Origin of the sequence: Nocardia exalbida NBRC 100660, assembly GCF_000308575.1 — a bacterium.
Taxonomy (GTDB): Bacteria; Actinomycetota; Actinomycetes; order Mycobacteriales; family Mycobacteriaceae; genus Nocardia; species Nocardia exalbida.
In genome coordinates this window covers 1-56,885 of sequence record NZ_BAFZ01000076.1, presented here as the reverse complement: position 1 = coordinate 56,885, position 56,885 = coordinate 1, and the positions used below count along the sequence as shown (strand labels likewise).

At 69.3% G+C, this 56,885-nt stretch carries 53 protein-coding genes and 4 tRNA genes (1 of these 57 running past the window's edge); 38 read left to right on the top strand and 19 right to left on the bottom strand.

Annotated elements, in window-relative coordinates; all coding sequences use genetic code 11:
* A protein-coding gene (locus ON29_RS18205; protein ID WP_083863719.1) for a DUF3000 domain-containing protein crosses the window boundary here: on the bottom strand, positions 1–486 show its 5' portion. It extends 153 nt beyond the left edge of the window; 486 of the gene's 639 nt are visible here — the first part of the coding sequence; it begins with the start codon at positions 484–486; its stop codon lies off the left edge, out of view.
* Between the two features lie 132 nt (positions 487–618).
* On the opposite strand from ON29_RS18205, the gene hemE reads away from it, so the two are divergent.
* The 3 genes from hemE to hemQ all read left to right on the top strand — a co-directional run bounded on the left by hemE (position 619) and on the right by hemQ (position 4,261).
* Positions 619–1,674 (top strand): uroporphyrinogen decarboxylase, encoded by a 1,056-nt coding sequence (hemE, locus tag ON29_RS18200; protein WP_040867762.1) that lies wholly within the window; start codon positions 619–621, stop codon positions 1,672–1,674.
* Positions 1,675–1,860: 186 nt separating this feature from the next.
* Positions 1,861–3,222, top strand: a complete 1,362-nt coding sequence (locus tag ON29_RS18195; RefSeq protein ID WP_040867760.1) for a protoporphyrinogen oxidase — start codon at positions 1,861–1,863, stop codon at positions 3,220–3,222.
* Positions 3,223–3,565: 343 nt separating this feature from the next.
* Positions 3,566–4,261 carry a hydrogen peroxide-dependent heme synthase gene (hemQ, locus tag ON29_RS18190; protein WP_040867758.1) on the top strand — a complete coding sequence of 232 codons (696 nt, stop codon included), beginning with the start codon at positions 3,566–3,568 and terminating at the stop codon, positions 4,259–4,261.
* A gap of 85 nt (positions 4,262–4,346) precedes the next feature.
* Here the strand turns inward: hemQ and msrB are convergent, their stop codons facing one another.
* From msrB to ON29_RS18170, 4 genes are all read right to left on the bottom strand, one after another.
* Positions 4,347–4,790, bottom strand: a complete 444-nt coding sequence (msrB, locus tag ON29_RS18185; protein ID WP_051175343.1) for a peptide-methionine (R)-S-oxide reductase MsrB — start codon at positions 4,788–4,790, stop codon at positions 4,347–4,349.
* Positions 4,787–6,130 (bottom strand): glycosyltransferase family 87 protein, encoded by a 1,344-nt coding sequence (locus tag ON29_RS18180; protein WP_245549003.1) that lies wholly within the window; start codon positions 6,128–6,130, stop codon positions 4,787–4,789. Before ON29_RS18180 ends, msrB begins: the two co-directional genes overlap by 4 nt.
* An 81-nt stretch (positions 6,131–6,211) precedes the next feature.
* Positions 6,212–7,759: an alpha/beta hydrolase gene (locus ON29_RS18175; RefSeq protein WP_040867757.1), complete on the bottom strand. Its 1,548-nt coding sequence runs from the start codon at positions 7,757–7,759 to the stop codon at positions 6,212–6,214.
* Between the two features lie 31 nt (positions 7,760–7,790).
* Entirely contained in the window at positions 7,791–8,552 is a 762-nt protein-coding gene (locus ON29_RS18170; RefSeq protein WP_040867756.1) for a pyrimidine reductase family protein, read from the bottom strand.
* A 35-nt stretch (positions 8,553–8,587) separates the two neighbouring features.
* Between ON29_RS18170 and zapE the strand changes: the two genes are divergently transcribed.
* From zapE to ON29_RS18155, 3 genes are all read left to right on the top strand, one after another.
* Positions 8,588–9,604, top strand: coding sequence for a cell division protein ZapE (gene zapE / locus ON29_RS18165; protein ID WP_040867754.1), 1,017 nt, complete (start codon positions 8,588–8,590; stop codon positions 9,602–9,604).
* A gap of 67 nt (positions 9,605–9,671) precedes the next feature.
* Positions 9,672–10,454: a tyrosine-protein phosphatase gene (locus ON29_RS18160; protein ID WP_040867752.1), complete on the top strand. Its 783-nt coding sequence runs from the start codon at positions 9,672–9,674 to the stop codon at positions 10,452–10,454.
* Between the two features lie 64 nt (positions 10,455–10,518).
* Complete coding sequence (locus ON29_RS18155) at positions 10,519–11,271, top strand: alpha/beta fold hydrolase (RefSeq protein ID WP_040867791.1); 753 nt, start codon at positions 10,519–10,521, stop codon at positions 11,269–11,271.
* Between the two features lie 7 nt (positions 11,272–11,278).
* Here ON29_RS18155 and ON29_RS18150 read toward each other — a convergent pair whose 3' ends face one another.
* Complete coding sequence (locus tag ON29_RS18150; protein ID WP_040867750.1) at positions 11,279–11,818, bottom strand: GNAT family N-acetyltransferase; 540 nt, start codon at positions 11,816–11,818, stop codon at positions 11,279–11,281.
* Between the two features lie 438 nt (positions 11,819–12,256).
* Positions 12,257–13,483, bottom strand: coding sequence for an MFS transporter (locus ON29_RS18145; protein ID WP_040867748.1), 1,227 nt, complete (start codon positions 13,481–13,483; stop codon positions 12,257–12,259).
* 168 nt (positions 13,484–13,651) lie between these two features.
* Here ON29_RS18145 and ON29_RS18140 point away from each other — a divergent pair, with 168 nt between their 5' ends.
* The 3 genes from ON29_RS18140 to ON29_RS18130 all read left to right on the top strand — a co-directional run bounded on the left by ON29_RS18140 (position 13,652) and on the right by ON29_RS18130 (position 17,945).
* Positions 13,652–14,884 carry a cytochrome P450 family protein gene (locus ON29_RS18140; RefSeq protein ID WP_040867746.1) on the top strand — a complete coding sequence of 411 codons (1,233 nt, stop codon included), beginning with the start codon at positions 13,652–13,654 and terminating at the stop codon, positions 14,882–14,884.
* 58 nt (positions 14,885–14,942) lie between these two features.
* Positions 14,943–16,502 (top strand): flavin-containing monooxygenase, encoded by a 1,560-nt coding sequence (locus ON29_RS18135; protein ID WP_083863717.1) that lies wholly within the window; start codon positions 14,943–14,945, stop codon positions 16,500–16,502.
* A 480-nt stretch (positions 16,503–16,982) separates the two neighbouring features.
* Positions 16,983–17,945 (top strand): LysR family transcriptional regulator, encoded by a 963-nt coding sequence (locus ON29_RS18130; protein WP_083863723.1) that lies wholly within the window; start codon positions 16,983–16,985, stop codon positions 17,943–17,945.
* On the opposite strand, the gene ON29_RS18125 is transcribed toward ON29_RS18130, so the two are convergent.
* Entirely contained in the window at positions 17,912–18,940 is a 1,029-nt protein-coding gene (locus ON29_RS18125) for a hypothetical protein (RefSeq protein WP_040867743.1), read from the bottom strand. The genes ON29_RS18130 and ON29_RS18125 overlap by 34 nt on opposite strands.
* Positions 18,941–19,488: 548 nt before the next feature.
* On the opposite strand from ON29_RS18125, the gene ON29_RS18120 reads away from it, so the two are divergent.
* Positions 19,489–20,433 carry a hypothetical protein gene (locus tag ON29_RS18120; protein ID WP_245549002.1) on the top strand — a complete coding sequence of 315 codons (945 nt, stop codon included), beginning with the start codon at positions 19,489–19,491 and terminating at the stop codon, positions 20,431–20,433.
* Here the strand turns inward: ON29_RS18120 and ON29_RS18115 are convergent.
* From ON29_RS18115 to ON29_RS18095, 5 genes are all read right to left on the bottom strand, one after another.
* The gene (locus tag ON29_RS18115) at positions 20,399–21,628 is read right to left on the bottom strand and encodes a sigma factor-like helix-turn-helix DNA-binding protein (protein ID WP_040867739.1); all 1,230 of its coding nucleotides are present in this window, start codon (positions 21,626–21,628) and stop codon (positions 20,399–20,401) included. The two genes, ON29_RS18120 and ON29_RS18115, sit on opposite strands and share 35 nt — an antisense overlap.
* Positions 21,629–21,840: 212 nt before the next feature.
* Entirely contained in the window at positions 21,841–22,782 is a 942-nt protein-coding gene (locus tag ON29_RS18110; RefSeq protein WP_157172823.1) for a hypothetical protein, read from the bottom strand.
* 846 nt (positions 22,783–23,628) lie between these two features.
* Positions 23,629–23,703 (bottom strand) — tRNA-Val (locus tag ON29_RS18105).
* Position 23,704: 1 nt separating this feature from the next.
* Positions 23,705–23,775: transfer RNA gene (locus ON29_RS18100), tRNA-Cys, on the bottom strand.
* A 43-nt stretch (positions 23,776–23,818) separates the two neighbouring features.
* Positions 23,819–23,891 (bottom strand) — tRNA-Gly (locus ON29_RS18095).
* A gap of 374 nt (positions 23,892–24,265) precedes the next feature.
* On the opposite strand from ON29_RS18095, the gene ON29_RS18090 reads away from it, so the two are divergent.
* The 15 genes from ON29_RS18090 to ON29_RS18020 all read left to right on the top strand — a co-directional run bounded on the left by ON29_RS18090 (position 24,266) and on the right by ON29_RS18020 (position 41,102).
* Positions 24,266–24,337, top strand: a tRNA-Val gene (locus ON29_RS18090).
* A 343-nt stretch (positions 24,338–24,680) separates the two neighbouring features.
* Entirely contained in the window at positions 24,681–26,909 is a 2,229-nt protein-coding gene (locus tag ON29_RS18085) for a SulP family inorganic anion transporter (protein ID WP_040867736.1), read from the top strand.
* A gap of 243 nt (positions 26,910–27,152) precedes the next feature.
* Positions 27,153–29,402: a SulP family inorganic anion transporter gene (locus tag ON29_RS18080; protein ID WP_040867734.1), complete on the top strand. Its 2,250-nt coding sequence runs from the start codon at positions 27,153–27,155 to the stop codon at positions 29,400–29,402.
* Between the two features lie 108 nt (positions 29,403–29,510).
* Entirely contained in the window at positions 29,511–29,939 is a 429-nt protein-coding gene (locus ON29_RS18075; protein WP_051175341.1) for a TIGR02611 family protein, read from the top strand.
* Entirely contained in the window at positions 29,936–30,550 is a 615-nt protein-coding gene (locus ON29_RS18070; RefSeq protein WP_245549001.1) for a (2Fe-2S)-binding protein, read from the top strand. The genes ON29_RS18075 and ON29_RS18070 overlap by 4 nt, the downstream gene beginning before the upstream one ends.
* A gap of 177 nt (positions 30,551–30,727) precedes the next feature.
* Entirely contained in the window at positions 30,728–32,779 is a 2,052-nt protein-coding gene (gene thrS, locus ON29_RS18065; RefSeq protein WP_040867730.1) for a threonine--tRNA ligase, read from the top strand.
* Complete coding sequence (locus ON29_RS18060) at positions 32,776–33,375, top strand: ATP adenylyltransferase (RefSeq protein ID WP_051175340.1); 600 nt, start codon at positions 32,776–32,778, stop codon at positions 33,373–33,375. Before thrS ends, ON29_RS18060 begins: the two co-directional genes overlap by 4 nt.
* A 25-nt stretch (positions 33,376–33,400) precedes the next feature.
* Positions 33,401–34,096, top strand: coding sequence for a phosphatidylinositol phosphate synthase (pgsA, locus tag ON29_RS18055; protein WP_040867728.1), 696 nt, complete (start codon positions 33,401–33,403; stop codon positions 34,094–34,096).
* 88 nt (positions 34,097–34,184) lie between these two features.
* Entirely contained in the window at positions 34,185–35,153 is a 969-nt protein-coding gene (locus tag ON29_RS18050; protein WP_040867726.1) for a phosphatidylinositol mannoside acyltransferase, read from the top strand.
* Positions 35,150–36,274, top strand: coding sequence for a glycosyltransferase family 4 protein (locus ON29_RS18045; protein ID WP_040867724.1), 1,125 nt, complete (start codon positions 35,150–35,152; stop codon positions 36,272–36,274). Before ON29_RS18050 ends, ON29_RS18045 begins: the two co-directional genes overlap by 4 nt.
* Entirely contained in the window at positions 36,274–37,317 is a 1,044-nt protein-coding gene (locus tag ON29_RS18040) for an NUDIX hydrolase (RefSeq protein ID WP_040867783.1), read from the top strand. The genes ON29_RS18045 and ON29_RS18040 overlap by 1 nt, the downstream gene beginning before the upstream one ends.
* A gap of 422 nt (positions 37,318–37,739) precedes the next feature.
* On the top strand, positions 37,740–38,660 hold the full coding sequence (pdxS, locus tag ON29_RS18035; RefSeq protein ID WP_040867723.1) for a pyridoxal 5'-phosphate synthase lyase subunit PdxS: 921 nt from the start codon (positions 37,740–37,742) through the stop codon (positions 38,658–38,660).
* A 24-nt stretch (positions 38,661–38,684) separates the two neighbouring features.
* Positions 38,685–39,569, top strand: coding sequence for a LysR family transcriptional regulator (locus tag ON29_RS18030; protein ID WP_040867781.1), 885 nt, complete (start codon positions 38,685–38,687; stop codon positions 39,567–39,569).
* A 160-nt stretch (positions 39,570–39,729) separates the two neighbouring features.
* Entirely contained in the window at positions 39,730–40,224 is a 495-nt protein-coding gene (locus tag ON29_RS18025; RefSeq protein WP_040867721.1) for a WKL family lipoprotein, read from the top strand.
* A 143-nt stretch (positions 40,225–40,367) separates the two neighbouring features.
* Positions 40,368–41,102 carry an SDR family oxidoreductase gene (locus tag ON29_RS18020; RefSeq protein ID WP_040867719.1) on the top strand — a complete coding sequence of 245 codons (735 nt, stop codon included), beginning with the start codon at positions 40,368–40,370 and terminating at the stop codon, positions 41,100–41,102.
* Between the two features lie 173 nt (positions 41,103–41,275).
* Here ON29_RS18020 and ON29_RS18015 read toward each other — a convergent pair whose 3' ends face one another.
* Entirely contained in the window at positions 41,276–41,902 is a 627-nt protein-coding gene (locus ON29_RS18015) for a nucleoside/nucleotide kinase family protein (RefSeq protein ID WP_040867717.1), read from the bottom strand.
* 106 nt (positions 41,903–42,008) lie between these two features.
* Between ON29_RS18015 and ON29_RS18010 the strand changes: the two genes are divergently transcribed.
* The 3 genes from ON29_RS18010 to ON29_RS18000 all read left to right on the top strand — a co-directional run bounded on the left by ON29_RS18010 (position 42,009) and on the right by ON29_RS18000 (position 44,476).
* Entirely contained in the window at positions 42,009–42,830 is an 822-nt protein-coding gene (locus ON29_RS18010; RefSeq protein ID WP_040867716.1) for an acyl-CoA thioesterase, read from the top strand.
* 79 nt (positions 42,831–42,909) lie between these two features.
* Positions 42,910–43,560, top strand: a complete 651-nt coding sequence (gene pdxT, locus ON29_RS18005; protein ID WP_051175339.1) for a pyridoxal 5'-phosphate synthase glutaminase subunit PdxT — start codon at positions 42,910–42,912, stop codon at positions 43,558–43,560.
* 163 nt (positions 43,561–43,723) lie between these two features.
* On the top strand, positions 43,724–44,476 hold the full coding sequence (locus ON29_RS18000) for a YebC/PmpR family DNA-binding transcriptional regulator (RefSeq protein ID WP_040867714.1): 753 nt from the start codon (positions 43,724–43,726) through the stop codon (positions 44,474–44,476).
* 350 nt (positions 44,477–44,826) lie between these two features.
* On the opposite strand, the gene ON29_RS17995 is transcribed toward ON29_RS18000, so the two are convergent.
* From ON29_RS17995 to ON29_RS35945, 3 genes are read right to left on the bottom strand one after another with little or no spacing between them, the layout of a single operon-like run.
* Entirely contained in the window at positions 44,827–45,033 is a 207-nt protein-coding gene (locus ON29_RS17995; RefSeq protein ID WP_040867713.1) for a DUF5988 family protein, read from the bottom strand.
* Between the two features lie 41 nt (positions 45,034–45,074).
* On the bottom strand, positions 45,075–45,296 hold the full coding sequence (locus tag ON29_RS37510) for a zinc-binding dehydrogenase (protein ID WP_083863721.1): 222 nt from the start codon (positions 45,294–45,296) through the stop codon (positions 45,075–45,077).
* Positions 45,223–45,396: a hypothetical protein gene (locus ON29_RS35945; protein ID WP_157172822.1), complete on the bottom strand. Its 174-nt coding sequence runs from the start codon at positions 45,394–45,396 to the stop codon at positions 45,223–45,225. Before ON29_RS35945 ends, ON29_RS37510 begins: the two co-directional genes overlap by 74 nt.
* Positions 45,397–45,698: 302 nt before the next feature.
* Between ON29_RS35945 and ON29_RS17990 the strand changes: the two genes are divergently transcribed.
* The 5 genes from ON29_RS17990 (at position 45,699) to ruvB (ending at position 49,093) form a co-directional block, all read left to right on the top strand.
* Positions 45,699–46,214: an O-acetyl-ADP-ribose deacetylase gene (locus ON29_RS17990; RefSeq protein WP_040867711.1), complete on the top strand. Its 516-nt coding sequence runs from the start codon at positions 45,699–45,701 to the stop codon at positions 46,212–46,214.
* An 84-nt stretch (positions 46,215–46,298) separates the two neighbouring features.
* Positions 46,299–46,751: an acyl-CoA thioesterase gene (locus ON29_RS17985; RefSeq protein ID WP_040867710.1), complete on the top strand. Its 453-nt coding sequence runs from the start codon at positions 46,299–46,301 to the stop codon at positions 46,749–46,751.
* A gap of 82 nt (positions 46,752–46,833) precedes the next feature.
* Positions 46,834–47,403, top strand: a complete 570-nt coding sequence (ruvC, locus tag ON29_RS17980) for a crossover junction endodeoxyribonuclease RuvC (RefSeq protein WP_040867709.1) — start codon at positions 46,834–46,836, stop codon at positions 47,401–47,403.
* Entirely contained in the window at positions 47,400–48,002 is a 603-nt protein-coding gene (ruvA, locus tag ON29_RS17975; RefSeq protein ID WP_040867708.1) for a Holliday junction branch migration protein RuvA, read from the top strand. Before ruvC ends, ruvA begins: the two co-directional genes overlap by 4 nt.
* Before the next feature lie 8 nt (positions 48,003–48,010).
* Entirely contained in the window at positions 48,011–49,093 is a 1,083-nt protein-coding gene (gene ruvB / locus ON29_RS17970; RefSeq protein WP_040867707.1) for a Holliday junction branch migration DNA helicase RuvB, read from the top strand.
* Between the two features lie 27 nt (positions 49,094–49,120).
* On the opposite strand, the gene ON29_RS37505 is transcribed toward ruvB, so the two are convergent.
* Entirely contained in the window at positions 49,121–49,684 is a 564-nt protein-coding gene (locus ON29_RS37505) for a DivIVA domain-containing protein (RefSeq protein ID WP_040867704.1), read from the bottom strand.
* Between the two features lie 151 nt (positions 49,685–49,835).
* Positions 49,836–50,501, bottom strand: coding sequence for a TetR/AcrR family transcriptional regulator (locus ON29_RS17960; RefSeq protein WP_051175337.1), 666 nt, complete (start codon positions 50,499–50,501; stop codon positions 49,836–49,838).
* A 36-nt stretch (positions 50,502–50,537) separates the two neighbouring features.
* Here ON29_RS17960 and ON29_RS17955 point away from each other — a divergent pair, with 36 nt between their 5' ends.
* From ON29_RS17955 to ON29_RS17935, 5 genes are all read left to right on the top strand, one after another.
* The gene (locus ON29_RS17955) at positions 50,538–52,028 is read left to right on the top strand and encodes a flavin-containing monooxygenase (RefSeq protein WP_040867703.1); all 1,491 of its coding nucleotides are present in this window, start codon (positions 50,538–50,540) and stop codon (positions 52,026–52,028) included.
* Positions 52,029–52,198: 170 nt separating this feature from the next.
* Positions 52,199–52,555 (top strand): preprotein translocase subunit YajC, encoded by a 357-nt coding sequence (gene yajC / locus ON29_RS17950; RefSeq protein ID WP_040867700.1) that lies wholly within the window; start codon positions 52,199–52,201, stop codon positions 52,553–52,555.
* Between the two features lie 119 nt (positions 52,556–52,674).
* Complete coding sequence (gene secD, locus ON29_RS17945; RefSeq protein ID WP_040867698.1) at positions 52,675–54,345, top strand: protein translocase subunit SecD; 1,671 nt, start codon at positions 52,675–52,677, stop codon at positions 54,343–54,345.
* 7 nt (positions 54,346–54,352) lie between these two features.
* Positions 54,353–55,588: a protein translocase subunit SecF gene (secF, locus tag ON29_RS17940; protein ID WP_040867696.1), complete on the top strand. Its 1,236-nt coding sequence runs from the start codon at positions 54,353–54,355 to the stop codon at positions 55,586–55,588.
* A gap of 17 nt (positions 55,589–55,605) precedes the next feature.
* A partial coding sequence (locus tag ON29_RS17935) for an ABC transporter substrate-binding protein (protein WP_040867774.1) occupies positions 55,606–56,885 on the top strand: 1,280 nt, incomplete at its 3' end.

Genomic DNA, 56,885 nt, shown 5'->3' with positions numbered 1-56,885 from the left:
TTGATGGGCGCGCGGCGGCCCGGCGATGTCTCCATAGCGCACCGAGCTGGTCGAGGTCACCGTGCCGCCCAGCGCGGTGAACGGCTCGGTCCGTGACTCCAGCGCGTCCACCAGCCAGCTCCACGCCACCTCTGGCAGCAGGGGGTCGGTGGCGAGCGCGGCGTCGATGTCGGCCTGGATGTAGGCGACCAGACGGAGGGTGCCGTGCCAGGTGTCGTCGCCGTCCGGATCGTGCAGCAGGATCAGTCTGCCGAACGCGTCGCCTTCGGAATCGATCGGCACGACAGGGGTTTCCGGATGGGAGACCTCGGCGCCGATGGCGTAGGAGTACGGTGCGAGCCGTTGCGGCGGCCGGATGGGCGCGAGCTCGATCCGAGGGTGCACGGTTGCGGTGCCCATCGCCTCGACCGCGGCGCGAAATTGAGCTGGCTCGCCATGAGGTCCCTCGGTCGGTGCGGCGCCGTCGCGGAAGTCGAGCGGTGTCACGACTGCTGACGGTAGACCTTGTGCCCCCCGCGCAGTCGGAGGCGCGCCGCTACGGGCCGGGCGGCGTCTGCGCTGTCATCGCTGCCGCCTCCGCGTCCGCCCCTTCTTCCGGGCCCGCATACGATAGCCGTGATGAGCACTCATACCCGCCGCCGGTTGACCGATGCCCCGTTCCTGGCCGCCGCTACCGGCGCGACGCCGAGCAGGCGTCCGGTGTGGTTCATGCGCCAAGCCGGACGCTCGCTGCCCGAGTACCGCGAGGTGCGCGCGGGCGTCGGGATGCTCGAGTCCTGCTTCGACCCGGAGCTGGTGTGCGAGATCACCCTCCAGCCGATCCGCAGGCACCGGGTCGACGCGGCGATCTTGTTCTCGGACATCGTCGTTCCGCTCAAAGCGGCGGGGATCGATCTGGACATCGTGCCCGGCGTCGGCCCGGTGGTCGCCGCGCCCGTGCGGACGGTCGATGACGTGCGCGCACTGCCCCGGTTGCGCCCCGAGGAGGTCGGGGCGGTCACCGACGGCGTGCGACTGCTGGTCGACGCGCTGGGGGAGACGCCGCTGATCGGGTTCGCGGGCGCGCCGTTCACCCTGGCCTCCTACCTGGTCGAGGGCGGTCCGAGCAAGAACCACGAGCGCACCAAGGCGATGATGTACGCCGACCCGCAGACCTGGCACGCGCTGCTCGGCGCGCTCACCGACATCACCATCGCGTTCCTACAGGCCCAGTTGGCGGCCGGCGTGGACGCGGTGCAGTTGTTCGACTCCTGGGCGGGCGCTCTCTCACTGGCCGACTACCGCGATTTCGTGCTCCCACATTCGGAGCGGGTGTTCGCCGAGATCGCCGAGGCGGGGGTGCCGCGCATCCACTTCGGGGTAGGAACCGGCGAGCTGCTCGGCGCCATGGGCGAGGCGGGCGCCGACGTGGTCGGTGTCGATTGGCGGGTGCCGCTGACCGAGGCCGTCCGCCGCGTCGGGCCCGGAAAGGCGTTGCAGGGCAACCTCGATCCCGCCGTGCTGTTCGCGGGCCCCGCCGCCGTCGAGGCGCATGCCCGGCGGATCGCGCGCGAAGCGGACGAGGCGATCACGCTCGGTGCTACCGGGCACATCTTCAACCTGGGCCACGGGGTGCTTCCGGAGACCGATCCGGGCGTGCTGACGGCCTTGGTGGAACTCGTGCACGAGCTGTAGGGGAAGGCGCAGCGGGGGAGGCGCGTCCGATCGAGCAGGGTTCCGGTTCGCAGTGGCCGGTTCCGTCCGGCCCAGGTGGTAGCCGTGTGCGGCGCGGCTGCTGTCGCCATGGACGCGATGTGTTCCGGGTCATCGGGCGGCCGACCGTCGGACGGTCGCCGTGGCGGGACACGATACGGTCGAGGTATGCGTATCGCGGTGGTCGGCGGTGGGATCAGCGGACTGGTGGCCGCGTATCGATTGCGGACGTTGCTCGGGCCGGATGCCGACGTGGTCGTGCTCGATCGCGCCGAACGGGTCGGTGGCATCCTCTACACCGGTGAATTGGCCGGAGAGCCATTGGATCTCGGCGCGGAAGCGTTCGTCGGCCGACGGCCGGAGGTACCCGCGGTGCTGCGGGAACTCGGGCTCGAGTCGCAGTTGGTGACGCCTGCCGGTCTGCGGCCGCTGGTGTGGTCCTCCGGAGCCGCCCATCCGCTTCCGGAGGGCACGTTGATGGGTGTTCCGTCGAACGCCGAGTCGATGCGCGATCTGGTCGACGCCGAGACGCTGCGGCGGATCGCCGCCGAACCCGACCGGCCGCTGACCTGGGAGCCGGGTTCCGATATCGACGTCTACCAGCTGGTCGCAGACCGCTTCGGCACGCAAGTCGCCGAGCGCAGCGTGGACCCCCTGCTCGGTGGCGTGTACGCGGGAAGCTCCCGATCCATCGGTGTCCGTGCCGCGCTGCCCACCCTCGCCGCCGCGCTGGACAACGGCGCGCGCAGCCTCACCGCCGCCGTCGGCGCCGCGCTGCCCCCGCCTTCGAGCGCACCGGTCTTCGGTGCCCTCCGCGACGGGTACCGGGTGCTGCTCGAGGCACTCGCCGAACGCTCCGCGGCGAGGTTTGTCACCGCGACCCCGGGGACGCGTCTGGCCAGGGGGCTGCGCGGTTGGGTGGTCGACCCGATCGGCGCCGTCGACGCGGTGGTGCTCGCCACCCCGGCGCCGGTGACCGCGCGACTGCTGAAGACCGTCGCCCCCGCCGCCGCGGCGGAACTGGCGGGCGTCGAACTCTCCTCGTCGGCGGTGGTCGGGCTGGCGCTGCCCCGCGAGACCGCGCTGCCGCAGAACTCCGGCATCCTGGTGGCCACCGGAGAGCCGCTGCGCGCGAAGGCGTTCACGCTGTCCAGCCGCAAATGGACGCATCTCGCGCGACGCGAAACGGCCTTCGTCCGCGTCTCGTTCGGCAAGTTCGGGGACGACTCCCCGCTGTCGTGGCCCGATCCGGAACTCGTCGCGGCCGCCACCGAGGACCTGGCTACCGTCACCGGGGCAGTCATCGAGCCGATCGAGGCTGTCGTGCGGCGCTGGCCGGGCGGCCTCGCCCAGTACGCGCCCGGCCATCCGGCCCGCATCGCGGCCGTCGAAGCCGAGGTCGCGGCGCTAGACGGGCTGGCGGTCGCGGGCGCGTACCTGCACGGCGTCGGGGTGCCCGCGTGCGTCGCCACCGGCGCGGCCGCCGCGCAGCGGATCGCGGCGACGGTCGGTGCGGGCAGCGCACGCTGAGCGGACCCGGGGTGGCGCCCGCTCGTGCACGCCGGGGCAATGCGATACCGCCGGTGTGATTCTCCGTTTTTCCGCTGCGCCATCGGCTCGGGCAACTCGCTACTCGGCCCGACCAGGCCGACGTCGAAATCTGGTACGAGCAACCGGCGCGCGGCACGGCAGGGTCGGTCTCTCGGCACCGAGCCTGCCCGGCGACGCCGACGTCTATGTCTGCGGTCCGCCCAGGTTACTGCGCGATATCCAGCGTCAGCTGCGCGCCGTCGGGATCCCGGACGCCGGGCGCACATCGAGCAGTTCACGCCCGGCGACGCGGGCGCTCCGGAGCGAGTGGCACGATAGTGCTATGGCGCGACTCGACTATCAAGCTCTCAACTCCACCATCCGCTACCTGATGTTCTCGGTCTTCCAGGTGCAGCCGGGAGTGCTGGGCGAGGACCGGGACGCCGCGACCAAGGAGGCCAAGGCGTTCTTCGACGGTCTCGCCGACCGCGATGTGGTGGTCCGCGGCATCTACGACGTGGCAGGGATGCGCGCCGACGCCGATTTCATGATCTGGACGCACGCCGAGCGGATCGAGGACCTGCAAGCCGTTTACGCCGACTTCCGCCGCACCACCGAGCTGGGCCGGGCCAGCGCGCCGGTCTGGAGCAACGCGGCGCTGCACCGGCCCGCCGAGTTCAACAAGAGCCACATCCCGGCGTTCCTGGCCGGCGAGGAGCCGGGCGCCTACATCTGCGTGTACCCGTTCGTCCGGTCCTACGAGTGGTATCTGCTGCCCGACGAGGAACGCCGCCGGATGCTGGCCGAGCACGGCAAGGCCGCTCGTGACTACCCGGACGTGCGGGCCAACACCGTCAGCTCGTTCGCGCTCGGCGACTACGAGTGGATCCTGGCGTTCGAGGCGCCCGAACTGCACCGCATCGTCGATTTGATGCGCGATCTGCGGGCCACCGACGCCCGGCGGCACGTGCGCGAAGAGATCCCGTTCTTCACCGGGCCCCGCGTCGATGTCGAGGAACTGATCGCCGCTCTGCCCTGAGCCGCACCGGACCGCTTTGCCCAGAGTTTTCGGGGCATGCGCCGAGCGGCTGGAACTCCGTACGCTGCCGGTGAGCGTCGGGCTGTTACTCCGCTGCGCTGCCCGAGGGGTGCAGTCGCAGGGCGATGGAGTTGATGCAGTAGCGCTTGTCGGTGGGCGTGTTGTACCCCTCGCCCTCGAACACGTGGCCGAGGTGGCTGTGGCAGTTCGCGCACAGCACTTCGACCCGGTGCATGCCGAGCGAGTCGTCCGACCGGAGAATCACCGCGTCGGACGCCGCCGGATCGAAGAAGGACGGCCAGCCGCAGTGCGAGTCGAACTTCTCGGTGCTGCGGAACAACTCGGCGCCGCAGGCCCGGCAGGCATAGACGCCCTCGGTCTCGGTGTCGGTGTACTCGCCGACGAACGGCCGCTCGGTGGCGGCCTCGCGTAGCACCGCGTACTCCTCGGGGTCCAGCTTCACTCGCCATTCCTGCGGCGTGAGCCGAATGCGGGGCGCGGGCAGGGAAGTCTCGGCTTCGGAACTCATGGTTCCACGCTAATACGATTCTGCTCCACCGGCGCCGAGCCGTTGTGTGGCCTGGGGGTTTCCGCGGCCGGGGCCGAGTCGGCCGCCGGGACGGGACGCTGCGGCGCCTCGCCGCGCGGGTCCGGCGCGGACCTCATCCACGCGGGATCGATGCCGAACGGCAGCCTGCCTTCCCGCCGCGCGGCCAGATAGCGGTCGCCGAGCACACAGAACACCACGATGAGCAGCAGGCCCCAGCCGAAGGTGATGCGCAGGTACTCCAGGTTGCGGCCGATGTGCTGCCAGCGGTCCGACAGCCACTTGTCGTAGCTCATGAACCCGAAGATCGCCAGCCAGGCCGGCCAGTTGCGCAGCACCGAGTTGCGCAGCACCACCGTCATCAGGAACGGGAACAGCATCATCGAGTAGTACATCTGCCCCAGCGAGCTGAGCAGGAACGAGGCGGTCAGCAGCACGCCGGAGGCGGTGCAGACGAAGAACAGCTCGTCCTCGCGGTAGTAGCGGTACAGCAGCCACAGCGAGATCAGCACGAGCACACCGAGCACCACGCGCATACCCCAGGTCAGCCACGGCGGCAGCCCGTAGTACTCGCCGTTGCCGACGATCGCGCTGTTGAAGTAGTCGCGCGATTCGAAGATGTAGGGCGCGGTGCGGGTGAGGAACTTCTCAGGATCCTTCGACAGCGGCCAGGCGATCGCGGTCAACCCCAGCGGCACGCCGAGCGCGGTGACGAACACCTTCCACTGCCCGCGCACGAGCGCGATCAAAAGCAACGGAGCGAGTGTCGGTTTGACCGCGATACTCAATCCGAGCGCGGCGCCCGCCCAGAGGTCTCGCCGTTTCAGCAGCAGGTGGATGAAGATCAGCTCCGCCAGCAGCACGCAGCCGTTGACGTTGGTGAACACGAGTGTGTTGATCACGGTTTCGGACGTGAACATCGCCAGCAGCAGCGCGGGCGCGGCGACCGAGTTCAGCGTGTAGCGGAACAGCCGCAGCAGCAGGTACCAGGCGAGGAGAATCGCGATCGCGTTCAGGGCGATGAACAGCCAGCGCGACTTCTCGTAGTCGATGGCCGCGATCGGCGCGATCAGCAGGGTGCCGCTGGGCGGGTACAGATAATGCGGGTCCACCGAGTCGAAGTTCGCGGTGTACACCGGACGCCCGTTCAAGAAGTCGAGCGATGCCTGGTAGACCGGCCGGTAGTCGTCGGTGATGAAGCCGTTGACAGCCTTGATGAAAACCCGGTTCAGCACGGTCATGACCGCCAGGGGCCAGAGTGCGAACTTGATCACCTCGGCGGTGGTGCGAGCGGTCCGGGGCTCGAGCGGTCGAAGGAACACTGGGGCACGGTACACCGGATCGGTTACCGGCGGTTGGCCGGACCTGCCCGACCCGCCGCTCGATCGGCCGCTCGAGCGGCGCTAGGCCGGGCAGGCGGTACCGTCTGCGGGGAGTTTGCCGTCCTTCAGATAGTCGATGACCGCCCGCTGCGCGCAGCCCGAGTGCGTGGCCACCGGATGGCCGAAGCCCTGCCAGGACAGCGCCGCGTGACGGGCGCCTGCGGAACCGAGCGCGCCGGTCACCGACGACTGACCACCGTTGCCGACCACCGGGTCGGCGACCCCGCCGAGCACGAGCACCGGGATACCCAGCTTCTCCGGCATCGGTGGTGCGGTCGACACCGGCCAGGCGGCGCACTCCATCAGTCCGATGGCCGCCGCTTTGCCGAAGACGGGATACTTGCCCGCCCAGGTGCCTGCGAGCTCGGTGGCCTTGTCCGGCGTCGGTGGCAGCTGCGTGTCGGTGCACCGGTTGACGAACTGGCCGTCGCTCGCGATAGCCGCGCTTTCCCGGGTGATCAGAGCGTCCAGCGGGCCCCGGTCGCCGCGTCCGGCCGCGGCGAGCGCGTCGGACAGCTCGGCGACCCGAGTGGCCTGGTCGGCACGCGGGCTGCCGAGGAAGCCCGACACCGCGGTGAGCAGGGCGTTCGCCGAGATGTCGCCGAGGCCACCGCTCGCGGCCCGGTTCACCAGATCGATGACCGCGGCGCGCGGGTCGGCGCCGAGCGAGCAGCCGACGCCGACGCAGCGCTGCGCGAACGCCGTCAGCGCCGCTTCGGCGCCCTGCACGGCTTGTTCGGCACGGGTCACGGAGTCGGTCCCGACCGGCTCGGGGGAGTCGAGCGTCAGCCGGGCGAGATGGTCACCGTATTTGCGGGCGTAGCTGAGCGCGACCTTCGCGCCGTTGCCCGTGCCCAGCAGCGCGATGTGCTCCACCTGCCACTGCCTGCGCAATTGTTCGATGTCGTCGGCGGCGTGCGGCGCGTCGAAGGCGCCCTCGTAGGGCTGCAGGAAGTCGCGGCAGGCGATGGTGCCGTCCTGGCTCAGCTTCGTCATCCGCGCCACCGGGTCGCCCGCGGACTGGGCGTTCTCGGCCAGGCCGCGGCGGATGTCCGCGGGCAGGCAGTCGATCGGCTGTGAGGTGCCGATGCCGCGCCGGTCCACCGCGACGATCGGGCGGGCGGCCAGCAGTGCGGAGGCCGGGCCCGCGGCCAATCCGGCCAGAGTGGCGGAGGACGAGCGATCCGAACCGGAGGTGAGCACCAGCGGCGGCGCGTCGGCGGGGGTCTGCGCCAGCCTGGCCCGCAACGCGCCGGCGCGGAAGCTGCCCAGCACCGCGCCGGTCGAGTCGATCGGGGTGGAGTACTCGGCGCAGTCGAGCACCAGCCCCGCGGGCGCGGGACCCAGCCCGAGCTGATCCAAGGTCGGCTGGGTGCATTCACGCCAGCTGAGGTCGGTCTTGGGTAGCTCGGCGCTCGGCGGCGGCGCGGGTGCGGCGGAGGTCGTCGCGGTGCCCGCGACGGGCGGGCGCTGCACCGCGACACCGGGACGATCCGACGGTCCCGCGCCGCAACCGGCGGTCACGATCGAGAGGGTGGCGGCAAGCACGGCGGCCCGAGTCCAGCGCATTGCTACAGCCTGCCAGGTTCGGGTGGTTGTTTCATCGACGGGCCCACCGGGTGAGCATCGTGCCGTCGTCGTCCAGCAGCACGTGCGCGCGCGTCATGCGGAGGCGGAACTCGTGGGCGGACAGCGAGATTCGCCGCGCCGCGCCGCCGACCAGCAGCGGTGCGGTGGTCAGGCAGAGTTCGTCGACCACGTCGGCCTCCAGCAGCTCGCCGAACAGGTGCGGCCCGCCCTCGGTGAGCACACGCAGCAGGCCGCGCTCGGTGAGTACCCGCAGCAGGCCGCCCGGCGTCACCGCGATGTCACCCGCTTCGATCACCTCGGCGCCCGCGTCCGCCAAGCGCTGTTTACGGTCGGCGGGCGCGGTGACGGTCGTGATGATCAGCGGCGGCACCTGGGTATCGGTGAACAGGCGCGCGCCCGGGTCGAGCGCAGCGCTCGCCGTGACCACCGCGATCGGCGGCGGGGCGCCGTCGGGATGGCCCCCGATGCCGCGCTCGTGGAACGCGCGCCTGCGCGCCGGGTCGGTACGCGCCCCGCCGTAGTTCTCCGCGCGCGCCGTGCCCGCGCCGACCACGATCACCTCGGCCAGTTCCCGCAGCAACATGAACACCGTCCGGTCGGCCGGCGTGCCCAGTCCTTCGGTGAGGTTACCGCTGGTCGCTGCGCCGTCGATGCTGGAGACGAAATTGGCCCTGACCAACGGCGCGTCGAGCGCGGTGGGGAAGGCGTACAACTGCGCGAGGTCGTCGGGGCCGAGTCCTGTGAGCTGGATCGCATTCTGGCTACGCTGCATGAGACCAGATCACACCACGTCTCTAGGCTTCGTTCATGCAAGAACGCCTCGTCGATCGGCACCCGGAGGTCCCGGCCGATCAGCTCGTCGCCCAGATGGTGCCTCCGCCCATGTTCGACGAGGTGAGTTTCGCCTCCTACATTCCCGACCCGAAGGAACCGAGCCAGGCGGCCGCGGTCGGCAAGGCCGAGGAGTTCGCCGGGCAGGTCGCCAAGATCAGCAAGGCCGCCGGCAAGAAGAGCTTCTTCGGTAAGAAGAAGCAGGTGAGCGGCGCGGGCCTGTATCTGGACGGTGGGTTCGGTGTCGGCAAGACACACCTGCTGGCCTCGATCTTCCACAGCTCGCCCGCACCCAAGTCGTTCGGCACGTTCGGTGAGCTGACCAATCTGGTCGGCGCGCTCGGTTTCGCCAACGCTCTCGAGCGCCTGTCGGGCAACAGCGTGCTGTGCATCGACGAATTCGAACTCGACGATCCCGGCGACACCATGCTGGTATCCCGGTTGCTCACCGAACTGTCCGCCGCAGGCGTCTCGATCGCGGCCACGTCGAACACCTTGCCGGGTCAGCTCGGCGAAGGACGTTTCGCCGCACAGGATTTCCTGCGCGAGATCAAGAAGCTGGGCGCCATCTTCGAGGCGGTGCGCGTCGACGGGCCGGACTACCGCCACCGCGACCTTCCGCCCGCCCCGGCGCCCACCGCGCCGGAGGTGCTCGCCGAGCGGGCCGCGAGCACACCGGGCGCCACCCTCGACGAGTTCGACGCGCTGCTGAAGCACCTCAGCACGCTGCATCCGTCGAAGTACGGCGCGCTGATCTCCGGAGTGTCGTCGGTGTTCGTCTCCAACGTGCATCCGGTCACCGATCAGGCCGTGGCGCTGCGCATCGTGGTGCTGGCCGACCGGCTCTACGACGCGAGCATCCCGGTGACGGTGTCGGGTGCGAAACTCGACGAGATCTTCTCCGCCGAGATGCTCGAGGGCGGTTACCGCAAGAAGTACCTGCGCGCCATCTCGCGCCTTCTCGCGCTGTCGCGGTTCGAAGTCGCGGCCTGAGGCCGACCTCGACCCTGCGGCGAGAATGACGGGCGCGAGCCCGAAAACCGATGATTGGAGCAGCCGAATGGCCCGTGGTTTCCGTGCCCCGGTCGCGATGGCAGCCGGTCTGGCGGTCGCGTTCGGACCGGTAGCAGGCATCGCGCAGGCCGACCCGCCCGCGGCCGTCGTAGCCGATCCCGCCCTGCACCTGCAGGGCGTGCAGAACGCCCGCGACATCGGCGGGTACCGCACGGCCGACGGCCGGATCGTGCGCACCGGTCGGGTGTTTCGCACCGGGCAGCTGAACAACGCGACGCCGGAGGACCTGGCCGCGCTGAGCGATCGCCGTGTGCGCTCCGTCCACGACCTGCGCACCGTCTACGAGCGGGCGCTCGGCCCCGACCGGCTGCCCGCCGGCGCGACGGCGCACTGGGCCGACGTGATCGGCCAGGCTCCACCTGAGGTCATCGCCACCACGCTCACCGGAGGCGATGGGCTGTATCGCGCGTTCATCACCGCTCCGGGCGCGAACGAGGCGTTCGCCTCGGTGCTGCGCGACATCACCGGCGCCGACGGGGCGGTGCTGTTCCACTGCACCGCGGGCAAGGATCGCACCGGCTGGACGGCGGCGGTGCTGCTCACCCTGCTCGGGGTGGATCGGGCCACCGTCACCGAGGACTACCTCCTGTCCAACCGGTTCCGCAACGCGAGCCAGGACGATCCGCTCAACGGTGTCCAGGCCTCCTGGCTCGACGCCGCCTTCGACCAGGCCGCCCAGACCTATGGCAGTTTCGACGCCTACGTCCGGGACGGACTGAGGCTCACCGACGGCGATATCGCCGCCCTGCGGGCCCGATTGCTGGGCTGAGCGGCGTCTCGGCCGAACGTCCACTTCGGCGGTCCCTGGCCGCGGCGTGCACTACGATCCCGGCATGGCGAAGTTTGAGACATGGGACGGCCTGGAACTCAATTACCGGGTCTGGGAGGGCGAGGGCGTCCCGGTCGTCCTGCAGCACGGGGTGGTCGCGGACACCAACGCGAACTGGATGAGCACCGGCGTGGTCGGAGCCCTGCAAGCCGCCGGGCACACCGTGGTCTCCCTGGACGCGCGGGGCCACGGTCGTTCCGGCAAGCCGCACGAGGCGGCGCGGTACTCGTGGCAGGCCATGGCGCGGGACGTGCGCGCGCTCTACGACGAGCTGGGCTTCGACGAAGTCGCGCAGGTCGGATACTCGATGGGCGGAGTGATCTCGCTGATGGTGGCCGCGAGCGACCATCGAGTGCGGCGGCTGGCCGTCGGCGGCATCGGTTCGGGTGTGCTGGACTGCGGCGGCGTCGACCGCCGCGTGATCGACCTGCCCGACCTGCAGGCCGCGATGACCGGCGACGGCGCGGGCGCGTCACCGACCGCGAGGATGTTCCGGGTGCTGGCCGACGCGGTGGGGGCCGACGTGGACGCCATCCACGCGGTGGCGACGGGTCTCGACGACCGTCCCATCGAGACTCTGGCCGACATCACCGTGCCCGCACTGGTGCTGGCGGGCGCCGACGACCCGTTCGCCGCCGAACCCGAGCGCCTCGCCGCGGCGCTGCCGAACGGCGCGCTCGCCGTGGTGCCCGGCGATCACCTGATGGCGGTGGTGAACCCCGCGTTCCACACCGCTCTCGTGGATTTCCTGCGCTGAGCCGGAACTAGAAGACCAGCCGCAGCACGTAGTCGCTGTGCACCTGGTTGCCGACGGTGAATGTCCTGGTGCCCACCTCGGCGAAGCCGTGCTTCGCGTAGAAGCGCCGGGCGCGCGCGTTCTCCTGGTTGACGCCGAGCCAGACGCCGGGATGACCCTCGGCGCGCGCCAAGTCCAGCGCGGCCGTCATCAGCGCGGTGGAGACCCCCGTGCCGTGGTGGCCGGGTAGCACGTACATCTTGCTGATCTCCACCATCGGGTGCGGCCCGGCCGATTCCGCCACCGCCGGGTCGGCCGGGCCGCCCGTGACCAGCATCGCGTACCCGACGATCTCGTCGTCCGCGACGGCTTTGAGCACGATCCTGGCCGGGTCGCTGAGGTATTCGCCGAAGCGTTCGCCCGACAGCGCTTCGCCGACGAAGACATCGATGTCCTCGGGCGTCGCCTCGGGCGGGCACGCGAGCGGAAAGGCCGCCGCCGCGACGTCGCTGAGCGCTTCGGCATCCCACAGCCCGGCCCGGTCGACGATGACTGGGAGGTTGCTCATACTTCCATCAGAGCACATGACCAGATGAGAATGTCATTTCTTAAAATGTGGTCTATATTCTCGTTCGAATCCCGGCACCCTGGTGCTCTCCAGCGGCTCCTCGTCCACGGAAGCCGAAGCGCGCGGGGTCAATCCACACATCAAACTGGTGGATATGGGCGACGCCGCGGTGCGCATCGAAACGGGCTGGTGCGTCCGCGCCATCGCCGACTACGAAATCCGATTCGAGGACCAGCCGTCCCAGGCGGCCGCGGCGGTCGAGGCGATTCCTGCCGTGGCGGTCGGCGTGACCGTGCGGCCGGGAGCTCGACCAAGCCGACCCGGCTGCCGTCGGTGCAGCGTGCCCAGCCGTGGAGTCGGCCGGGCAACCCGTCCGTGGTGTCGCCCGTGCCGCTGGTCGGCGCCACCGCTTCGATCAGCGCCGACGACGGCCCCGGCCTATCCCGCGGACTCGGTGGGCTGGTCCAGCGTCTCCGGGCGGGGAGCGGTAGGCGCGCTCGCGACGCGCTGGGAGTGGAAGACGCGGGACAGGGCGATCAAAGCTACGGCGAACAGCAGCGGGATCACGAAGCCCGCGCGGTGCCCGGCACTCGCCGCGACCGCACCGACGACGCCGCCGCCCAGCAGGGTTCCCGCATAGTTGAACAGGTTGAGACGCGCGATCAGTGCGTCGAGTTCCCGCCCCGTCGCCAGTTGCCCGGCCGCGCTGAAGCACAACGGTGCGATTACGGGCAGCCCGGCGCCCGCCACGAGGAAGCCCGCGATCGCGACGGCCGGACTCGGCGCGGCCACCACGAGCGCCAGGCCGAAAGCCCCCGTGCCCGCCGCGGTCCGCACCACCTTGCGCGGGCCGAAACGGCGCACCAGCGCATCGCCCGCGACCCTGGCGACCAGCGACGTCCCCTGATACGCGGCGAAGGCGAGTGCCGCGGTCGCCGAACCGGCGAGCAGGTCATCGGTGAGGTACAGGGCCGACCAGTTGCCCACCGCCAGGTCGACGGCGAAGACGAACGCCGCCGCGATCCCGAGTGCGAGATACGCGCGCAGCGCGACGGCCGGCCCGGGTGCGGCGGTCTCGATGGGACTGCTCTCCGCGTCCCGCGCGCCGAGCAACCCCGGCCCGAGCGCCCAGCCGAGCAGCAGCACGATCGCCGCGGCCACCAGCAGCGATTCCCGCAGCGTCACCTCCAGCGCCTCGCACCCCGAGACGAACAGCGCCCCGGCGATGGTTCCGGCGCTCCACGCGGCGTAGAACGACGACAGGATGAACGTGCCGTACCCGTGCTGGATGAACACCGCCTGCATGTTGGTGCCCGCGTCGACGATCCCCACCGCGGTCCCGTAGCAGCCGAGCGCTGCCACCAGCAGGGCCGTGTTCGGGGCGAACGCCGCCGCCGAGCCGGTGACGGCCACGAGCAGCAGCCCGATCCGCATCGCCGCGCGGCTGGACCAGCGCAGCGCCAGCCGCTCCGCCAGCACACTGCCGCCGCCCGCCAGCAACGAGATCAGCACCACCGAAACGGCGATCACCCCGTCCGAAAGGCCGAAATGCTCCTTCTGCTGCGGCAATTCGGTCAGCACGACGGCGAGGAAGAAGCCCTGCGAACCGAACGCGAACGAGTTCGCGATCCGGGCGCGCCGCAGGACGGGCGCGATCGAACTCATGGGCGCAGGGTAGCCGGGCAGTGGCGACGGCGCGCGGCGGCCCCGGCCGGGGCGATCGGCCACGGTGATCGGACGGCACGTCCGGGCGCACGGCCTGGCCGCCGCCGGTGATCGGTGTCACTATCGAAGGGCCGCAACAACACTCGCGAACCGAGGGGAACCGACCGGATGAGAGAGCTGCCCGCGGACTTCTTTCACACCCCGCATGCCTTCTATCAGCAGTTGCGCGCCGAGGGACCGGTGCACCGGATCCGCTTGCGTACCGGCGTTCGTGCCTGGCTGGTGGTCGACTACGACACCGCCAAGCAGGTGCTGCGCCATCCCGACGTCCGCAAGGATCCGCGCACTCCGGTGGGCGCCCACGCACGGCGATCAGCCTCGGGCGACAGCGGCGTCACCGCGGTCAACCAGCGCCTGAGCCACCATCTGCTCAACGCCGACCCGCCGCGGCACTCGCGGCTGCGCAAACTCGTCACCCCGGCCTTCGCACCCGCGCGAACCGAGGCACTCGCGGCACGGATCGTGGCGATCGCGGAGGATTTGCTCGACGCGATGGATCGCACCGCGGGGGCGGGGCCCGTCGACCTGCTCGCGGAGTACGCCTTCCCGCTGCCCATCACCGTGATCTGCGAACTGCTCGGCGTGCCGGTCGAGGACCGCGCGCGGTTCCGGGAGTGGTCGGCGGCCGTGGTGGACAGTCCCATGTCCACCCCGGAGAGTATGCGCACCGCGACCGACGCCATCGTCGACTACTTCGATGGGCTGATCGCCCGACGGCGCGCGGAGGGTCTGGGCGAGGATCTGATCTCGCAACTGCTGATGGTCACCGAGGAGGGGGACCGGCTCAGCCACGACGAGCTGATCTCCATGGCCTTCCTGATCCTGGTGGCCGGTCACGAGACCACGGTGAATCTGATCGGCAACAGCGTGCTGGAACTTCTGGCCGATCCGTCCCGCTATCAGGCCCTGCGCGAGGACCCCGCGGGCGTCGCACCGCTGGTGGAGGAGATGCTGCGCTACAACGGACCGGTCAATGTGGCCACCCTGCGGTACACCACCGCGCCGGTGCGGCTGGGTGACAGCGTCATCCCGGCTGGGGAGCTGGTGCTGGTCTCGGTGGCCTCGGCCAATCACGACGAGCAGCACTTCACCGCGCCCGGGGCATTCGACCCGGATCGCGGCGCGAACGGTCACCTGGCCTTCGGCCACGGCATCCACTACTGCCTCGGGGCAGGTCTGGCCCGGCTCGAGGCCCGCGTCGCGCTGACCAGTCTGGTGCGGCGCTATCCGCTGCTGCGGCCCGCCTTCGATGACGCGGACCTGCGGTGGCGGGAGAGCATCCTGATCCGCGGGCTGCTCGAGCTTCCCGTCGTTGCGGCGAATGCGCCCGCAGGACGCTGAAGAGCGGATTCGGTCGACCGACTTTGCTGCGCGCCGCAGGCGACGTAGTCTCCTGCGCATGACAAGCGGAAGCCGCATCGGGATCGTCGGTGCGGGTATCGCAGGTCTCGCCTGCGCGAAAGTGCTGAAACAGGAGGGTTTTCCGGTCGAGATTTTCGACCGCGCACCCGATATCGGTGGCGTGTGGAGCGCGACCCGGCGATACCCGGGACTGCAAACGCAGAACTCCAAGGACACGTATCACTTCTCCGACTTCCCCATGCCCGCCGATTACCCGCGGGTCCTCGACGGACCGCAGATGCAGGCCTACCTGGCCGCCTACGCCGAGCACTTCGGGCTGACCGAGCACCTGCGGTTGCGCACCGAGGTGGTGGCCGCCGATCCGGTGGACAGCGGCTGGTTGCTGGAAATTCGCGACGAGAGCGGAATTCATCGGGCCTCATGTGACCACCTGGTGATCGCCAACGGCATCTTCAGCGACCCGGCGATGCCGGAGTATCGCGGCGCGGACTGGTTCCGCGCGGCGGGCGGGCGCCTGTGCCACTCCTCGGAGTTCACCGACCTGGAGTCGGTGCGCGGCAAGTCGGTCGTCGTGGTGGGTTACGGCAAGTCCGCCTGCGACATCGCCACCGCGGTCAGCGAGGTCGCGGCCTCCACCTCGGTGGTGGCCCGGCGACTGCTGTGGAAGATGCCGCGCAGGCTGGCCCGGGTGATCGACTACGAACGGCTGATGCTGACTCGCTTCGGTGAGGCGCACTTCCATTACCTGCGGCCGCGCTGGATGGACCGGTTCCTGGACGGACCGGGGGAATCGGTGCGAATCAGCAACTTCGACCTGATCCAGGAGTTGGTCACCAAGCACTCCCACCTGCGCGAACTCGGTCTGGTGCCCGGCGGGCGGTTCGAGGAGATCGCCGACAGCACCGTCGGCCTGGTGAGCGAGGGCTTCTACGAGCAGGTGGCCAACGGACGCATCACGGTGCACCGGGACACGACGATCACCGAGATGGGCGGCGGTCCGAAGGCGGCGCCCGGGATCCGGCTGTCCACCGGGCAGGTGCTCCAGGCCGACGTCGTGATCTGCGCGACCGGATTCCAGCAGCGCGTGCCCTTCCTCACGCCGTATATCCAGCGCAGGCTCACCGACGAGCACGGCAACTTCCGCCTGCACCGCCAGATCCTGCCGCTCGAGGTCCCGAACCTGACCTTCGCCGGCTACAACTCCTCGGTCATCAGCACGCTGAACGCCGAGGTCGCCGCGCACTGGACCGCCGCGCTGCTCACCGGCAGGCTCGATCTGCCGCCCGCCGAGAAACTCGACGAGCAGATCGACGCCCGCCTGCGCTGGATGGAGGAACGCACGCCCGGCCACCACGCACACGGCACGGCGGTCGTCCCGTTCTCCATCCAGAACATCGACGAGATGCTCGGCGACCTGAAGTTCCGTCTGCCCCTGCACACGCGTCTGGCGCAGGTGTTCCGCCGGATCAAGCCGGAGTCCTACCGGGGACTGGCCACCCGCCGCAAGCCGGGGCGGGGACCGGTGGCACCGCCGACCACCCCGATCGAGGCGGAACTGCTTCCCTACGAGGGCGGCGGCGGCCGGGTCAGCCACTAGGCCTTCGTTGCCGCCCCGGCCAGGCGGCGATCCGCCCTGGGGTGGGGTATGCGGCGCGCGGAGTGATCCGGCGCGCCGGTTCCGGTTCTATCGTGCGACGCGGTAGGCGGCGGGCAGGTCGGCAGCGACTCCTTGCCGGTCGCCGGTCAGCGGAGGGGTGTGTGTGCACAATTGCATCGACTGCCGAACTCGGGGTCGCCCGGCGAAATCGTGCCGGGGCGTCCGCCAAGCCGCGGGGCTCGGTGCGAACAGCCGTTTCCGACGTCGTCGCCCGAGCGGCCCATAGCCGACGTGCGTAGGGCATATCCGGAGGTCATCGGGCACATGAACACGAGGGACGGCGTGATGGCGTGCTCGATCGTGGACGATTTGGCCGACGACTGTCCGTATTTACCGCCGGGGTGCGACTCGCCCCCGCTTGTCGCCCGCGCAATACCGGGGCCCGCTGTTTGCGTTGGCGATAATCCAAGGGTGGAAGCGCTGGACATGAATCTCCTCGTGGCCCTCGACGCACTGCTGGACACCCATAGCGTCACCCTGGCCGCGCAGCGCCTCCATACCTCGCCGCCCGCGATGAGCCGGACGCTGGCCAGATTGCGCGGCGTGCTCGGCGACCCGTTGCTCGTACGCGCGGGTCGCAACCTGGTGCCGACACCACGGGCACTGGAATTGCGCTACGAGGTCAGCACGCTGGTCGAGCAGGGACGCGCGCTGCTGACACCGCGCGACGACCTCGACCCGGCGGCGCTGCGCCGGACGTTCGCCGTGCAGGCGGGCGACATGGTGCTCACCGAACTGGCCGGGCCCCTGCTGTCGGCCGTACGCGCTCAGGCGCCGGGCGTCACGCTGCGCTTCCTGTCCGACACCCTGGAGGGCACCGCCGCGTTGCGCGACGGACGTGTCGATCTCGAAGTCGGAGTGATCGACCACACCGACCCGGAGACCACCGTGCGCAGAGTGCTCACCGACCGCGTGATCGGCGTCGCCGCCGCCGACCACCCCTTGGTCACCGATCGCGTCACCGTCGCCGCCTACGCCGCCGCACCGCATCTGAGCATTTCGCGCAACGGCCGTTCGCACGGCCCGATCGACGACCGTCTCGCCCTGCACGGCCGCACCCGGCGAGTGGTCGCCACCGTGCCGACACTGACCAGCGCGCTGTTCGCGGTGCGCGGCAGCGACCTGGTCTGCTCCGCACCCGCCATGCTGAGCGCCGCCACGCTACCGGCGATCGGATTGGGCGCGTTCGAGATACCGCTGCCGCTGCCGGAGGCCGCGATCGGGATGGCGTGGCATCCGCGCAACACCGCCGACGGAGGGCATCGCTGGCTGCGCGATCTCGTCCAGGAGATCCTGCTGCGTTCGGCGGGCGCGGCGCGTGCGCCGAAACGGCGGCGCGTCAGAGTGGCTCAGGACACCGGCGGCGGGCTGGAGAGCCGGTAGTCGGCCGGCCTGCGCTGCGCTTCGGTGCGCTCGGAGGGATAGCCGTTCGAGGTCGAGTCGAACAGGTCGGCGCGTCCCAGCGGGGCCGCGGCCGTGCGCTTGAGCTCGTCCAGCATGGCTTGCAGCTTGTCCACGTGGGTGTTCTCGACCGCTGTCCGGTCGTCCTCACCGGCGCGGTGCGCACCGGTGAGTCCGGTGCCCGGTGTCGCCCCGTTCCCCGATCCGCTGTGCTGCGTGCTCGGGGTGGACGCGACGATGCTCTCGTACGCGGCGTTCTCGGTGGGGGAGTAGGAGGCCGTCGAGGTGGCGGGTTCGCGCGTCTCCCGCTGACCGGTACTCGGATCGCGCGGCGCCGGCGGGGTGAAAGGCGACACGGGTTCCCGCGGCGTCGGCGTGGTGAAAGCGGGCTCACGCGAGGGCGGCGCGGTGAAGTTCGACGCCGGTTCGCGGGGTGCGGTGAAGCTCTGGCCGGAGGAGACGTTCGGATCCAGCGCGGTGAGCGTGGGTTCGCGCGGCGGTGTGAAACCCGTCTGCGCGGCGGAATTCGGTTCGGCCGCCGCGTGCACCGGCTCCCTGGGTGTGCTCTGCGGTCGCGCGCCGTTGCGGGAACCGGCCGCTTCGCCGGTATCGCTCCTTCGCGCCGCGGGTTCGGCGGCGCCGTGCTCAGCCTTGCGTGCGTTCGCCCGTCCCGCGGCCGCCCGGGGAAGCGAGCCTGCCGGGCGCTGCGCCGCCGTCCGATCCTCCGGAGCCGGGTTGTCGCCGGATTCCAGGAGCTGCACCCTGGCATCGAGACCCGAGATATCCTGTGCGGCACGGAAAGCCCACGCCTCGAGTTCGGCCAACCGCCCCTCGGCGGTCGGTTCGCTCACCACGGTCTGCGCGCCATCGATCCGGGCCGCCACCGCGTCCAGCTTCTCGCTGACCTCTCGGAGAGCCGACGCGATACTCGACAACATCGCGCCGATCGACTCGCCGGTCTGCTGACCGTGCTCCATCCAGTACCTACTTCCCCGTATCGGCCCAGCTCGCACTCGGCCGGACGATTCTATCCGCCCAGTTGGACATCCGCGGCTCGCGAAGTATCGGCGGCGCACCGATCCATGACCTGATCGAAGCAGCCTAGGCCCCCGGAATTACCCCCCTGCAGGCGGATTACGCGGCGAGCCGGTTTGTCCGGAAACAGCCAGACGCATCTGGTCGGTCATTATCCGCCCGATCCGCGCCCTCCGCGACTCCGCGCTCCGGACCGCCACGGTGAGCTGCGTTACGCAGGCCGCGAGTTCGCCCGGATGCCGGGCGGCCGGCGCGCCATGGGCTGGCGGCAACTGTCAATTCGCCGATACCGGAACTGACCGGTGCGGGCCCGTGGCATGATGAAAATCCTTGTGCCACACAGAGCAACGCCAATTCCGCTGATCGGTCACCTGCGCGGCACACCCGAGCGCGGGGTGAACGGGGCTGGCGAGGTAGCCGAGTCTGACGCACTCTTGATCTATGGCGTAGGTCGCCGGGCCTGCGGTGGTTTGTGCAGGGGAGTGGTCGCGTGAGAACGAAGCAGCGGGCGGAGATCGCCTGCGGGCGCCGGGCGATGCTCGCCGAGTTGGGTATCGGAGAGGCTTCCGGCCGTACGCGTGGGTCGAAAGCCGGTTACGCCTGCGGGTGCCCGGAATGTGCCGCCGCCCAGTGGGATATGCGGCGGCTCAAGTATTGGTTGTGCGGCAGGCTGCTCGCCTACGGGGCCGACGAAGCCGAGGTGGATCGGCGCATCGGCACATTGCCGGTGGACGTGTACTGGCGCAAGGGCGACCGGGTGTACGCGATCGAGGTGCGCAGTGGCCCGCTGGAGCGGGGCCTCGCTCAGGAGCACACCGAGAGGCTGCGCGCCGCCGGCTGCACGGATGTGCTGTGGCTGTGCCCGCCCGGCTACTGGGTGCCGTACCTGCACGCTCTCGGCATCGCCGACTTCGCGCCCGCCGCCTGCGATTACCGCGCGGTCACCGGTGTGCTGGATACCGAGCACGCCATGGCGGCGCCACGGCGGGAGCCGGTCGAACTGCGCGAATTCATCGCGGGCTGGGTACGCGGCGAGTACGTCTGGGGTTATCGGGACGAGAGAACAGGAGGCTGGGCTACCGTGACCGACTGGGAATACCACACGAAGACGCAGGCCATGGTCATCGCCCGGCAGCGCCAGGAACTGGTCAACCAGCGCACGGCGCTGGCGGTGACTCGCAAATCATTGCGCGACAGGCAGAAGCACCTGCTGAAGCTGACCACGCGACTGGAACGCGCGGAGCTGGCCGCCCAGAAACAGGCCGACGCCCTCGCTACCGCCCAGCGCACGATCGCCGATCACGATCGACTCGACAAGGCGTTGCGCAACACGATCGCCAATCTCGAGGTGACCATAGGCCGCTGGCAGCTGATCACGATCTGCGCGATGCTGCTGATCGTCACGTTCCTGGCGGCGGCGATGGTGGTGCGCTGAGTCGGAAGGGCGCCCGTTCCCACCGCCATTCGTGGCGCAGCACCAGCGCGAGGAAGTCCAGCAGTTCCAGGCCGGTCTTCGCACGCACCTCGCGGAGCGCGGCCCAGTGCACGGTGCCGCGCTCGACCAGGTCGCACAGCATCCGCTCGCTGGTGGCGTCGACGGGGCGTGCGCGCAGATCGGGAAGGCCGATGCGGCTGCCGGTCCAGACCAGCCAGCCCCAGCCGTTGGCGTGCGCGTGTGCTCGACCGGCGGCGGCCTTCACCCGGTTGACGTGGAAGCCGACGTGCCCGAGCGCGGCGACGTCGATCAAGACCGTGCGGCCGTCGGTGAGCCGGGCGACGATGCTGGGATAGTGCACTCGTTCCGCGCCGTCGAGGTCGTAGACAACCCCCGCGGGTTGCTCCTGAAAAGTCTCGACCAGATCGCTGGCGTTGAGTATCCAGAGCAGCCTGGCCTCCAAACCGGAGTCGAACGGCACGTCGCGACCGACCTTGTCCAGGTAGAAGCGCCCGCGGCCGTCGTCGTCGCTGTCCACGGTGCGCGCGGAGACGGTGGGAACCGCTGCCGCGGAGCCTGCGCGAGGCCAATCGACCTGGCTCAGCCAAGGATTCAGTTGACTCGTCGCCCGCGGCTCGGCATCGTGCAGCTTCGCCAGGCGCCGGTTGGTCTTCTTCTGCCAGGCGGCGATGCGCTGAGTGACGAACCCGGCGATCCGCTTGGCGTCCTCGGCCGCGTGCCCGGCCAGCCGCAGCTTCAGGTACGACAGCTCGGTCGCGGCGATGTCGGTATCGGTCGCGTACGTCTCCACCAGGAGCGCGCGCACCAGCTGCCGGTCCCTGGCGTCGAGCGGATAGCGCGCGGACAGGACCGCGGCGGCGTGATGGCCGGACAGTTGCGCCATCCGGATCATCTGCCCGACCGCTTTGGTGTGCAGTTGCCGCACCCGGTCGCGGGAGAGGTCGTAGCGAGCGCCGATCCGGGCCAGCGTCTCCGGTTTCTCCCCGCCCACCCCGAGCCGAGCCGTGAGCAGGTCGCCGTCCTTGGCCTTGTGGTCGGCGCGCAAAGCGATCAACTCGCCGAGCACCTCGTTGACCTCTTCGAGTTCGAACGAGATGTCATCTCGCAGATCGAGCGATTCGGGATCGTCGTCGTCCGGCGCCGCTCCTTGCGCGACCTCCGCACTGATCGTCACGCGACAACCCCCTGACTCGGCTCCGGCACTGTGCGCCACAGCGTATCCCCACCCACCGACACCGGACCGCCGCCGCGAGCAGCCGCAAGGATGTTCTCGCCACGGCGTCAGCACGATTGTGGCGATTCTCCAGCGCCCGCGTCGCCGACCGTGCCCGGATGGAACCTCATTCGCCGGCGGCGTAGCGGCGCGCAGTGGCCGTGCCGGCCGGTTCAGGGGTTCGGTGCGCGTTCGGGGCATTGCCATGGCACGGTCTCGATTCGGGGGTTGTCCTCGGCGATCCTTTTGAAGGCACTCGATCGTGAGACGCTGACGACGGAGGAGTCGGCAGGAACCAAGACGGCGAATCCGTTGTCTCGGGACCATTTCGCGGGCACGAGTACCCACAGGTCGCTGCGCACTACGAGGGTGCGGAGACATTGGTAGCGAAATCTCGGTGGCTCCTGCGGTTGGACCTCGACCAACGTCTCCGCGACCAGATTTCTCGGCACGTCCAATCGTTCGTCCGTTACGACGGAGACGACGGACTCCCTCGTCCATAGTTCGTGGGCTGCGGATTGAGCGGCGTTCTCGCCGAGCCGGGTGGCGAAGGAGTTCATTACTGCGAAGAGAGCTACGAGGCTGACCACGATCGCGATGGTTTGGCTCACTCGCGTGGTCGGTGTCGGTTCAGATGTATCGGGCCCGCTCATCGAGGTGGACAGGACCCAGTAGCCGAGCACAACGAGAAGGCCACTCGATCCGAGCGTGGTGGCCGAGAACGCCCAGGCGATGACAGGGGATCGCGGAATGAGCCAGGGCACCACTACTCCGGTGATGCCGGTGACGATGAAGACCGCTCCGAGCGTGAGGATGGTTCGGCCGATGGTGCGAACCAGGCGTGGTCGCTGCCCGCTGCGGATGAAGCGTTCTGCGTAGGTGCCTACCCAGGCGGCCGAGAACCACCCGACCAGCAGTAGCAGCAGCGGTGCGTACAGCACGCTGACACTCCCCACGACATAGTCGCTGGAAGCGAAGCCGAGAGCGTCGCAGTCGACACCGAAATAGGCGAGTTTCTTGCGGGTGTAGACGTATCCGAAGTAGTAGCACAGCGCGGTGATGATCGTGGTCGGAGCGACAACCGCCCCGATGACACCGACCCATCGGTGGAGCATCGTCGGGGATGCTGGCGCGGCCGACCGGTCGGTCATCTCACGGACCCTCTGGCGTGCCGTTGCGATCGGGCCTCGGTCCATCCGGTGTGTTCTGCGCAGTCGGCGGAGTACCCGTTTCGAGCGGACCCGGTGCCTGGCCCGGTGACACCGTGCGCGGCGGTACCTGCTGAGGAACGGAAGGGCGGACGTTTCCTCCTGGAGTAGGTGGTCGAGCACCCGGTACACGAGTTCCGAACGATTCCGCAGTCGGGAACGAATTGCCCTCCGGTACCCGCGGTGGCAGCGGGGGAGACGCAGGGACTGATTCTGCGGGCGAAACCGTCTCCCCTCGCGGTGACGCAGCCGACGTCGATGTCACGGCGGGTGACGACGCGGACGTTATCGGACGTGAGGGCGACCCGGGTGGTGTTGGGCCACCATTGCCTGCGCAAGCGATGAGGACGGCCGCTGAGAATCCGAGCGTCGTCATCTTCGCGGCGAACCAAGCGGGTTCCGCAACTCCAGCACCATGGTTTCTTGAAGATCGCATCGGGACTCCCAATCGACTACTCGTGCCCAGGAAGAACGATGCCAGCAGGTATTGGGTTGCTCACGGGTAGCCAACTACTTGTTCTCCGGATCGATGGACGAAGATTCCGGCGAACGCGCCGATCTGCGGACGCGGGCGTGCGGCACACTGTGGACCAGCACCGTCAGAGGCAGGAATATCGAGTTCGCCCGACTGCTGGACGTGGGCTCGATGTCTCGTCGGACAGGGAAAGCTTCACCGTCGTCGAGGTCGACAGCACGGCCGGGCACAAAACGAGAACAGGCCCGGTGAAAACCGGGCCTGACCTCGTGAGACGGTGGTGCGCGATACTGGGATTGAACCAGTGACCTCTTCCGTGTCAGGGAAGCGCTCTCCCGCTGAGCTAATCGCGCGAGGTGGAGACGGGAATCGAACCCGTGTGCACGGCTTTGCAGGCCGTTGCCTCACCACTCGGCCACTCCACCGCGCAAAGGGGGACGGCGTTATGTTGCCTGGCCCTACCTCTCGAGCGGATGACGGGATTCGAACCCGCGACCCTCACCTTGGCAAGGTGATGCGCTACCAGCTGCGCTACATCCGCATTCTGCCTCCCCGGGGCTCGTTTCCGGCCTCCGTGGTGCGAGACAGAACATTAGCGGACGCTCGGTGAAAGGTACAAATCCGCTGGTAGAACGACGGAAATCCAGAAGTTGAATGCTGTGACGCCGGGGGCGCATGTGGTGGATGAGGGAGGGGGGGCTCCGGTCGTCGCTTCCGGCGGTGCGGACGTCGAGCCGTCGACCGGTCGTGACGGCATAGAGGCGAGTGTGCGGCTGGGCCGAAAAGGGCCGCCAGGTGAGTGGAGGGTTCCGCCGAACCGTCCCTGTCCGGAGGGTGATTTGGTGAACCGCCGGTGGCGCGTGCTAATGTTTCGTCTCGTCCGGAGGGTATCCCCGAGCCGCCGGAAAAATGTCAGGTCTCATAGCTCAGCGGGAGAGCGTCCGCCTCACACGCGGAAGGTCGCTGGTTCGATCCCAGCTGGGACCACTCCCATATGCGAGACCGGTGCACTTGATGCCCGGTCTTCTTTCTTCTCCGCGCCAGGTGTTGCTACTGGGTTGGCGCGCGGGCAGGTACCTCTCGAACACTCGGCCTCGGAACCAGCCCTCTGTTGCGCTGTGACCTGAGTCACATTATGGTAGCGGTTGCCGCCATCGCGACCGGAAACCTTTTCACACGCTTTGGGAAGTCTTTACTATTGTCGCGACCGCCGTGTCAGGGGTCGTGCTCCACCGACGGGGACGGCCCGAGCTTCGCCCGCCGCTCGCCTTCGATGCCAAGAACATGTTTGACCGATGAACCGGGACCACCACCCGGCGAAGGAGAAAATATGTCCACCGACACCGATTCCGCACCCCGGACGTCGCCGCACGCGCACATGGCCGATCGGCTGACCCGGATCGCCCGTAACGATCTACCCGCTTCGATCGTGGTTTTCCTTGTCGCCCTTCCCCTTTCGCTCGGCGTGGCGGTTGCCGCCGGCGCTCCGGTCGCCGCGGGCCTGATCGCGGCCGTGGTCGGCGGCGTGGTGGCGGGACTGCTCGGCGGTTCCTCGATCCAGGTCAGCGGGCCCACCGCGAGCCTCACCGTGGTCGTCGCCGAGAGCGTGCACCATTTCGGCTGGGCCGCAACGTGCTTCATCACCGTCGGCGCGGGCGTGCTGCAGATACTCTTCGGGCTGAGCCGGGTCGCGCGCGCCGCGCTGGCCATCGCCCCGGTGGTCGTGCACGGCATGCTGGCGGGCATCGGTGTGGTGATCGCGCTGCAACAGGTGCACGTGCTGCTCGGCGGGAACTCGCTGAGTTCGTCGTTCGCCGCGCTGGCCGCCCTACCGCAACAGTTGACGTCGGTGCGCGCGGGCGACCTGTGCGTCGGGCTCGTCGTGATCGTCATCCTGATCGCCTGGCGATTCGTGCCACCGCGGGTGCGCCTGGTCCCCGGGCCGCTCGTCGCCGTGGTCACCGCCACGCTGCTGGCGCTCGTCCTGCCCACGCACGTCGAGCGGATCGTGCTGAACGGCTCGTTGCTGGACTCCCTGGGCCTGCCCGCCGTACCCTCCGGCGGCACGGCCGCCGTCATCACCACGATGGTGACGATCGCGCTCATCGCCAGCGTCGAGAGCCTGCTGTCGGCCGTCGCGGTGGACAAGATGCGGCCGGGGCACCGCACCGACTTCGACCGGGAGCTGATCGGGCAGGGGTCGGCCAACGTCGTGTCCGGCCTGCTCGGCGGCCTGCCGATCGCGGCCGTCATCGTGCGCAGCATCACCAACGCGAACGCGGGCGCCCGCAGCCGGGCGTCGACCGTGCTGCACGGGGTCTGGATCCTGCTGTTCGCGGTGGCGCTGGCCGGGCTCGTACGGCAGATCCCGACCGCCGCGCTGGCCGGGCTGCTCATCTTCGTAGGCGTGCAACTGATCAAACTCGCGCATATCCGGCTGGCCAGACGGGCGGGCGAGGTGTACGTCTACCTGGCGACGGTGCTGGGCGTGGTGTTCCTGAATCTGTTGCAGGGCATGGTGATCGGTCTGGTGTTGGCGTTCGCGCTGCTGCTGTGGCGGGTGGTGCGCGTGACGATCGTGGCGGCCCCCGTCCCCGGCGCGCGACGGTGGGTGGTCAGCATCGATGGCACGTGCACCTTCTTGGCCTTGCCGAAGCTGACCGCGGAACTGGCGAAGGTTCCGGCCGGCGCGGACGTGACCGTCGAGATGACCGTCGATTTCCTGGACCATGCCACGCACGAGTTCCTCACCGAATGGGCTCGGGAGCGTGAATCCTGCTCCACGACCGTGGAATTCGCCGAACTGGGCAGCGCGCGGATGGCCACCGCCTTGGCCGGACCGCCCGAGCGCAGGCACGTGCGCCAGGTCATCGACCAGGTGATCGGGCCGTGGCGGCGCGCGGGCAACGGGGAGGACCGCATCGCGGCGGGCATCGCCGCCTATCACCGCGGCCACGCCCACGTGCTGCGCCCGCATCTGGACAAGCTGCGCCATCGGCACGACGCCGACTCGTTCTTCCTGACCTGCGCGGACGCGCGGATCGTGCCGAACGTCATCACCAACAGCGGACCGGGCGACCTGTTCACCGTGCGCAACGTGGGCAACCTGGTGCCGGTGCGCGGCGGGGACGTCTCGGTGGAGGCGGCCCTGATCTACGCGTTGGAGCGGCTGGACGTGCGCGCGGTCGTGGTATGCGGTCATTCCGGCTGCGGTGCGATGGAGGCGCTGCACCGCGAGCCGGTCGCCGGGACCGGTCTCGGCGACTGGCTCGCGCATGCGCGCCCGAGCCTGGAGCGCTACCGGCTGGGGCATCCGGTAGCCGCCGCCGCGGCCGTCGCGGGGTTCGGCGAGGTGGACCAGCTGGGCATGGTGAACGTCGCGGTGCAGCTGGAGACGCTGCACGCGCACCCGGTCGTGCGCCGGGGGATCGAGGAGCGGGGCGTAGCGGTGTCGGGGTTGTTCTTCGATCTCGCCACGGCTCGCGTGATCGAGGTCATGGTCGACGGCATCGCGGAGTTCGGCGACCGGGAACGGCGGATCGCGGCGGAGCCGGTCTGACCAGGCGATGTGCGGTGCGTCACGGTGATAACGACGAGAGGACAGTGGGGAACTACACACAATCGGCGAACTTCTCAGGCTTTGCTAAGTCTTTACCAATACACTTGTCCGTGTTTACATCTCGACTCATCGCTGTGTCGGGACTGCTTCACCGCGAGATGCCGGTTCGCGGTCTTGTGCCCTGCTGGACATGTTGATCGTCAACCGACCTCGGCGAATCAGCCGAGTCGGCGAAGGAGAGTCATGGCTATCGATCACGATTTAGCCCCGCCACCGTCCGTACCCGCACCGGCGGACCCGGGCCGCAGTTCCGGACCACTGTCCGACCGCTTCAGCGAGATCCTCCGCCACGATGTACCCGCCTCGATCGTGGTTTTCCTTGTCGCGCTGCCACTTTCGCTGGGCATCGCGATCGCCTCCGGAGCCCCCGTCGCCGCCGGGCTCATCGCCGCCGTGATCGGCGGTATCGTCGCCGGAACGCTCGGCGGGTCGGTCCTTCAGGTGAGCGGCCCCGCCGCGGGCCTCACCGTGGTCGTCGCCGAGACGATCAATCAATTCGGCTGGCGCACCACGTGTTTCATCGTCTTCGCGGCCGGTGTGCTGCAGATCCTGCTCGGCCTCAGCCGGGTGGCCAGAGCGGCGCTCGCCGTGGCGCCCGTGGTGGTGCACGCGATGCTCGCCGGCATCGGCATCACGATCGCGCTGCAACAGATCCATGTGCTGCTCGGCGGTTCCTCGCACAGCTCGGCTTGGCGCAACATCACCGAGCTGCCCGGGCAGCTGTTGTCACTGCACAGCGGCGGCACGCTGATCGGCGCGGTCGTGATCGCCATCATGCTCGGCTGGAAATACCTGCCCGCCAGGGTGCGCGTGGTGCCGGGCCCATTGGTCGCGGTGCTCGTGGGCACGGCGTTGTCGCTGGTGTTGCCGCTGAATGCCGAGCGCATCGTGCTCAACGGCTCGCTGTTCGACGCGATCGGCCTGCCCGCGCTGCCCAGCGGCGATTGGTCGGGTCTGGCTCTGGCCGTCCTCACCATCGCCCTGATCGCCAGCGTGGAGAGCCTGCTGTCCGCGGTGGCCGTGGACAAGATGCACTCGCGCAAGCGCACCGACTTCGATCGCGAGCTGATCGGCCAGGGTTCGGCGAATGTGCTGTCCGGCCTGCTCGGCGGACTGCCGGTCACCGGCGTGATCGTGCGGAGCGCCACCAACGTGCAGGCGGGAGCGCACAGCCGCGCCTCCGCGATCCTGCACGGCGTCTGGCTGCTGGTGTTCTCCGTGGCGCTGGTATCCGTGGTGGAGCAGATTCCGAAGGCCGCGCTGGCCGGTCTGCTCATCGTGATCGGCACCCAGCTGGTCAAGCTGGCCCACATCAAACTGGCCCGGCGCACCGGTGACCTGCTGGTCTACGCCGTCACGGTGCTCGGTGTGGTGTTCCTGAACCTGCTCGAGGGCGTGCTGATCGGCCTCGGCCTGGCCTTCGGGCTGTTGCTGTGGCGGGTCGTCCGGGTGGCGGTCAGGGCCGAGCAGTTCCCAGGTACGCAGCGCTGGCTCTTCGCCATCGACGGCTCGGCCACCTTCCTCGCACTGCCGAAGCTGTCGGCGCAGTTCGCGAAGATCCCCCCGGGAGCCGACGTCACGGTGGAGATGACCGTCGACTTCCTCGATCACGCGGCCTTCGAGGCCATCGAGGAGTTCGCCCGCCAGCAGGTGAACAGCGGAGGCAGTGTCGATTTCGTGGAGATCGGCGGAGCCAGGATGGCCCACGCAGGCGCGCAACCGCCCGCGCGGAGCTTCGCGCGCTCGGTCTGGGACGACATCCTCGGCCCCTGGCGACGCGACGAGCGGCACGAGAATCCGGTCGCGGCGGGCGTCGCGGCCTATCACCGCAGCCACGCGCACGTGGTCCGGCCGCACCTGGACGAGCTGCGCGACAAGCAGGACCCGGATTCGTTCTTCCTGACCTGCTCGGACTCGCGGATCGTGCCGAACATCATCACCAACAGCGGACCGGGCGACCTGTTCACCGTGCGCAACGTGGGCAACCTCGCGCCCGCCGAGGGCGACGCGTCGGTCGAGGCGGCACTGGTGTTCGCGCTCGAGCAGTTGAACGTCCGCTCGATCGTGGTCTGCGGGCATTCCTCCTGCGGCGCGATGAACGCGCTGCACACCGGCGCCGAGGTACCCGGTGTGGACGCCTGGCTCGCGCATGCGCGCCCGAGCCTGGAGCGATACCGCGCGGGCCATCCGGTAGCGGCCGCGGCGCAGGAGGCCGGTTTCGGCGAGGTCGATCAGCTGGCCATGGTGAACGTCGCGGTGCAGCTCGAGTTGCTGCACCGGCACCCGGCGGTGCGCAAGGCGATCGCCGAGCGCGGCGTCACGGTGTCGGGCCTGTTCTTCGACATCGCCAGTGCCCGGGTCGTCGAGGTGACCGAGAACGGCATCGCGCACATCGATGACGCGGGCCATCAGCACACGCCCGAACTCGTGTGATCGACGGGGATGGGTGATCCCGCCCGGGCGCGCCGCCCGGGCGGGATCGCTGTATCCGGACGGTCGAGAGCGAGATTCGGTCTGCCGGACTGCTCGTACCCTGGGAACGTGACCGCAGACCTGGAAACGAGCTCCGACGATCCGACCCGCTGGCGCGCCTTCCGCGCCGGCCTCGAACGACGGCCTAGGCTCTATCTCGCCTACCGGATCGTCGTCGCGGTCGTCGGTGTCGCCGTGCTCGCGGTCGGCGTGCTCGCGATCCCCTATCCCGGTCCCGGCTGGGCGATCGTGTTCGCCGGACTCGGCATTCTCGCCACCGAATTCGCTTGGGCGCGTAGCGCATTGGCCTGGTTACGGGACCGGTACCGGCAATTGATGGACTGGTACCGCAAGCAGGGCAGGCCCGTGCAGGCGGTCGGGGCGATCGGCACCGCCGCGTTGGTCGTGGCGACGCTGTGGATATTGGGAACCTTCGGGCTCGTGGGTAGTTGGATCGGAGTCGAATGGGAATGGCTGCGCAGCCCCCTGCAACGGTGACCACCGTTCCGGGGCGCGTGCTCACCGAACCGGAATGGCTGGCCGCGCGCATCGCGGAGATGGGCCATTCCTGGGGGACCACGTCGCCGCGCATCGCGGGCACGCTCTGGTGGTGCATGGTCGCCTCCGCTCTGGTGGAGCAGCTCGCGCGGGCCTACGCGGACGACGCGGACGCCCCCGTCCCCGCGCTGGACCGGCTGGAGTGCGAGGTGCGCCCGGACGGTGGCGTCGAGCGGGTGCGCGTGCCTGCGCACGATGTTCCCTCCGTCAGCGGCGCGACGGCGCTGCGCGACACGCTCGGCGTCGTGATCCCGCCGGTCGCCGAGGTGTCCGGCGCGGGAGTCCCCGCGCTGTGGGCGATCGCCGCCGACGCGATCGGCAACCGCGCGCTCGACGCCGGTTCGCCGGAAGCCGGGGCGCGGCTGGCGGCCGACATCGCGGGCAAACTCCCGGTGCCGCGGTTCGTGGAGATCGGCGGACGCACCTTCGTCCGGCGCATCTCCTGCTGCCTGGTGTTCGAGGTGCCGGGTTGCCAGATGTGCACCAGCTGCCCGAAGCGGCCCGCGGCCGAACGGACCGCACTGCTCGCGGACCTGGCCGCCGAAAACTGAGCAGAGCAACCTGCGCGAGGCGCAAGTGGTTTCCCGCGCCACCCGACCGGTACGGCCAAAGGCCCGAAGCGGCAGGACAGCGGCGGGACAGTAGCATGGTCGCGCCGGACGAACTCGCGATCGGCCACCATCCAGCGGGCCCCGCCCGCACACGAGAACGCCAAGGAGAGCGCAGCCGTGACCACCTCAGCCCCCATCAGCCCAGCCACCCTCGTCCGGGTGCCGGGCGGGACGACGGCGGGCGCCGCGGTGCGCGAGGCGGGCCTGCCGACCAAGGGGCCGGAAACCGTCGTGGTCGTCCGGGTGGACGGTGAGCTCAAGGACCTCTCCTGGACCCCGGCCGACGACGTGGACGTGGAGCCGGTCGCGGCGAACACCGCCGAGGGCCGCAACGTCATCCGGCACTCCGCCGCGCATGTGCTCGCCCAAGCCGTGCAGCAGGAGTTCCCCGGGGCCAAGCTGGGCATCGGTCCCTACATCAAGGACGGGTTCTACTACGACTTCCGCGTCGAACGGCCGTTCACCCCGGAGGATCTGGCCAAGCTGGAATCCCGGATGAAGAAGATCGTCAAAGGCGCGCAGCGGTTCTCCCGCCGGGTGGTCGAGATCGAGGACGCCAGGGCCGAACTGGCCGGTGAGCCGTTCAAACTGGAGCTGATCAGCGACAAGTCCGGCATCGACGATCCGGAGGTCATGGAGGTCGGCGGCAAAGAGCTGACCATCTACGACAATCTGGATCCGCGCACCGGCGAGCGGATCTGGGGCGACCTGTGCCGCGGTCCGCACATTCCGACCACGAAGTTCATCCCGGCCTTCAAGCTGACCCGCAGCTCCGCCGCCTACTGGCGCGGCGACCAGAGCCGCGAGGACCTGCAGCGCATCTACGGCACCGCGTGGGAATCGCAGGAGGCGCTCGACGAGCACCTGCACCTGCTCGCCGAGGCCGAGCGCCGCGACCACCGCAAGCTCGGCCTGGAGCTGGACCTGTTCAGCTTCCCCGACGAACTCGGCTCCGGCCTGCCGGTGTTCCACCCGAAGGGCGGGATCATCCGCAAGGAGCTGGAGGAGTACTCGCGCCGCAGGCACGTCGCGGCGGGCTACGAGTTCGTCAACACCCCGCACATCACCAAGGGCCACCTGTTCGAGGTCTCCGGCCACCTGGACTGGTACCGCGACGGCATGTTCCCGGCCATGCACCTGGACGCCGAGCTCAACGAGGACGGAACCGTCCGCAAGCCCGGCCAGGACTACTACGTCAAGCCGATGAACTGCCCGATGCACAACCTGATCTTCCGCGCCCGCGGCCGGTCCTACCGGGAGCTGCCGCTGCGCCTGTTCGAGTTCGGCTCGGTCTACCGGTACGAGAAGTCCGGCGTGGTGCACGGCCTGACCCGGGTGCGCGGCATGACGCAGGACGACGCGCACATCTACTGCACCAAAGAGCAGATGCACAGCGAACTGACCGACACGCTGCGGTTCGTGCTGGATCTGCTGAAGGACTACGGCCTCGACGACTTCTACCTCGAGCTGTCCACCAAGGACCCGAAGAAGTTCGTCGGTTCCGACGAGATCTGGGAGGAGGCCACCGAGACCCTGTCCAAGGTCGCCTCCGCCTCCGGCCTGGAGTTGGTGCCCGATCCGGGTGGCGCCGCCTTCTACGGCCCCAAGATCTCGGTGCAGGCCAAGGACGCGCTGGGCCGCACCTGGCAGATGTCGACCATCCAGCTGGACTTCAACCTGCCCGAGCGCTTCGACCTGGAATACACCGCCTCCGACGGCACCAAGCAGCGGCCGGTCATGATCCACCGTGCGCTGTTCGGCTCGATCGAGCGATTCTTCGGTGTGCTCACCGAGCATTACGCGGGCGCGTTCCCGGCCTGGCTCTCGCCGGTGCAGGTCGTCGGCATCCCGGTCGCCGAAACCTTTGCCCCGCATCTGGATCGGGTGATCGAACGGTTGCAGGACGAGGGCATCCGGGCACTGGTGGATCGCAGCGACGATCGCATGCAGAAGAAGATCTTCAACAACACCGCGCAGAAGGTGCCGTTCATGCTGCTGGCCGGTGAGCGCGACGTGACCGCGAACGCCGTGAGCTTCCGCTTCCGCGACGGCACCCAGGTCAACGGCGTACCGGTCGACGACGCGGTGGCCACCATCGTCGCGTGGATCGCCCAGCGGCAGAACGCGTCGCCGACGGCCGACGGTTTCGAGATCAAGGGCACGGCATGACCGAGCGGACGGTGCCGGACGGGCTCGCGGATCTGGACGGAACCGCGACCCCGGAGGAGCCGGGCAGCATCGTGGACAGCGGCGCGGGCGAACCGGATCGGCTGCTGCGGCTGTGGACGCCGTATCGCATGTCCTATATCGCGGAGGCGGCCACCGGGCCGAAGGATTCCACCGGCCATCCCTTCACCGACATCCCGAAGATGGCCGATGAGGACGGACTGGTCGTCGCGCGGGGTGAGCTGGTGTACGCCGTGCTCAACCTGTACCCGTACAACCCGGGGCACATGATGGTCGTGCCGTACCGCAAGGTGGCGAACCTGGAGGACCTCACCGAGGCGGAAAGCGCCGAACTGATGGCCTTCACCCAGCAGGCGATCCGGGTGATGAAGAAGGTGTCCCGGCCGCACGGGTTCAACGTCGGGCTGAATCTCGGCGGGGTGGCCGGTGGGTCGCTGGCCGATCACCTGCACCAGCACATCGTGCCGCGCTGGGGCGGAGACGCGAACTTCATCACCGTCATCGGCGGTGCGAAGGTGATGCCGCAATTGCTGCGGGAGACCAGGGCGCTGCTGTCGGCGGCCTGGAAGGAGGCCTAGAGATGAGCGAGCGGGTGGATCGGCCGTGCTGAGCTTCTTCGGCCGCGAGACGTTCGCCAAGGCGACGGCTCCGCTGGGCCGGGCGCTGGTCGGCACGGGGCTCACACCCGACGCCGTGACGCTGATCGGTACCACCGCATCCATCGTCGCCGCGGTCACGCTGTTCCCCACCGGACACCTGTTCTGGGGAACCATGGTGATCTGGTTGTTCGTCATGTTCGACATGCTCGACGGGGCGATGGCCAGGGCGCGCGGCGGCGGCACGAAATACGGCGCGGTGCTGGACGCCACCTGTGACCGGCTGGCCGACGGCGCCATCTTCGCCGGGCTGGCCTGGTGGGCGGTCTTCCACGAACAGCACCGGCCGCTGTTCGCCGCGACGCTGGTCGTTCTGGTGACCTCGCAGGTGATCTCCTATGCCAAGGCGCGCGCGGAGGCCAGCGGGCTGTCCGCGGACGGCGGCATCATCGAGCGGCCGGATCGGCTGATCATCGTGCTGGTGGGCGCCGGATTCACCGGCATCGCCGGCTACTGGGGGATCGAGTGGCTCACCTACGCCGTGCACGCGGCCATGTGGATTCTCGCCGTGCTCAGTATCGTCACCGTCGTGCAGCGGGTGCTGGCCGTGCGCAACTCACCGGGGGCGCGCACCGTGATCCCGGCCGCGCGGCCGCAGAGCCCGAGCGCGGGAACCGCCGACACCCCGGGACTTCCGTCGTGATCTCACGCCGTGCGGGACGCAGGCCGATCGACGGCGGCGTCCGGGTATTCGCGACGATGGACAGCGGACCTGCGGTGCGGGAGTGCGGATGACGATAGGGGAGCAGCTCGGCGCCGCCGGATACGCGGCGGGCTGGCGGCTGGTGCGCGCACTGCCGGAGTCGACGGCCCGGCGACTGTTCGAGTGGGGCGGGGACCGGGTCGCCCGTCGCGCCAATCGGGAGTTCCACGCGGGCGGCGCGCCGAACCAGTTGCGGCGCAACCTGGCGCGGGTGCTCGGCGTACTGCCCACCGACGTGCCGGACGAGCTGATCAGCGCCAGCATGCGGTCGTACGCGCGATATTGGCGGGAAGCGTTCCGGCTGCCCGGGATGGACCATGCGGCGATCGACTACTTCGTCGCGGGGCTGCAATACCTGGACGCCGCACTCGCACAGGGCCGCGGCGTGATCTTCGTGCTGCCGCACTCCGGCAATTGGGACATGGCGGGCGTCTGGCTGGTGCAGCACTACGGCAGCCTCTCCACCGTGGCCGAGCGGTTGAAGCCGGAATCGCTGTTCGAGCGGTTCGTCGCCTACCGGGAGAGCCTGGGCTTCGAAGTGTTCCCGCTGACCGGTGGCGAACAACCGCCGTTCGACCGGTTGGCGGCCCGCCTGCGGCAGAACAGGATCGTGTGCCTGTTGGGCGAACGCGACCTCACCGGTAAGGGCGTTCCGGTCCAGTTCTTCGGTGAGCGCACCTGGATGCCCGCGGGCTCGGCGAAACTGGCCATCGAGACCGGCGCGGCGCTGCTGCCGGTGCATGCGTGGTTCGAGGTCGAGGCCGACGGCCGCGAGAACTGGGGCCTGAAAGTCGAGGCGCCGGTAGATGTTTCCGGTGGCGTAGCCGCGGCCACGCAGGCGCTGGCGGATCGCTTCGCGGCGAATATCGCCGAGCATCCGGCCGACTGGCACATGCTGCAACCATTGTGGGAGAGCGATCTCTCGCCCAGTCGGCGCGCGATGATCGACACCGCACAGGCGAGCCTCGGGTCCGAGCAGGGAGACGTATCGCCATGAAGATCGGCATGGTCTGCCCCTATTCGTTCGACGTCCCCGGTGGGGTGCAGGCACATGTAGTCGAGCTGGCGCGGGTGTTCATCGAGCGGGGGCACAAGGTGAGCGTGCTCGCGCCCGCGTCGGAGGACACTCCGCTTCCGGAGTTCGTGGTGTCGGCGGGCCGGGCGGTGGCCATCCCGTACAACGGGTCGGTGGCCAGGCTGTCGTTCGGGCCCATGGCCTACACCAGGATTCGCCGGTGGATCGACGGCAACGACTTCGACGTCCTGCACATCCACGAACCGAACGCGCCGAGCCTGTCCATGCTCGCGTTGAAGATCGCCGAGGGTCCGATCGTCGCGACCTTCCACACCTCGACGACGAAGTCCTTGGTGCTGAGCACTTTCCAGGGCGTGCTGCGGCCGTATCACGAGAAGATCTCCGGCCGTATCGCGGTCTCCGAGCTGGCGCGCCGCTGGCAGGTCGAGGCGCTGGGCTCGGACGCGGTGGAGATCCCCAACGGGGTCGACGTCCCGGCGTTCGCCCGCGCGCCGATGCTGCCCGGCTATCCACGCTCCGGTGGCACGGTGCTGTTCCTTGGACGCTACGACGAGCCGCGTAAGGGCATGGAGGTACTGCTCGGCGCGCTGCCCGATCTGGTGCGCAGGCATCCCGACGTCGAGATCCTGATCGTCGGCCGCGGCGAGGAGGACCGGTTGCGCCGCGAAGCGGGCAAGCTGGCAGGCCACCTGCGTTTCCTCGGCCAGGTGTCCGACGAGGAGAAGGCTTCGGCGATGCGCAGCGCGGACGTGTACGTGGCGCCCAACCTGGGCGGGGAGAGCTTCGGCATCATCCTCATCGAGGCGATGGCGGCAGGCACCGCGGTGGTGGCCAGTGAGCTGGACGCCTTCCGCCGGGTACTGCGGGACGGTACGGCGGGCATGCTGGTCCCGATCGGGGATTCGGCGGCCCTGGCCGCCGCGCTGCACACCGTGCTCACCGACGAGGTGCGCAGAGAGGCGCTGGTGCGCACCGCGACACAGGTGGTCGGCGAGTACGACTGGCCGGTGGTGGCCGAACAGATCCTGCGCGTCTACGAGACGGTGACCGTCGGCGACACCCGAGTGCGGGCCGCCGGATGATCACGTTTTCCGCCACGACCGTTCTCGTCCTCGCGCTGATCGCGGCGATCGTCGTCGCGGTCGGTCTGTGGGCGTACTCCACCGCCAACCGGCTCGACCGGCTGCACGTGCGCTCCGACCAGTCCTGGCAGGCGCTGGACGCGGCGCTGGCCCGGCGGGCGGTGGTGGCCCGGTCGGTCGCCATGGCGATCGCGGGCCCGGTGTCCGATCCGGCCATGGCGGAGCAGGCCAGACAACTCTCGGCCCTGGCCGACCGGGCCGAGCGCGCCGGGCGCGCCGAACGGGAGACGGTGGAGAACCGACTGTCCTCCGCGTTGTCGGCGGTGGACATCGGCACGCTGCGCCCGCAACTGGTCGCCGAACTGGCCGACGCCGAGGCCCGGGTACTGATCGCCCGCCGCTTCCACAACGACGCCGTGCGCGACACGCTGGCGCTGCGCACCCGCCGTCCGGTCCGGATCCTGCACCTCGGCGGTACCGCCCCGCTGCCTTCCTACTTCGAGATCACCGAGCGCGCCACTCCGGCGGCGTCCACCGGCCTGGCGGTCGACACCATCCGCACCACGGCGCGGGTCGTGCTGTTCGACGAGAACGACCGGACGTTGCTGATGCGCGGCAACGACCCGAAGACGCCGGAGGTGTCGTTCTGGTTCACCGTCGGCGGCGGCGTGGAGCCGGGGGAGAGCCTGCGCGCGGCGGCCGTGCGGGAACTGTACGAGGAGACCGGCCACCGCGCGGATCCGGCCGACCTGCGCGGCCCGATCTGGCGGCGGGTCGCGGTGTTCCCCTTCGACGGTGAGCTGATCCGGTCGGAGGAACTGTTCTTCGCGCTGCGGGCGCGTGGATTCGAACCGCACGCGGCGAATCGGACCCTGATCGAGCGTCGCTCGATTACCGGGCACAAATGGTGCACCGCGGCCGATATCGTCGCGCTGGACCGCTCCGGCGAAACCGTCTACCCGTATCACCTGGACGAACTACTCGGCGAAGCCGCCGAGGCGGCATCGGGCACCGCAGACCCGGAGGTCCGCTCCATCCGCTGACCGGCCCGAACGCATGTGATGTGTTTCACGATCGTGATAGCGTCGCGATGATTCGGCGCGCCGGAGGGTACTGCTGTCAGGGACGCATGTCAGTCCGGTGTCGTGGTCCTGCCGTCGGCGGGGCCGTTCCAGCTCGGTTGTGGAGGTAGTTCGTTCATGTCGTACCTGCTGTTCGATTTCCTGTTGCCGCTGATCGGCCCCGCGGCCGCGGAGTACTGGGCGACGTTGCTGGTGGTCGGCCCCCTGTGAGCCGGGGCCCGGCAACGGCCGGGCAGCCGGGACGGCGCGCTCGCCGAGGTCTCCCGGCCCAGGGCGCATAACCGAGATCACACCAGGCCAGTGCCCTCCAACTGGCTATCAAGTGGCCTTTTGCCACCGGCTTAGAATCGTGGCGTTCGCATCCGAGCGACCGATTGGCGCACATGCTGGAGGAATTAGCCGTGACCACCCCCGAGACCACCCAGACCGTCGGCACCGCCCGCGTGAAGCGCGGCATGGCCGAGATGCTCAAGGGCGGGGTGATCATGGATGTCGTCACGCCGGAGCAGGCCAAGATCGCCGAGGACGCAGGCGCGGTCGCGGTGATGGCGCTGGAGCGAGTGCCCGCGGACATTCGTGCCCAGGGCGGCGTGTCCCGGATGAGCGACCCGGACATGATCGACGGCATCATTGCCGCGGTCTCCATTCCGGTCATGGCGAAGGCCCGTATCGGCCACTTCGTGGAGGCACAGATCCTGCAGAGCCTCGGCGTCGACTACATCGATGAGTCCGAGGTGCTCACCCCGGCCGACTACGCCAACCACATCGACAAGTGGAACTTCACCGTGCCGTTCGTCTGCGGCGCCACCAATCTCGGCGAGGCTCTGCGCCGAATCACCGAGGGCGCGGCCATGATTCGCTCCAAGGGCGAGGCGGGCACCGGTGACGTGTCCAACGCGACCACGCACATGCGCAAGATCCGGCAGGAGATCCGCCGCCTGTCGTCGCTGCCCGAGGACGAGTTGTTCGTCGCGGCCAAGGAGCTGCAGGCGCCCTACGAGCTGGTCCGTGAGATCGCCGAGACCGGGAAGCTGCCGGTGGTGCTGTTCACCGCGGGCGGCATCGCCACCCCCGCCGACGCCGCGATGATGATGCAGCTCGGTGCCGAGGGCGTGTTCGTGGGTTCGGGCATCTTCAAATCCGGCAACCCGGCCCAGCGCGCCGCCGCCATCGTCAAAGCCACCACCTTCTACGACGATCCGGACGTGCTGGCCAAGGTGTCGCGCGGTCTCGGTGAGGCCATGGTCGGCATCAACGTCGAGGACATCGCCCAGCCGCACCGCTTGGCCGAGCGCGGCTGGTGATCCCGGGCCGGTAGCGTCTGCCGCGTGGAGTTGCGGCAGTTGCGGTACTTCGTGGTCCTGGCGGAGGAGTTGCACTTTCGCCGGGCCGCGGAGCGATTGTTCATCTCGACGCCCACGCTCAGCCAGCAGATCAAGGTGCTGGAGCGGGAGCTGGGCGGCCCACTGCTGATCCGTGAGCCGCGGGTGGAGCTGACGCCCGCGGGCGCGGTGCTGCTGCGCTCCGGCAAGACCGTGCTGCGCGCGATGGACGAAGCGGTCAGGCAGACCAGGCGCGCTGCGGTCTCCGGCGCCCCGGTGCTGCGCCTCGGGTTGCTCAACGGCGTCCCACCCTGGCTGCCGACGCGCATCGGGAGTCTGCTCACCGCCGCGTTGCCCGGCGCCCGGATGGTGCTCACCGGCGGGACCACCGCCGATCAGGTGCGTTTCCTCGATGACGACGAGGTCGACCTCGCGCTCGTCCGCACCCCGGTTGACCTGCCCGAACGCTTCGCGCAACGGGCCGTGGCCCGCGAGGAGCTCGGCGTGCTGATGTCGCAGCGGCATCCGCTCGCCGGCGAGGCACTGCTCGATCCGGTCGAGCTCAGCGGTCAGGAGCTGATCTTGTTCGCGCGCGAGTCGGCCGCGGGCTTGCACGATTCGCTGTTGCGCGCCCTCGCCGACCACGGCGCGCGGGTGCGGCTCAGTGCCAGCGCGATGGGGCACGCGCAGATGCTCGCCGTGCTGCCCGCCCGGCCCGACGTGATCGGGCTCAGCTCCTCGCGCGCGGACGGACTGCCCGGTCTGGTCTGGCGGCCGCTCCGTGGCGCGCCCCTGATGGTGACCTACGCGGTCGCCTGGCGCGCGGCGGTGCGCGACCCGGCCGTCGCGGCGCTGATCGCCGCCCTCACGGCCGACCTGTCGGCGGAATGAGCCGCGCGGACCGCTTCCGGTGCTAGGTTCAACTCTTACGGCGGCCAGAAGGTCGTCTCATGGTTCCCATAATCACGCTCAGTAGCTTCGCCATTCGATGGCCGTCCAAGGCCATTTCGCGCCCTCTCACCGGATCGATCCGAGCGCAAAGGACGAACAGTTGAAGCTTCCCAAGACCGGACGCACCGCAGTAGCGGGTTTGGCCCTCGTGGCCGCCCTCGGCCTCGCCGCCTGCGGCAGTGACGACAAGAGCGACTCACCCAAGTCGACCCGCACCACAGCGGCCGCCTCGGCGACCGTGACCACCCCCGCCGCGCCCACCGTCGACGAACTCAACGCCCTGTTGCAGAAGGCCCTCGATCCCGCGGTGCCGAACGAAGACAAACTCGATCTCGTACAGGGCATCGAAGCCGACCCCGGCCTGCCCAACCGTCTGGCCGAGGCGTTCCGGCAGGCGAACGCCACTGCGGTGGTCACCGGAGTGACCGCCTTCGGTGACAGCGTGACCGCGCAGGCGAAGTTCACCATCAACGGGCAGGAAAACCAGGTCGATGTCCCGTTCGTGCTGGACGGCGGCAAGTGGAAGGTCCAGAAGACGTGGGCGTGCCAGGCACTGGCCAACCTGAACCAGCAATCACCGGCCTGCACCCCCTGAGAGCCGGCCGGGCGCACGGGAGGTGCGGTACGTCGCCCCGTGCGCTCCCGGAACGGTCCTCGGCCTGCGGCGTTAGTCTGCGACTAAGGCGTGTTCGACAGTGCGACATGGACACTCGACCGCGCCGATGGTCGGCTGGAGCCATGACAGCAAGCAGCACAACACCCGAACATGTCGTCATCGTGGGCGGCAGCTCCGGCATGGGACTGGCGCTGGCGGCCGCGCTGGTCGCCGAGGGCGCGGAGGTCACCATCGCGGGCCGTTCCGCCGACCGGCTCGCCGCGGCGCAGCGCGGCCTGCCCGCGGGGCCGGGCTCGGTGCGCTCGGTCGTCGCGGACATCACCCGCGAAGCCGATCTCGAGCGTCTGTTCGCCGAGTCGGAACCGGTCGATCATGTCGTCACCACCGCGGCCGACATCACCGGCGCCTATCAGACACTGGCCGAGTTCGACGCCGACCTGGCCCGGAATCTGTTCTCGTCCAAGCTGATCGGCCCCGCTCTGCTGGCCAAGCACGCCCGGGTGGTCCCGGGCGGTTCGGTGACCTTCACCTCCGGCGTGGCGGCGTATCGGCCCGCGCCGGGCGGCGCCATGGTGGCGGCGGTCAACGGCGCGCTCGCCTCACTGGCCTACGCCTTGGCCCTCGAGCTCGGCCCGGTCCGCGTCAACGTGGTCTCACCCGGGTGGGTCGACACCCCGATCTGGGACACCATCGCGGGGCCCGCGAAGACCGAACGTCACCGGCAGCTCGCCGCGCGCCTGCCGGTCGGGCGCATCGGCCGTCCGTCCGATATCGCGCAGGCGATGCTCGGTGTGATGCGCAATCCCTTCATCACCGGCACCGTCCTGCACGTGGACGGCGGGCACCGGTTGGTGTGAGTGGTGAGGGAGCGTTCGGCAAGTCCGGCCGTGCGACGGGATCGGGCGAGCGCGCCGAGGGTGAGGTCGGAGGACGTGGACCAGCGGACCGCCGAGAAGGAAACACATGTGGATACGTGGTTATGCGCATCTGATTATTGGTGCCAGCAGTCCGATATCGGCAGAGACGGACGCTAGTTCGCTCGGTGCTCGTCGACTCGAAGCGCCGGACGCTCGGGATGATCCCACCGCACGAAGAAGGTTGGCGTGTAGGGGTTCTCGGCGTCGTGCCGCAGCAGAGCGGGGATGGTCCACTGCGCGTCGGCCGCGGTGCGGCGGCGGAGCGCGGGTTCGGACAGGTCCAGCCGGAGGGTCAGGTCGGCGTCGAGGTGGCGTCCGGCGAGCATCGGGCCCGCGAGGACGATCGTCGTCGCCGGCGGGGCCGTGCGGATCGCGGCGCGTGCGGAGCGGTCGGCGGCTTCGTCCCAGAGCGAGGGCAGCCACCGGCCGTGCCGGCGGAGCGCGTCGATCACTTCCCGGCGCAGCGCGGCGTAGTCGAACCACGTGGTGCGATAGGACATCTCGTCGTTGCGACCGAACTCCATGCGCAGTGAGGCGGGACGTACGTAGTCGTGCAGGGAGACCACGTCGGCCCACCGGCCTGCCTCGCGCAGCGCCTCGACGATCCGCCGGGCGAGCGCCACCGGCTGGGCGGCGTCCGCGCCGTCGACGGCGATCACCATGTGTGAGGCCGCGGTCAGGACGGGTTCGATCACCTGCTCGACGAGTCCGTCCGGAGTGATGGGCAGAAAGCGGGGCACCCGTCCATCTCAGCAAATCGCGACGGCCGGTGGAGGCATGGGCGTTGCCGGACGTTCTCTGGCAGCCGAGCGGCGACATCGTGAGCGGCCGGGATAATCTCTGCCCATGGCGACAATCGAAGAGGCGCTGGAGATAGAGCGGCTGGAGCGGGACATCTTCCGTGGCGCGTCCACCAAGACCCAGCTTCCGCGCACGTTCGGCGGCCAGGTTGCCGGCCAGGCGCTCGTGTCCGCGGTCCGGACGGTGGAACCGCGATTCCAAGTGCACTCGCTGCACGGCTACTTCCTGCGTCCGGGCAATCCGCAGGAACCGACGGTCTACCAGGTCGAGCGCATCCGGGACGGCCGGTCGTTCTGCACGCGGCGGGTGACCGGCATCCAGGACGGCGCGGCGATCTTCACCATGTCGGCGTCGTTCCATGTCGGTGACCAGGGCCCCGAGCATCAGGACATCATGCCCGGCGTTCCGATGCCGGAGGATCTGCCCGACGCGAGTACCACGATGACTCCGGAACGATTGTGGGCGATGCGCGAGTGGGAACACTGGGACATTCGCATGGTCCCGCCGGAGAACGTGTCCCGCCGCGACGGCGTGGTCTCCCAGCAGCAGGTGTGGTTCCGCTACCGGCACCTGCTACCCGACGATCCGCTGGTGCATGTGTGCACCCTCGCCTACATGAGCGATATGACGCTGCTGGGTTCTTCGAAGGTCGTCCATCCCGACGAGCCGACCCAGAACGCGTCGCTCGATCACGCGATGTGGTTCCTGCGCCCGTTCCGGGCCGACGAATGGCTGCTCTACGACCAGTCCTCGCCCTCGGCGGCTTTCGGCCGGGGCCTGACCGGCGGCAAGATCTTCACCCGGGAGGGCACGCTGGTCGCGGCCGTGGTTCAGGAAGGCCTCATCCGCACGCTGCGCGAAGAGTGATCCGGGCGGTTGCGGCGATGTGCGTGTGGCAGCCGACCGTGAGCGCGCCCACATCGGCACGGCTCGTAAGCTTTCCGGCGTGAACGCTACCTCGGTCACCGCCCCCGCCGCCGACACCGGACAGACGCCGTCCCGTCCCGTGATCGGCGTGCTCGCGTTGCAAGGCGACGTCCGAGAGCACGTCGCCGCGCTCGCCAGCTGCGGCGCCGAGCCCGTGCTGGTCCGGCGCGAGTCGGAGCTCGCGGCGGTGGACGCGCTCGTGCTGCCCGGCGGCGAGTCGACCGCGATCAGCAAGCTGCTGGCGGCCTTCGAACTGCTGGAGCCGCTGCGCGCGCGGCTGCGCGACGGCCTGCCCGCGTTCGGTTCCTGCGCGGGCATGATCCTGCTCGCCTCGGAGGTGCTCGACACCCGCCCGGACGCCGAGCATCTGTCCGGCATCGATATGACGGTGCGGCGCAACGCGTTCGGCCGTCAGGTCGACTCGTTCGAAACCGATCTGCCGTTCGCGGGCCTGCCCGGTGGCCCCGTGCGAGCGGTGTTCATCCGAGCGCCCTGGGTCGAGCGGGCAGGCGAGGGCGTCGAGGTCCTTGCCACCGTGCCGGACGGCCCCGCCGCAGGTCGGATCGTCGCGGTGCGGCAGGGGAAGGTCCTGGCGACCTCGTTCCATCCCGAGGTGACCGGCGATCTGCGGGTGCACCGGATGTTCGTGGAGCTGGTCCGCTCGGCTTGACGGGTGCGCTCGGGACGGAGCCCGCGAAGAGGAGTGGGTGCGAAGCCGGGGCCGCTTTGCAGGGCCGTAGTGGACGCCCGAGTAGGCTGGGGAAGCTGTCCGCCCGGCCGTGCCGGTACCGTACACACGACCGAACGTGCCATCGACCTGAAGGAAGTAGGGAATGAGCGGCCACTCCAAATGGGCCACCACCAAGCACAAGAAGGCTGCGATCGACGCGAAGCGCGGCAAGCTGTTCGCGAAGTTGATCAAGAACATCGAGGTGGCGGCCCGTACCGGTGGCGGTGACCCGGATGGCAACCCGACGCTGTTCGACGCCATCCAGAAGGCGAAGAAGTCGTCGGTCCCCAACGACAACATCGAGCGCGCCCGCAAGCGCGGCGGCGGCGAGGAAGCCGGCGGCGCCGACTGGCAGACGATCATGTACGAGGGCTACGGACCCAACGGCGTCGCCGTGCTGATCGAGTGCCTCACCGACAACCGCAACCGGGCGGCGGGCGAGGTCCGGGTCGCGATGACGCGCAACGGCGGCAACATGGCCGACCCGGGCTCGGTGGCCTACCTCTTCCATCGCAAGGGCGTCGTCACCCTGGAGAAGAACGGCCTGTCCGAGGACGACGTGTTGATGGCGGTGCTGGACGCGGGCGCCGAGGAGGTCAACGACCTCGGTGAGTCGTTCGAGATCATCAGCGACCCCAGCGATCTGATCGCGGTGCGCACCGCGCTGCAGGGCGCCGGTATCGACTACGACTCCGCCGAGTCCGGTTTCCAACCCTCGGTGTCGGTCGCGGTGGACGCCGACGGCGCACGCAAGGTGATCAAACTCGTGGACGCCCTCGAGGACAGCGACGACGTGCAGAACGTCTATACCAACGTCGACATCTCGGACGAGGTGCTCGCTCAGCTCGACGACTGAATCGAGCTACCGCGGGTAATACTGCGCGAAATCGGGGCGGCCGGTCTCCTGACGGCCGCCCCGAAGCGTGTCCGGACAGTCCCTCCCGTCGCGGTCGATGCGGCACCCGGGCGATCTCTCCGAGTCCGCTGACGTCAGGTGCCGCGGCCCTGGTCACCAGCACGGCGCGAGCCGGAGTCCGGTACATCCCGGGTGCGTCCGGATGGTGGCTGGAAGCAGGCGCTCAACTAGGTGAGCGTCGATGGCGCACGGAGAACGCAGACGCGGGCGGCTGATCGCGTAATGCCCGGTGATCTCCCCGGCGGCGCGCCGGGTGCCGACGTCACCGTCGCCGGGGAGGGAAGCCGGTATTACTCCGCGATCTTGGTGCGCTCGCACCATTCGTACACGCGCAGTCGCCCTTCGGGGGTGTCCTGCTCCCGCTGGGTGACCTTGAAGTGCTCGTATCCGCCGCGGAACGGCACCTTCAATTCCACTCCGGGCGGGGTGATGGGGACGATGCGCGCGGGCAGATCTTGCGGCCCGCCTTCGAGGACAGCTTTTGCACCAATGCTCATCCTCGGATGGTAGAAGCGGGAACGGCCTGATCGTGGCACATTCAGGGCACGGTCAGTACCAATTTGCCGACGGTTCGCCCCGTATCGCCCGACGCGTGCGCTTCCACCGCCTTCGAGAGGGGGAACGACGCGGCGATCGTCGGGCGCAGGGCGCCGGATGCGGCGCGAGCCGAGCGGGTTGCCGAGGGTTCAGCCGGTGGCGGGAACCGGCAGACCCACGCGGGCGGTGACCCACGGCAAGGACGAGGCGAACGCGGCCGCAGCGAATTGCCAGGTGTGTCCGCCCTCGGTGGTGTAGACGGTGCAGTCGATGCCCACCGCGTGTCCGGCGGTGCAGAGTTTGCCGGCAGCCGGAACAGCCACCACCGCCTGGTTCGCCGAGTGACGGCGACCAGCAGGACCACCCCGGCGAGCAGTTCGACGGTCGGCGGCAGCCAGCCGTGCAGCAGTGAGATCCCGTGGTGCAACGCGTGCTGCTGGTTCAGCGCCGGACTCGCCGGAGGAAGGCGCGGTGGCGCCGGAGTCAGGGGAGCGGCGAGTACTGGCACGTCCGGCATTGTCGCGGCCGTTCCTCGAGGCAGGCTGTGAATCGGCTTCGGCACTGCTGGGTGACCGGGCCTTCGGTGTGCTCGATGCGCCGTGGGTGCGCGAGGCAGAATGCGAGCATGGTCGAACTGGTGCTGGTGCGCGGCGACATCACCGAACAGGAGGTCGACGCGGTGGTGAACGCGGCGAATTCGTCGCTGCTCGGCGGCGGGGGAGTCGACGGCGCGATCCACCGGCGCGGCGGCCCGGAGATCCTGGCGGAATGCCGCAGGCTGCGTGCGTCCCACTACGGCTCGGGACTGCCGACCGGTGCCGCGGTCTCGACCACGGCCGGTCGCCTGCCCGCGCGCTGGGTGATCCACACGGTCGGTCCCGTGTGGTCGTCCACCGAGGACCGCTCGGCCTCGCTGGCCTCGTGTTATCGGGAATCTCTGCGCGTCGCGGACGAACTGGGGGCGCGGACGGTCGCGTTCCCGGCGATCTCCACCGGCGTCTACGGCTGGCCGATGGAGGACGGAGCCCGGATCGCGGTCGACACGGTTCGCGCGACTCCCACGGCCGTGTCGGAAGTCCGTTTCGTCCTCTTCGACGAGCGCGCTCACGCTGTGTTCGCGAGACAGGTCGCCAGGGCCTGAGACCGGCCGCCCCGCCGAGATCTTCTCGGTGCGAACCATCTCGAGCCCTGAGGTTTGTCGGTGGCGGCTGGCATAGTTCGGCGCGTGTCGTTCAGTACCCGTATCGAAGTCCGGGTGTCCGACTTGGACCCGCAAATGCATGTCACCGGTGCGGCTTACCACCAGTTCGCCGACCACGCGCGATTCGCGTGCGTCCGAGCGGCGGGCGTCTCGGTCGACGAGCTGCTCGCCTCCGGCCTCGGGCCGGTCAACCTGGAGACCGTGCTGCGCTTCCGGCGGGAACTACGCGGCGGCGACACCGTCGACGTGTCGTGCGCTTGGCAGTGGGGTGCGGGCAAGACCTATCGGGTCGAGCACACGCTGACGCGCGCCGACGGCGTGGTCGCCGCGACGGTGACCCACGTCAGCGGCTTACTGGACCTCGGGGCACGGCGCCTGGTCGCCGATCCCGCGCACCAGTGGGCGGTGCGTGCGAGTCGTCCGGAGGTGCTCGGCCTGCCGGGCGCGTCGCGGGAAGCCGGTGACGTCGGCGGATAGCCGGGCCGTGTCGCGGGGCGGCGAAAGACCAAGCCTCCGCTAGACTCTCGAACAGTTGTTCGTGTCCGGGAGAGGGGTTGTCGTGCGGGTGATGGGCGTCGACCCCGGACTCACCCGATGCGGCCTCAGCATCGTCGACGGCGGGCCGGGGCGGAAGGTCACCGCCGTGGACGTCGACGTGGTCCGCACTCCCGGCGATATGGATCTGGCCCATCGCCTGCTGGCGGTCGCGGACGCCGCCGAACGCTGGATGGACACCCACAAGCCCGGGGCCGTTGCCATCGAACGCGTCTTCGCCCAGCACAATGTCCGTACCGCCATGGGCACCGCGCAGGCGGGCGGAGTGATCGCGCTGGCCGCCGCGCGCCGGGGGATCCCGGTCGCGTTCCACACACCCAGCGAGGTGAAGGCCGCGGTCACCGGCAGCGGCACCGCGGACAAGAAGCAGGTGACGGCCATGGTCACCCGGATCCTCGGCCTGCCCGTCGCGCCGAAACCGGCGGACGCGGCGGATGCGCTGGCGCTGGCGATCTGCCATTGTTGGCGGGCGCCGCTGCTGGAGCGGATGGCGGCGGCGGAGGCCAAGGCGGCCGCGGCACAGCGCCGGTACATCGAACGGCTGGCCGAACAACGGAAGGCGGTGCACGGGTGATCGCGTCGGTACGCGGTGAAGTGCTGGAAATCGCCCTCGACCACGCGGTGATCGAGGCGGCGGGCGTCGGCTACCGGCTCAACGCCACCCCGTCCACCCTGGCCGGGCTCACCCGCGGCGAGGAAACCCGGCTCTACACCGCGATGATCGTCCGCGAGGACTCGATGACCCTCTACGGGTTCGCCGACACCGAGGCGCGCGACCTGTTCGGCCTGCTGCAAACCGCCTCCGGCGTCGGACCCCGCCTCGCCATGGCGGTGCTGGCCGTCCTCGAGCCCGAGGCGCTGCGCAAAGCGCTGGCCGAGAGCAACGTCGCGGCGCTGACCAGGGTGCCCGGCATCGGCAAGCGCGGCGCCGAACGCATGGTGGTGGAACTGCGGGACAAGGTGAACCTCGTTCCGGTGCCCTCCGGCCCGCCCGGATCGACACCCGCGGCGGCCACGCCGGTGCGTGATCAGGTCACCGAGGCGCTCGTCGGCCTCGGTTTCGCCGCCAAGCAGGCCGAACAGGCGATCGATGCGGTGCTGGCCGAACAGCCGGGCGTCGGCACCTCCGCCGCCCTGCGGGCCGCGCTCGGCCTGCTCGGCAAGAACCGGTAAGGCGCGTCATGGACCACCACGAGGAACCTACCGAATCCCAGGTCAGCGCAAGCTATCTGAGGTCCGACGGCGAGATCGAGGCGAGTCTGCGCCCGCAGTCGCTGGACGACTTCATCGGCCAGCCCCGTGTGCGCGAACAGCTCGCGCTGGTATTGCGCGGAGCCAAACAACGCGGCGGCACTCCGGACCACGTCCTGCTGTCCGGGCCGCCGGGTCTCGGCAAGACCAGCATGGCGATGATCATCGCCGCCGAACTCGGCACCGCTTTGCGGATCACGTCCGGTCCCGCGCTGGAGCGGGCGGGCGATCTGGCCGCCATGCTCAGCAACCTGGTCGAGGGCGACGTGCTGTTCATCGACGAGATCCACCGGATGGCGCGTCCCGCGGAGGAGATGCTCTACCTGGCGATGGAGGACTTCCGGGTGGACGTGGTCGTCGGCAAGGGGCCCGGCGCGACCTCCATTCCCCTGGACATCGCGCCGTTCACCCTGGTCGGTGCCACCACCAGGTCCGGAGCGCTGACCGGCCCGCTGCGCGACCGTTTCGGTTTCACCGGGCACATGGACTTCTACGAGCCCGGCGAACTGCTGCGCATCCTGAAGCGCTCGGCGCACATCCTCGGTGTCGTGATCGAGGAGGAGGCGGCGGCCGAGATCGCGGGGCGCTCGCGCGGCACGCCCCGTATCGCCAACCGCCTGCTGCGCCGCGTCCGCGACTACGCCGAGGTGCGTGCCGACGGCCGCATCACCCGCGCGATCGCCCACGCCGCGCTCGAGGTCTACGACGTGGACGTACTCGGCCTCGACCGGCTCGACCGCGCGGTCCTCGGCGCCCTAGTCCGTAGTTTCGGCGGCGGCCCGGTGGGGGTGTCCACCTTGGCCGTGGCGGTCGGAGAAGAGGCCGCTACCGTGGAGGAGGTATGCGAACCGTTCCTGGTGCGCGCGGGCATGGTCGCGCGCACACCGCGCGGCCGGGTCGCCACCGCGGCCGCCTGGGAGCACCTCGGTCTCGTCCCGCCGCCCGACCTCGTGTTCGGCTCCATCGAAGTGCGCGGTCGCGAGCCACACCCCACGCTCGATCTCTTCGAATGAATCGCCCGTCCGGGTGACCGACCGCGGTCAGCGGCGATCGCGCAGTGCGGCGGCGACCAGGTCGAGGAAGGCGTCGACCTCGTCGCGTTGATAGCCGCGGGTGCCGAGGCGGGCCTCGGTGAAACGGACGGCCTCGACATCGGCGATGGTGAGACTGCCCGGCCCGCCGTGCACGAGGGTCGCGGCGACCAGGTCGAGGAAAGCGCCGACCTCTTCCTCGTTGTATCCGCGCCGCCCCACCGCGGCTTGGCTGAATCGCATGCGCCGCACGTCATCCGGAGTGAGGATGGCGTGGCCGTTGCCGTTCGCGGCCGGGACCGGCCGGACGCCGCGCTGACGGAACTCCAGTTCGACGCGCAACTGGTCGAGATATTCGTCGACCTGGTCGGCGCGGTAACCGCGCTGGCCGAGCCGTGGCGCGCCGAAACCGACATGCCGTAGATCGTCGGCGGCCAGCGCGCCCTCCCCGGCCAGGGTCGCGGCGACGAGTTCGAGGAAGGCATCCACCTCGTCCGCGTGGTAGCCACGGTGCCCGAGCGTGGGGGTCGCGAAACGGGTGCGGCGCACGTCCTCGGGAGTCACGGGCGACATTCTGTCAGGCGCGGTGCGCCGGGCCGATCGGAAGGGAAATTTCGTGTTTCCCTGGCCTTTTGCGAACAAGGGCCGTCCCCCTGGCGAAAGCGTCGGATCAGTGCGCCTCACCCTAGCGCCGGTGGCGGTGTCAGGGGGATTGCCGAGCCGCTCAGTCCTTGCGAACGCCGTCCACGAGCAGGCGGCGGATCGCCTGGGTCAGCCCGGCGATCGAAGCTTCGTCCGGTTCGCGCAGCGAGTAGACGATGCCCGCGATCAACATGCCGGTCACCGCTCGCGCGGTGTTCATGGTGTCCAGGTCGGCGCGCAGATAGCCCTGCTCGACGCCGTGGTCGAGATAGCCCGCGGTCAGCGCGTCGGCCGTATCGAGCAGCCCGTACAGCCGCTGGGTGAGCTCGTCATCGATGCCGGTGGCGTGGAACAGCAGCAGCTGGGCCACCCGGCGATCGGCCAGCAGGATCTCGGTGAGGGCCACGCCGATGCGGTCGATCTGGGCGCGGTACTCGTCGAGGGAGGCGGCGGCGTCCGGGGCGTTCTCGGTGCCGAGGGCGGCGATGATGCGCGCGGCCAAGTCGTCGATGACGTGGTCGATGATGTCGCGCTTGTTGCTGAAGTACCGGTAGAAGGTGCCGTGACCGATGCCCAGCTGTCCCGCGATGTCGGCGATGCCGGTGGTGTGATAGCCCTTCTCCGCGAAGCAGACGAACGCGGTGTCGATGATCTCCTGACGCAGTTCGGCTTTCCGTCGCTCGGCACGCGTGGATGGCTTCGTCACCTTGCCGATGATACAGTCATCACAAACGGAATGATGTGTCATTCCGTGATATGTGGTTCAGCTAGCAGGAGGTTCGGTGTGGCGCCTCAATACGACGCGGTCGTAGTCGGTGCGGGGTTCGGGGGCATGGGAGCGGGGATTCAGCTCGATCGGCTCGGCCTGAGCAATTACGTCATCCTCGAACGCGAGGACGATCTCGGTGGCACCTGGCACGTCAACCACTACCCGGGTCTGGCGGTCGACATCGCCTCGGTCACCTACTCCTACTCCTTCGAACCGAATCCGCACTGGTCGCGGCTGTTCGCGCCGGGCGAGGAGCTGAAGAAGTACGCCGAACACGTCGCGGACAAGTACGGCCTGCGCCGCCGCATGCGCTTCGGCACCGTCGTCGACGGCGCGCGCTGGGACGAAGAGCGGCAGCACTGGGTGGTCTCGATCGCGGGCGGGCAGACGGTCACCGGCCGCTATCTGCTGACCGCGACCGGATTCCTGTCCCAGCCCTACACGCCGCCGTTCCCCGGTATCGACTCGTTCGCAGGCAAGATCATCCACACCACCGCCTGGGAGGACGGCTTCGATCTCACCGGCCGCAGGGCCGCGATCATCGGCACCGGCGCCACGGCCGTGCAGCTGGTACCGGAGGTCGCCGAGAAGGCGCGAGCGCTCACGGTGTTCCAGCGCACCCCGATCTGGGTGGTCCCGAAGATCGACACCGCGATCCCCGCGCCGGTGCGGAAGCTGTTCGAGCGGGTCCCCGCCACGCAGAAGGCCGCGCGACTGGTCAACACCAGCCTGCTGGAGGCGCTGATGGTGGTCGGGGTGCTGCACTTCAAGCAGGCCAGGCTGCTGAACAAGGGCGCGGGCGCGCTGGCCAAGGCGCATCTGCGGGCGTCCGTGCGGGACAAGGAGACCCGCAGGCGGCTGACCCCGGACTACGACTTCGGGTGCAAGCGGCCGACCTTCTCCAACCACTACTTCACCACGTTCAACCAGCCGCACGTGCGGCTGGAGACGAACTCGATCGACCACATCGAGCCGGACGGCATCGTTACCGCGGACGGGCACAAGACCGAGATCGACACGCTGATCCTGGCCACCGGCTTCAACCTGTGGGACGTGAACTTCCCGGCCATCGAGATCATCGGCCGCGACGGGGTGAATCTCGGAAAGTTCTGGCGGGACAACCGGTTCCAGGCCTACGAGGGCATCACGGTGCCGAAGTTCCCCAACTTCCTCAGCCTCAACAGCCCGTACTCCTACAGTGGCCTGTCCTACTTCACCACCATCGAAGCGCAGATGAAGCACATGGGCCGCCTGTTCGGCGAGCTGCGCCGCCGGGGCGAGACGACCTTCGAGGTCACCGAGCAGGCCAACGCGGCGTTCCTGGACCGGGTCACCGCCAAGCTGGGCTCCTCGGTCTTCTACGGCGGCGACTGCGCCACCGCGCGCAGCTATTACTTCAACCAGCACGGCGAGGCGGCCCTGCTGCGGCCCACCAGCACGCTCAACGCGCATCGCGAGGCGGTCGCCTTCCCGCTGGAGGACTACGCCTACGGCAGGACCGCCTGAGGTCGGCGCCCGCCTCGCCCGCCGGAGTGTCGTTCGCCGGGCGAGGCGGTGCGCGGTGAGAACGTTGTAGCTGCCCAGCGGGTGTGCGGGTGTGGCACTCGCGCGGTGAACTGGCAGACTGTGTGGGTACTTGTCCATCCCACCCACGACACTAGGGACTGACTTCGACGATGGAACTGCTGTTTCCGCTGCTACTGGTAGCCCTGCTCGTGCCGATGTTCCTCGGTGTCCGCCGTCAGAAGCGGGAAGCCGAGAAGGTCGCAGGCATGCAGGACAACCTGAAGGTCGGCGATCAGGTCGTCACCACGTCGGGTCTGTACGGCACCGTGGTCGACCTCGATGACACCACGGTCGATCTCGAGATCGCCGAGGACGTGGTCACCACGTGGCTGCGCCAGGCCATCCGTGAGGTGCGCACCGAAGAGGTGGGCGCCGAGGAGACCGCCACGGAGACCGGCGGCTCGGACGCGACCGACGCCGTCGAGGAATCCGCCGAGCAGACCGAGACCCGCCTGACCAAGGACTGATCGTTCCGGTTGTGCCCCGGCTCGCCGGATGTCGCCGCGGCCGTTGGTCCGCGCACCCGGCGCCGCTGGCGCACGCCCGCTGTTCCATCCTCGACTTCCCGCCTAGGAGATGACGTACTGTGCCACCTTCCCAGGGATCGGCGCACCCGCTGCGGTTGCTCGGTGTCTATGCCGCGCTGCTGGCCGTGGTCTATGCGCTGGTGTTCTTCACCGGTGACAAGTCCCCGACACCCAAGCTCGGTATCGATTTGCAGGGCGGCACCCGCGTCACGCTGTCCGCGCGCACGCCGGACGGCAGCAAGCCGAGCCAGGACAGCCTGAAGAAGGCGCAGGACATCATCGAGAACCGGGTCAACGGGCTCGGTGTCGGCGGCTCCGAGGTCGTCATCGACGGCGACAACATCGTGATCACCGTGCCCGGCGACGACGGGCAGCAGGCGCGCGCGCTCGCGACCACCGCCAAGCTCTACATCCGGCCCGTATTGCAGGCCGTGCCCGCGACGGGACGGGGCGCCACCCCGCAGACGACGCCGGGCACCCAGCCCGCGCCGGCCGCGCAGCCGGAGACGACGCAACCCGCGACACCGGAGACCACCGAGCCCGCCCCGGCTCCGCAGCAGCGCGTGTTCCCCGCTCAGCAGCCGACGCAGCCTCCCGCCGATCCCAGCCTGACGCCCACCGAAGAGGCGACGAAGGAGATCCAGGCGGCCAGGGCGCTGCGGCAGAGTTCCGACCCGTCCGTGCAGCAGACCGCGCTGGCCACCATGGACTGCGGAAAGTCCGATCCACTCGCGGGCAACGACGACCCGGCTCTTCCGCTGGTGACCTGCTCGACCGACGGCACCGAGGTCTTCCTGCTGGACAAGAGCCGCATCGACGGCCAGGAGATCAAGGACGCCACCTCGGGGCTGAACCAGCAACAGGCCAGGCACGAGGTCTATCTGGACTTCAAGTCCGGTGGCAGCGACGCGTGGGCGACGCTGACCGGCGAGTACGTCTACAAGCGGGTCGCCTTCGTGCTCGACTCGAAGGTGGTCAGCGCACCGGTCGTGCAGCAGGGCCCGCAGCAGGGCGGCCGCACCCAGATCTCGGGCAACTTCACCGCGACATCGGCGAAGGAACTGGCGAACACGCTGAAGTACGGCTCGCTGCCGCTGTCGTTCCAGACCTCCGAGGCCGAGACGGTCTCCGCGACGCTGGGCCTGTCCTCGTTGAAGGCGGGCCTGCTCGCCGGGGCGGTCGGCTTGGTCGTGGTGTTGCTCTACTGCCTCACCTACTACCGGATGCTGGGTTTCGTCACCGGTTTGTCACTGGTGGCCTCCGGCTTCGCGGTGTACGGCATCATGGTGCTGCTCGGGCGCTGGATCGGCTTCACACTCGACCTCGCCGGTATCGCCGGTCTGATCATCGGTATCGGTATGACCGCCGACTCGTTCGTGGTGTTCTTCGAACGCATCAAGGACGAGATGCGCGAAGGACGCAGCTTCCGTTCCGCGGCTCCCCGCGGCTGGCAGCGCGCCCGCCGGACCATTCTGTCCGGCAACGCCGTCAGCTTCATCGCCGCGGCGGTGCTGTACATCCTGGCCGTCGGCCAGGTGAAGGGCTTCGCGTTCACCCTCGGTCTCACCACGATCCTCGACGTCGTCGTGGTGTTCCTGGTCACGTCGCCGCTGGTGCTGCTGGCTTCACGGACGGCGTTCTGGTCCAAGCCCTCGGTGAACGGCCTGGGCGCGATCCAGCAGATCGCCCGCGAGCGGAAGGCGGCCGAGGCCGCCCTCGGGAAGGCGTGAGGACGCGATGACCAACAGCCACACCACCCCCTCGCTCGACAAGACGAGCGCCACCGAGATCACCGACGTGTTCGCGGCGGTCGGCGAGCCGCAGCCGCCCAAGCACGGCTTCCTCAACCGCCTCTACACCGGTACCGGCGCGATCGACGTCATCGGCAAGCGCCGGATGTGGTATCTCATCACCGCCGCGATCGTGCTCGTCTCGCTGGGCAGCATCCTCTTCCGCGGCTTCAACTTCGGCATCGACTTCGAGGGTGGTTCCCGCATCCAGTTCCCCGCGGGGAACGCGACCACCAGCGCGGCGGAGGACGTCTACCGCGGCGCCATCGGCACCGACCCGGTCTCGGTGCAGACCGTCGGCACCGGCGGATCGGCCACCATGCTGATCCGGTCAGAGGCGCTGAACCAGCAGCAGGTGGAGGCGCTGAACAACGCGCTGTTCGCGAAATTCCAGCCGAAGGACAAGTCCGGCAACCCGAGCCGGGCCGCGATCAGCACCTCCGACGTCAGCGAGACCTGGGGCAGCCAGATCACCCGCAAGGCGCTCATCGCGCTCGCGGTGTTCCTCGTGCTCGTGGCGGTCTACATCGCGGTCCGATTCGAACCGCACATGGCCATCGCGGCGCTGGCGGCGCTGGCCTTCGACGTCACGGTCACCGCGGGCGTGTACTCGCTCGTCGGCTTCGAGGTCACCCCGGCCACGGTGATCGGCATCCTGACGATCCTCGGCTTCTCGCTCTACGACTCGGTCGTGGTGTTCGACAAGGTCGAGGAGAACACCCACGGCATCCTGCACCTGACCAGGCGCACCTACGGCGAGCAGGCGAACCTCGCGGTGAACCAGACGCTGATGCGCTCGATCAACACCGCCTTGATCGGTATCCTGCCGATCGTCGGCTTGATGGTGATCGCGGTCTGGATGCTGGGCGTGGGCACCCTCAAGGACTTGGCGCTGGTGCAGCTGGTCGGTCTGCTGGTCGGCACCTACTCCTCGATCTTCTTCGCGACTCCGCTGCTGGTCTCGATCAAAGAGCGCTGGGGGCCGGTGGCGGCGCACACCAAGAAGGTCCTGGCCAAGCGGGCCGGTGCGGCAGGGGCACGGGCAGGCGTCGCGGCCGAGCGCCGGGCGAGTATGGCAGCGGGCCGGGATTTCGACGAGACGCCGCGCGGACAGCGCGCGGCGGGGCAGACACCGCGACCCGGTGCGCGCCCGAGCGGTAAACGGCACAAAAGGCGGAACTGACACCAGACAGGGGTTTCATGCGACAGCCACGCGGTGCGGTACGACTGATCGGAGCGCTCGCTGCGGGCACGCTGGCCGCCGGGTTGATGGTCGGCTGCTCCAGTAAGAACCAGGTTCCCTCCATCGGCTACGCGACCGATGCCACCATCGCCACCTATAACGGCGGTAGCACGCTCGGAGCGAGTTCCGGGTCGTCGGCGGTGTTCTCCCGGGTGCTCACCGGCTTCTTCTACACCGGTCCGGACGGCCAGCAGGTCGCCGACACCGACTTCGGCACCGCCAAGGAGGTGCCGGGGGAGTCGCAGACCATCCAGTACCGCCTCAACCCCGACGGCGTGTACTCCGACGGTGTGCCGACCTCGTGTGACGACTTGGTGCTGGCCTGGGCCGCCCGTAGCGGGCGGTACACCAAACCCGGTGACCGCGGCGCGGTTCCGCTCTTCGACGCCGCGAGCACCAGCGGCTACGACGACATCGAGCGTGTCGACTGCCAGCCCGGTTCGCGGGATGCCACGGTGGTGTTCCGGCCCGGTCGGCGTTACCTGCCGTGGCGCACTCTGTTCACGGCGGGCGAGCTGGTACCCGCGCACGTCGCGGCCCGCGTCGCGAACGTGCCCAATGTCGTGTCGGCGTTGCAGACCGGTGACCCGAACGCGCTCGGCAGGATCGCGGAATTCTGGAACACCGGATGGGTCATCCCGGCCGACGGCCGGCTGGACCTGTCGCGCTTCCCTTCGTCGGGGCCGTACCGCGTCGAGTCGTTCGGCAGCGAGGACGGCTTGGTGCTGGTCGCCAACGAACGGTGGTGGGGCAACAAACCGGCGACCGGGCGAATCGTCGTCTGGCCCAAGACCTTCGACCTGAAGCAGAAGGTCGGCGACAACGCCGTCGGCGTGCTCGACATCGGTGCGCATTCGGTGAAAGACCTGAATCTGAACGGCTTCTCGGTGCAGACCATGCCGGGCCGGGGCGCCGAGCAACTGGTCCTGGCGACCGGCGGCGTATTCGCCTCGGTCGAGGCGCGCCGCGCGTTCGCGTTGTGCCTGCCACGTCAGACGCTGTTCGACAAGCTCGGCAAGGCACCGGACGCACCGAAGACCGGGCTCGGCTCCGGCCCGCTCGACGCGCACGTCGTGCAGCAGGACTCCCTGTTCTATCCGGCGGTCATCGGCGCGGCGAACAAGTACTCCGGTGGCGACGTGGCGAACGCGACCAGGGCGGTCGCGGCCTCCGGTGCACCGAACCCCACCGTCCGGATCGGCTATCAAGGTCCGGACGATCGCCGCGCGCAGACCGT

Excerpts from the sequence above, each read along its gene's own strand:
- hemE (WP_040867762.1), top strand. The coding sequence starts at position 619 with ATGAGCACTCATACCCGCCGCCGGTTGACCGATGCCCCGTTCCTGGCC.
- ON29_RS18195 (WP_040867760.1), top strand. The coding sequence starts at position 1,861 with ATGCGTATCGCGGTGGTCGGCGGTGGGATCAGCGGACTGGTGGCCGCG.
- hemQ (WP_040867758.1), top strand. The coding sequence starts at position 3,566 with ATGGCGCGACTCGACTATCAAGCTCTCAACTCCACCATCCGCTACCTG.
- msrB (WP_051175343.1), bottom strand. The coding sequence starts at position 4,790 with ATGAGTTCCGAAGCCGAGACTTCCCTGCCCGCGCCCCGCATTCGGCTC.
- ON29_RS18175 (WP_040867757.1), bottom strand. The coding sequence starts at position 7,759 with ATGCGCTGGACTCGGGCCGCCGTGCTTGCCGCCACCCTCTCGATCGTG.
- ON29_RS18170 (WP_040867756.1), bottom strand. The coding sequence starts at position 8,552 with ATGCAGCGTAGCCAGAATGCGATCCAGCTCACAGGACTCGGCCCCGAC.
- zapE (WP_040867754.1), top strand. The coding sequence starts at position 8,588 with ATGCAAGAACGCCTCGTCGATCGGCACCCGGAGGTCCCGGCCGATCAG.
- ON29_RS18160 (WP_040867752.1), top strand. The coding sequence starts at position 9,672 with ATGGCCCGTGGTTTCCGTGCCCCGGTCGCGATGGCAGCCGGTCTGGCG.
- ON29_RS18155 (WP_040867791.1), top strand. The coding sequence starts at position 10,519 with ATGGCGAAGTTTGAGACATGGGACGGCCTGGAACTCAATTACCGGGTC.
- ON29_RS18150 (WP_040867750.1), bottom strand. The coding sequence starts at position 11,818 with ATGAGCAACCTCCCAGTCATCGTCGACCGGGCCGGGCTGTGGGATGCC.
- ON29_RS18145 (WP_040867748.1), bottom strand. The coding sequence starts at position 13,483 with ATGAGTTCGATCGCGCCCGTCCTGCGGCGCGCCCGGATCGCGAACTCG.
- ON29_RS18140 (WP_040867746.1), top strand. The coding sequence starts at position 13,652 with ATGAGAGAGCTGCCCGCGGACTTCTTTCACACCCCGCATGCCTTCTAT.
- ON29_RS18135 (WP_083863717.1), top strand. The coding sequence starts at position 14,943 with ATGACAAGCGGAAGCCGCATCGGGATCGTCGGTGCGGGTATCGCAGGT.
- ON29_RS18125 (WP_040867743.1), bottom strand. The coding sequence starts at position 18,940 with ATGGAGCACGGTCAGCAGACCGGCGAGTCGATCGGCGCGATGTTGTCG.
- ON29_RS18110 (WP_157172823.1), bottom strand. The coding sequence starts at position 22,782 with ATGCTCCACCGATGGGTCGGTGTCATCGGGGCGGTTGTCGCTCCGACC.
- ON29_RS18085 (WP_040867736.1), top strand. The coding sequence starts at position 24,681 with ATGTCCACCGACACCGATTCCGCACCCCGGACGTCGCCGCACGCGCAC.
- ON29_RS18080 (WP_040867734.1), top strand. The coding sequence starts at position 27,153 with ATGGCTATCGATCACGATTTAGCCCCGCCACCGTCCGTACCCGCACCG.
- ON29_RS18060 (WP_051175340.1), top strand. The coding sequence starts at position 32,776 with ATGACCGAGCGGACGGTGCCGGACGGGCTCGCGGATCTGGACGGAACC.
- ON29_RS18050 (WP_040867726.1), top strand. The coding sequence starts at position 34,185 with ATGACGATAGGGGAGCAGCTCGGCGCCGCCGGATACGCGGCGGGCTGG.
- ON29_RS18045 (WP_040867724.1), top strand. The coding sequence starts at position 35,150 with ATGAAGATCGGCATGGTCTGCCCCTATTCGTTCGACGTCCCCGGTGGG.
- pdxS (WP_040867723.1), top strand. The coding sequence starts at position 37,740 with ATGCTGGAGGAATTAGCCGTGACCACCCCCGAGACCACCCAGACCGTC.
- ON29_RS18020 (WP_040867719.1), top strand. The coding sequence starts at position 40,368 with ATGACAGCAAGCAGCACAACACCCGAACATGTCGTCATCGTGGGCGGC.
- ON29_RS18010 (WP_040867716.1), top strand. The coding sequence starts at position 42,009 with ATGGCGACAATCGAAGAGGCGCTGGAGATAGAGCGGCTGGAGCGGGAC.
- ON29_RS18000 (WP_040867714.1), top strand. The coding sequence starts at position 43,724 with ATGAGCGGCCACTCCAAATGGGCCACCACCAAGCACAAGAAGGCTGCG.
- ON29_RS17995 (WP_040867713.1), bottom strand. The coding sequence starts at position 45,033 with ATGAGCATTGGTGCAAAAGCTGTCCTCGAAGGCGGGCCGCAAGATCTG.
- ON29_RS17990 (WP_040867711.1), top strand. The coding sequence starts at position 45,699 with ATGGTCGAACTGGTGCTGGTGCGCGGCGACATCACCGAACAGGAGGTC.
- ruvB (WP_040867707.1), top strand. The coding sequence starts at position 48,011 with ATGGACCACCACGAGGAACCTACCGAATCCCAGGTCAGCGCAAGCTAT.
- ON29_RS37505 (WP_040867704.1), bottom strand. The coding sequence starts at position 49,684 with ATGTCGCCCGTGACTCCCGAGGACGTGCGCCGCACCCGTTTCGCGACC.
- ON29_RS17960 (WP_051175337.1), bottom strand. The coding sequence starts at position 50,501 with ATGACACATCATTCCGTTTGTGATGACTGTATCATCGGCAAGGTGACG.
- yajC (WP_040867700.1), top strand. The coding sequence starts at position 52,199 with ATGGAACTGCTGTTTCCGCTGCTACTGGTAGCCCTGCTCGTGCCGATG.
- secF (WP_040867696.1), top strand. The coding sequence starts at position 54,353 with ATGACCAACAGCCACACCACCCCCTCGCTCGACAAGACGAGCGCCACC.